At 63.0% G+C, this 56,284-nt stretch carries 54 protein-coding genes (2 of these 54 running past the window's edge); 22 read left to right on the top strand and 32 right to left on the bottom strand.

Annotated elements, in window-relative coordinates; translation table 11 throughout:
- Positions 1-1,310, bottom strand: the 5' portion of a protein-coding gene (locus M1D51_RS18520; RefSeq protein WP_458107540.1) for an MFS transporter. It extends 133 nt beyond the left edge of the window; the window shows 1,310 of its 1,443 coding nt (coding positions 1-1,310); the start codon lies at positions 1,308-1,310; its stop codon lies off the left edge, out of view.
- 116 nt (positions 1,311-1,426) lie between these two features.
- Here M1D51_RS18520 and M1D51_RS18515 point away from each other — a divergent pair, with 116 nt between their 5' ends.
- On the top strand, positions 1,427-1,804 hold the full coding sequence (locus M1D51_RS18515) for a MarR family winged helix-turn-helix transcriptional regulator (RefSeq protein WP_172324606.1): 378 nt from the start codon (positions 1,427-1,429) through the stop codon (positions 1,802-1,804).
- Here M1D51_RS18515 and M1D51_RS18510 read toward each other — a convergent pair.
- Entirely contained in the window at positions 1,754-1,921 is a 168-nt protein-coding gene (locus M1D51_RS18510; RefSeq protein WP_458107539.1) for a hypothetical protein, read from the bottom strand. The two genes, M1D51_RS18515 and M1D51_RS18510, sit on opposite strands and share 51 nt — an antisense overlap.
- A gap of 218 nt (positions 1,922-2,139) precedes the next feature.
- Between M1D51_RS18510 and M1D51_RS18505 the strand changes: the two genes are divergently transcribed.
- The 3 genes from M1D51_RS18505 to M1D51_RS18495 all read left to right on the top strand — a co-directional run bounded on the left by M1D51_RS18505 (position 2,140) and on the right by M1D51_RS18495 (position 5,436).
- On the top strand, positions 2,140-3,744 hold the full coding sequence (locus tag M1D51_RS18505) for a M23 family metallopeptidase (RefSeq protein ID WP_458107538.1): 1,605 nt from the start codon (positions 2,140-2,142) through the stop codon (positions 3,742-3,744).
- 84 nt (positions 3,745-3,828) lie between these two features.
- Positions 3,829-4,311: a glutathione peroxidase gene (locus M1D51_RS18500; protein ID WP_458107537.1), complete on the top strand. Its 483-nt coding sequence runs from the start codon at positions 3,829-3,831 to the stop codon at positions 4,309-4,311.
- A gap of 141 nt (positions 4,312-4,452) precedes the next feature.
- On the top strand, positions 4,453-5,436 hold the full coding sequence (locus M1D51_RS18495; protein ID WP_458107536.1) for a phosphodiesterase: 984 nt from the start codon (positions 4,453-4,455) through the stop codon (positions 5,434-5,436).
- On the opposite strand, the gene M1D51_RS18490 is transcribed toward M1D51_RS18495, so the two are convergent.
- The 7 genes from M1D51_RS18490 to M1D51_RS18460 all read right to left on the bottom strand — a co-directional run bounded on the left by M1D51_RS18490 (position 5,414) and on the right by M1D51_RS18460 (position 10,602).
- Positions 5,414-7,003: a stealth family protein gene (locus M1D51_RS18490; protein ID WP_458109618.1), complete on the bottom strand. Its 1,590-nt coding sequence runs from the start codon at positions 7,001-7,003 to the stop codon at positions 5,414-5,416. The two genes, M1D51_RS18495 and M1D51_RS18490, sit on opposite strands and share 23 nt — an antisense overlap.
- 48 nt (positions 7,004-7,051) lie before the next feature.
- Positions 7,052-7,972, bottom strand: coding sequence for a hypothetical protein (locus tag M1D51_RS18485; protein WP_458107535.1), 921 nt, complete (start codon positions 7,970-7,972; stop codon positions 7,052-7,054).
- 127 nt (positions 7,973-8,099) lie between these two features.
- Positions 8,100-8,492 carry a hypothetical protein gene (locus M1D51_RS18480; protein ID WP_458107534.1) on the bottom strand — a complete coding sequence of 131 codons (393 nt, stop codon included), beginning with the start codon at positions 8,490-8,492 and terminating at the stop codon, positions 8,100-8,102.
- 179 nt (positions 8,493-8,671) lie between these two features.
- Positions 8,672-9,061: a hypothetical protein gene (locus M1D51_RS18475; RefSeq protein ID WP_458107533.1), complete on the bottom strand. Its 390-nt coding sequence runs from the start codon at positions 9,059-9,061 to the stop codon at positions 8,672-8,674.
- Between the two features lie 176 nt (positions 9,062-9,237).
- Positions 9,238-9,633: a hypothetical protein gene (locus M1D51_RS18470; RefSeq protein WP_458107532.1), complete on the bottom strand. Its 396-nt coding sequence runs from the start codon at positions 9,631-9,633 to the stop codon at positions 9,238-9,240.
- A 182-nt stretch (positions 9,634-9,815) separates the two neighbouring features.
- Positions 9,816-10,205 (bottom strand): hypothetical protein, encoded by a 390-nt coding sequence (locus tag M1D51_RS18465; protein ID WP_311211332.1) that lies wholly within the window; start codon positions 10,203-10,205, stop codon positions 9,816-9,818.
- Between the two features lie 46 nt (positions 10,206-10,251).
- Positions 10,252-10,602: a hypothetical protein gene (locus M1D51_RS18460; RefSeq protein WP_458107531.1), complete on the bottom strand. Its 351-nt coding sequence runs from the start codon at positions 10,600-10,602 to the stop codon at positions 10,252-10,254.
- A 324-nt stretch (positions 10,603-10,926) separates the two neighbouring features.
- Here M1D51_RS18460 and M1D51_RS18455 point away from each other — a divergent pair, with 324 nt between their 5' ends.
- A complete protein-coding gene (locus M1D51_RS18455) occupies positions 10,927-11,226 on the top strand; it encodes a type II toxin-antitoxin system VapB family antitoxin (protein ID WP_011773432.1) in 300 nt (99 codons plus the stop codon).
- Between the two features lie 61 nt (positions 11,227-11,287).
- A complete protein-coding gene (locus M1D51_RS18450; protein WP_026541840.1) occupies positions 11,288-11,935 on the top strand; it encodes a LytR C-terminal domain-containing protein in 648 nt (215 codons plus the stop codon).
- 21 nt (positions 11,936-11,956) lie between these two features.
- Here the strand turns inward: M1D51_RS18450 and M1D51_RS18445 are convergent, their stop codons facing one another.
- Both M1D51_RS18445 and M1D51_RS18440 read right to left on the bottom strand, forming a co-directional pair.
- Entirely contained in the window at positions 11,957-12,694 is a 738-nt protein-coding gene (locus tag M1D51_RS18445) for a TetR/AcrR family transcriptional regulator (RefSeq protein WP_458107530.1), read from the bottom strand.
- A 41-nt stretch (positions 12,695-12,735) separates the two neighbouring features.
- Positions 12,736-13,743 (bottom strand): LacI family DNA-binding transcriptional regulator, encoded by a 1,008-nt coding sequence (locus tag M1D51_RS18440; RefSeq protein WP_458107529.1) that lies wholly within the window; start codon positions 13,741-13,743, stop codon positions 12,736-12,738.
- Between the two features lie 106 nt (positions 13,744-13,849).
- Between M1D51_RS18440 and M1D51_RS18435 the strand changes: the two genes are divergently transcribed.
- The 7 genes from M1D51_RS18435 to arfA all read left to right on the top strand — a co-directional run bounded on the left by M1D51_RS18435 (position 13,850) and on the right by arfA (position 21,968).
- Positions 13,850-14,989 (top strand): Gfo/Idh/MocA family oxidoreductase, encoded by a 1,140-nt coding sequence (locus tag M1D51_RS18435; RefSeq protein ID WP_458109617.1) that lies wholly within the window; start codon positions 13,850-13,852, stop codon positions 14,987-14,989.
- Positions 14,986-15,777 (top strand): TIM barrel protein, encoded by a 792-nt coding sequence (locus M1D51_RS18430; RefSeq protein WP_458107528.1) that lies wholly within the window; start codon positions 14,986-14,988, stop codon positions 15,775-15,777. The genes M1D51_RS18435 and M1D51_RS18430 overlap by 4 nt, the downstream gene beginning before the upstream one ends.
- A 157-nt stretch (positions 15,778-15,934) precedes the next feature.
- Positions 15,935-16,936 carry a LacI family DNA-binding transcriptional regulator gene (locus tag M1D51_RS18425; RefSeq protein WP_458107527.1) on the top strand — a complete coding sequence of 334 codons (1,002 nt, stop codon included), beginning with the start codon at positions 15,935-15,937 and terminating at the stop codon, positions 16,934-16,936.
- Between the two features lie 231 nt (positions 16,937-17,167).
- On the top strand, positions 17,168-18,502 hold the full coding sequence (locus M1D51_RS18420) for an extracellular solute-binding protein (protein WP_458107526.1): 1,335 nt from the start codon (positions 17,168-17,170) through the stop codon (positions 18,500-18,502).
- A gap of 36 nt (positions 18,503-18,538) precedes the next feature.
- Positions 18,539-19,459: a carbohydrate ABC transporter permease gene (locus M1D51_RS18415; protein ID WP_458107525.1), complete on the top strand. Its 921-nt coding sequence runs from the start codon at positions 18,539-18,541 to the stop codon at positions 19,457-19,459.
- A 2-nt stretch (positions 19,460-19,461) separates the two neighbouring features.
- The gene (locus M1D51_RS18410; RefSeq protein ID WP_458107524.1) at positions 19,462-20,364 is read left to right on the top strand and encodes a carbohydrate ABC transporter permease; all 903 of its coding nucleotides are present in this window, start codon (positions 19,462-19,464) and stop codon (positions 20,362-20,364) included.
- A gap of 65 nt (positions 20,365-20,429) precedes the next feature.
- On the top strand, positions 20,430-21,968 hold the full coding sequence (gene arfA / locus M1D51_RS18405) for an arabinosylfuranosidase ArfA (RefSeq protein WP_458107523.1): 1,539 nt from the start codon (positions 20,430-20,432) through the stop codon (positions 21,966-21,968).
- A gap of 98 nt (positions 21,969-22,066) precedes the next feature.
- Here arfA and M1D51_RS18400 read toward each other — a convergent pair whose 3' ends face one another.
- Positions 22,067-22,765 (bottom strand): DsbA family oxidoreductase, encoded by a 699-nt coding sequence (locus M1D51_RS18400; protein WP_458107522.1) that lies wholly within the window; start codon positions 22,763-22,765, stop codon positions 22,067-22,069.
- 157 nt (positions 22,766-22,922) lie between these two features.
- Here M1D51_RS18400 and M1D51_RS18395 point away from each other — a divergent pair, with 157 nt between their 5' ends.
- On the top strand, positions 22,923-23,987 hold the full coding sequence (locus M1D51_RS18395; protein WP_458107521.1) for a glycosyltransferase family 4 protein: 1,065 nt from the start codon (positions 22,923-22,925) through the stop codon (positions 23,985-23,987).
- Positions 23,984-26,119, top strand: a complete 2,136-nt coding sequence (locus M1D51_RS18390; protein ID WP_172325576.1) for an amylo-alpha-1,6-glucosidase — start codon at positions 23,984-23,986, stop codon at positions 26,117-26,119. The genes M1D51_RS18395 and M1D51_RS18390 overlap by 4 nt, the downstream gene beginning before the upstream one ends.
- Positions 26,120-26,125: 6 nt before the next feature.
- Here M1D51_RS18390 and M1D51_RS18385 read toward each other — a convergent pair whose 3' ends face one another.
- The 5 genes from M1D51_RS18385 to M1D51_RS18365 form a co-directional block, all read right to left on the bottom strand.
- Positions 26,126-26,656, bottom strand: coding sequence for an N-acetyltransferase family protein (locus M1D51_RS18385; protein WP_458107520.1), 531 nt, complete (start codon positions 26,654-26,656; stop codon positions 26,126-26,128).
- 76 nt (positions 26,657-26,732) lie between these two features.
- Entirely contained in the window at positions 26,733-27,125 is a 393-nt protein-coding gene (locus tag M1D51_RS18380) for a universal stress protein (RefSeq protein ID WP_458107519.1), read from the bottom strand.
- Positions 27,122-28,717 carry a tripartite tricarboxylate transporter permease gene (locus tag M1D51_RS18375; protein WP_458107518.1) on the bottom strand — a complete coding sequence of 532 codons (1,596 nt, stop codon included), beginning with the start codon at positions 28,715-28,717 and terminating at the stop codon, positions 27,122-27,124. The genes M1D51_RS18380 and M1D51_RS18375 overlap by 4 nt, the downstream gene beginning before the upstream one ends.
- Positions 28,717-29,220: a tripartite tricarboxylate transporter TctB family protein gene (locus tag M1D51_RS18370; protein ID WP_458107517.1), complete on the bottom strand. Its 504-nt coding sequence runs from the start codon at positions 29,218-29,220 to the stop codon at positions 28,717-28,719. The genes M1D51_RS18375 and M1D51_RS18370 overlap by 1 nt, the downstream gene beginning before the upstream one ends.
- Positions 29,217-30,224: a Bug family tripartite tricarboxylate transporter substrate binding protein gene (locus M1D51_RS18365; protein WP_458107516.1), complete on the bottom strand. Its 1,008-nt coding sequence runs from the start codon at positions 30,222-30,224 to the stop codon at positions 29,217-29,219. Before M1D51_RS18365 ends, M1D51_RS18370 begins: the two co-directional genes overlap by 4 nt.
- A gap of 303 nt (positions 30,225-30,527) precedes the next feature.
- Here M1D51_RS18365 and M1D51_RS18360 point away from each other — a divergent pair, with 303 nt between their 5' ends.
- Complete coding sequence (locus tag M1D51_RS18360; RefSeq protein ID WP_458107515.1) at positions 30,528-32,144, top strand: sensor histidine kinase; 1,617 nt, start codon at positions 30,528-30,530, stop codon at positions 32,142-32,144.
- Positions 32,141-32,809, top strand: coding sequence for a response regulator (locus M1D51_RS18355; RefSeq protein ID WP_172323692.1), 669 nt, complete (start codon positions 32,141-32,143; stop codon positions 32,807-32,809). The genes M1D51_RS18360 and M1D51_RS18355 overlap by 4 nt, the downstream gene beginning before the upstream one ends.
- A 12-nt stretch (positions 32,810-32,821) precedes the next feature.
- Here the strand turns inward: M1D51_RS18355 and M1D51_RS18350 are convergent, their stop codons facing one another.
- Genes M1D51_RS18350 through M1D51_RS18320 form a run of 7 tightly spaced genes read right to left on the bottom strand, consistent with a single transcriptional unit; the run spans position 32,822 to position 39,293 of the window.
- Positions 32,822-33,652 carry an NAD-dependent epimerase/dehydratase family protein gene (locus tag M1D51_RS18350; protein WP_458107514.1) on the bottom strand — a complete coding sequence of 277 codons (831 nt, stop codon included), beginning with the start codon at positions 33,650-33,652 and terminating at the stop codon, positions 32,822-32,824.
- Between the two features lie 31 nt (positions 33,653-33,683).
- Positions 33,684-34,154: a heme-degrading domain-containing protein gene (locus tag M1D51_RS18345; RefSeq protein ID WP_458107513.1), complete on the bottom strand. Its 471-nt coding sequence runs from the start codon at positions 34,152-34,154 to the stop codon at positions 33,684-33,686.
- Positions 34,154-35,179 carry a Gfo/Idh/MocA family protein gene (locus M1D51_RS18340; protein ID WP_458107512.1) on the bottom strand — a complete coding sequence of 342 codons (1,026 nt, stop codon included), beginning with the start codon at positions 35,177-35,179 and terminating at the stop codon, positions 34,154-34,156. The genes M1D51_RS18345 and M1D51_RS18340 overlap by 1 nt, the downstream gene beginning before the upstream one ends.
- A 4-nt stretch (positions 35,180-35,183) precedes the next feature.
- Positions 35,184-36,185 (bottom strand): sugar phosphate isomerase/epimerase family protein, encoded by a 1,002-nt coding sequence (locus M1D51_RS18335; RefSeq protein ID WP_458107511.1) that lies wholly within the window; start codon positions 36,183-36,185, stop codon positions 35,184-35,186.
- A gap of 1 nt (position 36,186) precedes the next feature.
- Complete coding sequence (locus M1D51_RS18330) at positions 36,187-37,350, bottom strand: Gfo/Idh/MocA family protein (RefSeq protein WP_458107510.1); 1,164 nt, start codon at positions 37,348-37,350, stop codon at positions 36,187-36,189.
- A gap of 18 nt (positions 37,351-37,368) precedes the next feature.
- Positions 37,369-38,490 (bottom strand): Gfo/Idh/MocA family protein, encoded by a 1,122-nt coding sequence (locus M1D51_RS18325; RefSeq protein ID WP_458107509.1) that lies wholly within the window; start codon positions 38,488-38,490, stop codon positions 37,369-37,371.
- Positions 38,487-39,293, bottom strand: a complete 807-nt coding sequence (locus M1D51_RS18320; RefSeq protein ID WP_458107508.1) for a sugar phosphate isomerase/epimerase family protein — start codon at positions 39,291-39,293, stop codon at positions 38,487-38,489. Before M1D51_RS18320 ends, M1D51_RS18325 begins: the two co-directional genes overlap by 4 nt.
- Before the next feature lie 218 nt (positions 39,294-39,511).
- Here M1D51_RS18320 and M1D51_RS18315 point away from each other — a divergent pair, with 218 nt between their 5' ends.
- A complete protein-coding gene (locus M1D51_RS18315; protein WP_458107507.1) occupies positions 39,512-40,729 on the top strand; it encodes an ROK family protein in 1,218 nt (405 codons plus the stop codon).
- Positions 40,730-40,814: 85 nt separating this feature from the next.
- Positions 40,815-42,008: an MFS transporter gene (locus M1D51_RS18310; RefSeq protein ID WP_458107506.1), complete on the top strand. Its 1,194-nt coding sequence runs from the start codon at positions 40,815-40,817 to the stop codon at positions 42,006-42,008.
- A 367-nt stretch (positions 42,009-42,375) separates the two neighbouring features.
- Here the strand turns inward: M1D51_RS18310 and aceB are convergent, their stop codons facing one another.
- Complete coding sequence (aceB, locus tag M1D51_RS18305; RefSeq protein ID WP_458107505.1) at positions 42,376-44,028, bottom strand: malate synthase A; 1,653 nt, start codon at positions 44,026-44,028, stop codon at positions 42,376-42,378.
- 413 nt (positions 44,029-44,441) lie between these two features.
- On the bottom strand, positions 44,442-45,758 hold the full coding sequence (gene aceA / locus M1D51_RS18300; protein ID WP_354229111.1) for an isocitrate lyase: 1,317 nt from the start codon (positions 45,756-45,758) through the stop codon (positions 44,442-44,444).
- A 144-nt stretch (positions 45,759-45,902) separates the two neighbouring features.
- On the opposite strand from aceA, the gene M1D51_RS18295 reads away from it, so the two are divergent.
- Together M1D51_RS18295 and M1D51_RS18290 are read left to right on the top strand one after the other, a co-directional pair.
- On the top strand, positions 45,903-47,417 hold the full coding sequence (locus M1D51_RS18295) for a helix-turn-helix domain-containing protein (protein ID WP_458107504.1): 1,515 nt from the start codon (positions 45,903-45,905) through the stop codon (positions 47,415-47,417).
- Positions 47,418-47,566: 149 nt separating this feature from the next.
- A complete protein-coding gene (locus M1D51_RS18290; RefSeq protein WP_458107503.1) occupies positions 47,567-48,868 on the top strand; it encodes a serpin family protein in 1,302 nt (433 codons plus the stop codon).
- A gap of 90 nt (positions 48,869-48,958) precedes the next feature.
- Here the strand turns inward: M1D51_RS18290 and M1D51_RS18285 are convergent, their stop codons facing one another.
- Positions 48,959-49,573 carry a TetR/AcrR family transcriptional regulator gene (locus tag M1D51_RS18285; RefSeq protein WP_458107502.1) on the bottom strand — a complete coding sequence of 205 codons (615 nt, stop codon included), beginning with the start codon at positions 49,571-49,573 and terminating at the stop codon, positions 48,959-48,961.
- Between the two features lie 300 nt (positions 49,574-49,873).
- Between M1D51_RS18285 and M1D51_RS18280 the strand changes: the two genes are divergently transcribed.
- Positions 49,874-50,806, top strand: coding sequence for a cytochrome b/b6 domain-containing protein (locus tag M1D51_RS18280; protein ID WP_172322610.1), 933 nt, complete (start codon positions 49,874-49,876; stop codon positions 50,804-50,806).
- Positions 50,807-50,872: 66 nt separating this feature from the next.
- Here M1D51_RS18280 and M1D51_RS18275 read toward each other — a convergent pair whose 3' ends face one another.
- From M1D51_RS18275 to M1D51_RS18255, 5 genes are all read right to left on the bottom strand, one after another.
- Positions 50,873-51,709 carry a hydroxymethylpyrimidine/phosphomethylpyrimidine kinase gene (locus M1D51_RS18275; protein ID WP_458107501.1) on the bottom strand — a complete coding sequence of 279 codons (837 nt, stop codon included), beginning with the start codon at positions 51,707-51,709 and terminating at the stop codon, positions 50,873-50,875.
- 53 nt (positions 51,710-51,762) lie between these two features.
- Complete coding sequence (locus M1D51_RS18270; protein ID WP_458107500.1) at positions 51,763-52,749, bottom strand: TAXI family TRAP transporter solute-binding subunit; 987 nt, start codon at positions 52,747-52,749, stop codon at positions 51,763-51,765.
- The gene (locus tag M1D51_RS18265) at positions 52,742-54,157 is read right to left on the bottom strand and encodes a sensor histidine kinase (protein ID WP_458107499.1); all 1,416 of its coding nucleotides are present in this window, start codon (positions 54,155-54,157) and stop codon (positions 52,742-52,744) included. The genes M1D51_RS18270 and M1D51_RS18265 overlap by 8 nt, the downstream gene beginning before the upstream one ends.
- The gene (locus M1D51_RS18260) at positions 54,154-54,816 is read right to left on the bottom strand and encodes a response regulator transcription factor (RefSeq protein WP_172322606.1); all 663 of its coding nucleotides are present in this window, start codon (positions 54,814-54,816) and stop codon (positions 54,154-54,156) included. The genes M1D51_RS18265 and M1D51_RS18260 overlap by 4 nt, the downstream gene beginning before the upstream one ends.
- A gap of 144 nt (positions 54,817-54,960) precedes the next feature.
- On the bottom strand, positions 54,961-56,284 hold the 3' portion of the coding sequence (locus M1D51_RS18255; RefSeq protein ID WP_458107498.1) for an MFS transporter. 74 nt of this gene lie beyond the right edge of the window; only the last 1,324 of its 1,398 coding nucleotides appear in the window; the start codon falls outside the window, past its right edge; the stop codon is at positions 54,961-54,963.

Raw genomic sequence — 56,284 nt, 5'->3', positions numbered from 1 at the left:
CCGTGACCGCTGACCAGTGCCGTGGTGACCGCCAAGACCAAGGCGGCTCCCACCTGGGTGCTGGTCTGGATCAGGCCGGCTGCCAATCCCTGCTCCGAATCCTTGATCCCTGCGGTGGCCTGGACGTTGATCGATGGGAAGGCCAGCGCAAACCCGACGCCCAGCAGGATCACCGACGGCAGGATGTCGAGTACGTAGTTGGGCGTAGTGCCGACGCGGAGGAACAGGACGTAGCCCAACCCCATGGCGGTGAGGCCTGCCAGGATCAGCTGCGTGGCGCCGAACTTCTCTATGAGCCTGTCCGCGAACGGCGCGCTGCTGGCCACCAACAGGCCGGCCGGCAGCAAGGCCAGCGCCATTCCCAGGGGAGTCCAGCCGAGCACTGACTGCAGGTACATGGTGACGATGAACTGGAAGCTCAGGTAGGACCCGAACAATCCCACCGCACTGAGGTTGGCCCGTGCCACCCAGCCTTCCTTGAGGATGCTGAAGCGGATCAGCGGGTGCCTGACCTTGTTCTCGATTACCGCGAAGGCTGCCAGCACGGCTACGGAAACTGCGAATCCGGCGATTGTTGCCACAGATCCCCATCCCTGTTCCGGTGCTGATACCAAGGTGTAGACGAGGCCAAGCATGCCCAGCGACAGGGTCACGGCGCCCCAGACGTCGTGGCCGCTGTCCTCAACGGCTGGCTTGTCCTTGGGAATGAACTTCATGCCTAGAAGGACAACCACCACCGCGATCGGCACCGAGACCAGAAACGTCCAGCGCCAACTGAGGCTGGTCATGAGGCCACCCACCACCAGGCCCAGCGAGAACCCACTGGCGCCGAACGTGGTGAAGATGGACAGCGCCTTGTTGCGCTCGCGTCCCTCCGCGAAGTTGGTGGTGATGATGGAGAAGCCGGTGGGGGCGGTGAAAGCGGCGGCGAGTCCTTTAATGAACCGGGTGGCGATCAGGATGGCGGGGTCGTCCACCAAGCCGCCCAGCAGCGATGCCGCGGCGAAAACGGTCAAGGCGATAAGGAAGATACGACGACGGCCCAACAGGTCCGCGAGTCGGCCGCCCAGGAGCAACAGGCTCCCGTAGCCGAGAACGTAGGCGGAGACGATCCACTGCAGGGAATCGGTTCCAAGGTTGAGTTCCTGTCCGATAGACGGCAACGCAACGCCAACCATGGAAACGTCCAGTCCGTCGAGGGCCAGGACGGTGCAGACGACCATCAGCAGCAACCACTGGGCGCGGGTCCAGTGAACGGCTGAAACCAAAGGCGGCTCAGTTGAGGATGTGAGGGTGGTGGGTGATGTCATGCGCTTCAATCTATATGACACGTCATTCAATGACAAGGACTACGATGACATGTCATTGAATGACGAAGAATCTTATGACGTGGATTCAAATCGCGTCATGAACTAGAATCAGGGACATGGCAACGACGCGTGACCGTCAACTGGTTGAGCAGTGGCGCAGCATCCAGAACTCCTACTTCCGCACCGCAGGAGCGATCGACCGCGCGCTGGAAGCCAAGTTCGACATTGGCCTCAATGAGTTCGAAATCCTGGACCTCGTGGCCGAAAGCGAAGAATCCGCGTGCCGCATGAAGGCACTGGGGGAGCGCACCCCCATGACGCAGAGCGCCGTTTCCAAGGTGGTTGACCGACTGGAAAAGGCAGGACTGGTGTCGCGCCAAACCTGCGTTGATGACCGCCGCTCCCTATTCCTGGAACTGACTGACGCCGGCCGCGCACTCCACTCAACGGCCGCCGTCGAGCACCGCGCGCTGCTGAAGGAAAACCTGGGCTGATCCCTGCTGGATGAGTGAGCGGAAGATGTTCCAGCCCGTTCCGATGGTTTCGGAGGTGGGAACGAATCCGGAATACTTCAGCAGTTCCCCGTCCGGGTTGATGGCAATGGTGTTCATTCAGGCTCATTCCTGGTGGGATCCGGCACACGAGGTCAGGTATGGAACCGACCCGGTCCCTTGGGTCCTAACCTAGCTCAAGACATCTTGAGCCAAAACTGATGGAACCTTTCCGTGGCAAGCATCCGGGAAGCCTTTATTTCTTCTCTGATACCGGCAACAATGGTGCTTGCACGCCAGGCTGGGGTTTGGTGCCGCTGGCTTTTGGGGAGTGTTTTGTGGGCAAGCATCATGATTCAGACCGGGTAGTAGACCTGATCCGTGCCGAAGGTTTCCGTCGCGTTCTCATCGCGGGAAGCCTCGCAGTCCTTGCCTTCTTCGCTTTTGGCTTCCAACCGCTCAATGCCGTTCCCTCCGGCATGGTTGATAACTCCCTGGCGCAGGGAGTCGTAGCGCCCACGGCTTTGGGTACCTTGGTGCCGCCGGAGGCCGAGACCCTGGTCATCGATCCCATGCCCGAACCGCCGGAACAACTTCCCGGCACCCCCATGGTCTTCTTCGATCGCGCCATGGTCCGAACCGTCAGTAAAGATGGCTCCACCGGCCTCACCGTAGCTTCCGCCGGGCTGTCCCGGCCGCCAACCGGCGCCCTGTATGCACCCCTTGAGGTCCTGAACCTGAGCTCAAACTACGGTTACCGCTACAGCCCGTTGACGGGCTTGGCCGGCGAGTTCCACTGGGGCCAGGACTATGCTGCCGCCTGCGGAACGCGCGTTTACGCAGCCGACGCCGGTGTGGTCAGGGCCGTCGGCTGGCACCTGTGGGGTGGCGGAAACCGGGTGGAAATCGAACACGGCAACGGCCTGGTCACCACCTATAACCACCTGCAGGCCATCGGCGTGACCAAGGGCCAGTCCGTCCGCGTTGGCGAGGTCATTGCCCAGGTAGGCACCACCGGCTGGTCCACAGGTTGCCACCTCCACTTCGAGACAATCGTCAACGGCCTGCACACCAACCCCAACGGCTGGACCTACTTGCCTATGCGGCAGATCGATCCGCTGCAGAACATCTCCATGGTCAACTACCAGCCCGGTGTTGGGACAGGGACGTCCGCGGCTCCGGTCTGGGCCGTCCCGGTAGGCGACGGCACCAACCGCGCCGTCATCGGCGGAGAGCACGAAGAACCCGAGCCATTGCCGGTGGTGGTTCCGCCTACCACCACGACGCCTACCACCACGACGCCTACCACCACGACGCCGCCGGTTACGCAGACGCCGGCTCCAACGCAGAGTCCGACGGCGACCGCCTCACCGTCCGTGACGGCAACGCCGACTCCAACCCCGACGCAGACTGCTACGCCTACTCCTACGCCGACAGCTACACAGACTGCTTCACCCACGGCCACGCCTAAGCAGACCGCTACCCCGACTCCCACGCCTTCTCCGACCACTTCGGCCCCGGCTGCGACTACCACCGTCACTTCACCAGCAGCGAAGACTGTGGCACCGCCGGTGACATCGGACGCGCCGACTCCTACCGTCGTCGTGCCTCCTGCGGCACCGGCTCCTGTGGCTCCAGCGCCGGCTGCTCCCGCTCCGGCGGCACCAGCGCCGGCTGCTCCCGCTCCCGCAGTGGTTCCGGCTCCTGCAGTAGTGGCGCCGGCTCCGGTCGCTCCGGCCGTAACGCAGGCCGTGGCGCCTGCTCCCGCCCCCGTGGCACCAGTTGCTCCCGTGCCGGCTCCGGCGCCCGTGGCGGTGCTGCCGTCGACGCCTCCACCGGTGGTTCTTCCGCCCGGATACGTCCTGGTGGCGCCGGACAAGGTCCGGCTGCCCAACGGTACGGTGGTTCTGTTGTCCACCCTCGTCCTGCCTCCGACGCCCTAAAGGTCCGTTTCGCGCCCCAAAGCCGGCTCCCGTAAGCTCGATGGCGGCAAGCCCGCCAGCCGACGTCGTCAGGAAGCGAATCCCATGACCAGCCTGTACAGCATTCCCCTCACCTTCAACGATGGCTCCGAAGCGGACTTCGGCCGGTTCGAGGGGAAAGCGGTCGTGGTGGTCAACGTCGCTTCCGAATGCGGCTTCACCCGCCAATACGCCGGGCTCGAAGAGCTGTACGGCAAATACCGTGAGCAGGGCTTGGAAATCCTTGGAGTGCCCTGCAACCAGTTCGGCGGCCAGGAACCAGGCGCGGATGCGGAGATCGCCGAGTTCTGCGAGCGGAACTTCGGGGTAACCTTCCCGCTGACCAGCAAGGCCAACGTCCTGGGCAAGGAGCAACACCCACTCTTCGCGGAGTTGACCCAGGATGAGGACGGCCAGCCGGTCAAGGTGAAGTGGAACTTCGAGAAGTTCGTCATAAACCGGGACGGTGAACTTGTGGCAAGGTTCCCATCCACGGTGGAGCCTGACTCCGAAGACCTTGTGACGGCAGTGGAAAAGGCACTGGCATAAGGCCATCAATTCTGAAGGGAGGAAAGTAATTTTCCAACATTCCGCCGGATGTTAGCCAGATGTTGGCTAGTTGTCTGGTTGGATTGGCCCTACTGGATTGACACGGGAGGCGCCGTCTCCCACCAAACGCTAAGGCAAGCCATGGAGCTCATCGAGGCCGAACACCCCAAACCAGGTCATGTGCTTTTGCACCTGAGTGATCTGCACCTGGTGGGTGGTCCCGGCACGCTTTATGGTTCCGTGGACAGCGCAACCAGGCTCCAGGAGATCTGCGATCAGATTGTCGCCTCCAGGATCAGGCCCGAGGCCATCATCTTCACCGGAGACCTCGCGGACAAGGGTGAGTTGGAAGCCTACAACCGGCTCCGCGACATGATCGAACCGGTCTGCGAAGCCCTAGGTGCCAAAGCCATCTGGGCCATGGGCAATCACGACAACCGCGCGAACTTCCGCTCCGCCTTCGCCGATGCTTCCGAGGCCAGCAAACCCCAGGACCCGGTGGACCGCAGCTACTACGTCAACGGCCTCCGCATCATCACCCTGGACACCACGGTTCCGGGACACCACCACGGTGAACTGTCGGAATCACAGCTGGAATGGTTGGCTGCCGAGTTGGCCACCCCGGCGCCCGATGGCACCATCCTCGCCCTGCACCACCCACCCGTCCCATGCGTCCAGGACCTCGCCGTTTTGGTGGAGCTGCGCGGCCAAGCCGCACTGGCCGCCGTCGTGCGTAATACGGACGTCCGCACCATCCTGGCCGGTCACCTGCATTACTCGACGACGGCGGGCTTCGCCGGCATCCCGGTATCGGTGGCCTCGGCCACGTGTTACACCCAGGACCTGGGCGTCCGCGCGGGCGGACAGCGGGGCAGGGACGGCGCGCAGTCGTACAACATGATCCACGTCTACGAGCACACGATTGTGCATTCGGTGGTGCCCATGTCCGGCGGCGTCACAGTGGGCGAGCCTTTGGACGCAGCCGAGGTTCAGCGCAGGTTGGCTGAGGCAGGCATCCGCATCCCGCACGAATCCAGGGTGGGTGCCCACACATCGCCGGGCACGCACACCTCTTCCATGCCGCTTGTTTCTCCCGGTGGCTTTACTTCTCCCAAGGCGCCTTGACGGGGAAGTACTTCTCCAGGAAGTCCGTCACCAGGTCGGCGCGCTCGTTGGCTTCAACCTCGGGGAAGCTGCCGTCGTTCAGGCAGAAGAAGTCCATGTGGCGCTTCGCCAACAGCTTGGGCAGGTAGTGGAGGCCGGCCCACATGGTGGAGTCAACGTACCTGACCTTGGCATTGGTCTGCGTGACTGCCCGGCCCGTGAGCAGTGCGTAGTAGTGGTAGAACGAGTTGGTGACCGAGATGTTGTCCGCAGCGCGGAAACGGCTTCCAGCGGTTTTGGCGAAATCGGCCGGGAATTCCTTCTCCATCTGAGCCACCACGCTCCGCCGCAGGGGAGCAGCAGTGTGTTCGAGGTGCCGGGTAGTGATCCGGCCGAAGCGCTCCCAGAGCAGCTTGCGGTTAACGCGTGCCGCGTTCTCGAAGCCACTGCGCTCGGCGTCGTTCTCGCCCAAGCCGATCCTGGTGTCCGCTTCGATGAACTTGGTGATGCCACCGGGCGTGAAGAACATGTCCGGGCCCACGGGGCGGCCAAAGAACATGTCGTCATTGGAGTACAGGAAGTGCTCTGACAGTCCCTCGATGTGGTGGAGTTGGCATTCCACGGCCTGCGAGTTGTGAGTGGGCAGGACGGAGGTGTCGGCGAAGAATTCCTCGCTGCGGACAATCGTCACTGACGGGTGGTCTGCCAGCCATTCCGGCGCGGGGGAGTCGGTGGCGATGAAGATCCGCCGAACCCAGGGCACGAACATGTGCACCGAGCGCAGCGCATACTTCAGCTCATTGATCTGGCGGAAGCGCGCCTCATGGTCGTCGCCCTCGCCTAGGACTGCCCCGGCCTGCTGTGCGCGGCGCCGGGCAATGTACTCGGGGTCGCTGCCGTCCACCCACGAGAACACCATGTCGATGTCAAAGTCGATGTCGCTGGCATGGTCCGCAAACATGTTCTCGATGGTGGGCCAGCTCAGGCCATGCCGCTGTACGGTGCCACGGACTGCGTCCTGCCGCAGCATGGTGCGGCGGGTCAGGGAATTCTCCACAGGCAGCTCAAGGTGATCGCCTTCAAAGCGCCACAGCTCAAGCTGGACGCCCAGGGCCGGGCCGTACCAGAGGCCGCCGCCCGTTTCGACGCGGGGGCGGTACAAACGGAAGATGCGGGCTTTTCGGTTGGCGGACAACTCGCCGTCAGCCACCAGAACCGAAGTCTTCTTCTTGGCGTCCACGGTCATCGAGTAGAAAGGCTCGTTGCGGAACGCTGAAACCAGCGCCTCGCGGACATCCTTGCGTGATTCCCAGTCCACCGCGATGACGGGCCGCTCATCATTGCCGCGCACCAGGATGAAATCGACGCCGGCAGCGTCCAGCGCCGCCCTGACCGCCAGGAGATCGGACACCATGGCTTGTTGCGGGGTGAGGTCGGCGTTAACCAGGGCGTACCGCCCACGGTGACGGACGACGTCGGACCTGTGCTTAAGATGCGCTACGACGGCAGGCGAGATCGCCTCAGCAATCGTGTCCTCTTCAATGGACGGGCTGCCGTGGTAAATCGGATCGACCTGTGCTTGTGTGATGGCTGTTTCTCCGGGATCGTCGGTGCGTGGAACTGGTTTCACTGGTTGCTAGATGGAAAGCGCCTCGCGCCAGCTGCGGAGGAAAGCGCCGCCGGCGTCGTCGTGGATGACATCGTCCGCCAGTTGAAGGTCAGCGGCCGTCAGGATGGTGTAGGGCTTCACCGGTACGCCGTCTGCGGGCCGGACGTCCACGTGCTTTACATCGTGATCGTTGTGGTGAAGCCAGTCTGCCATGGCATAGTCCGTGCGGGAATCACCCACGGTCCGCCAGGCAAGCGGCGTAATGCCTTGGGCTGCGAGAAGTTCGACGGCGCGGCTGGCACCGAGGTCCTTGCCGAGGCGGACGGATTCGATGTCCGTGGAGATGATGGTGGGGTCCAGCCGGTAGTCCGCCGTGTCATCGGATTCCGGTGCATGGTGGTCCAGAATCGCGGCGTTGAGGCCGTGGCGTCCCATGATGTCCAGGGCATCGGCGTCGAAGAGTTTCTGTTCCGCCAGGTAGTCCGCGCTGGCTACCTCAAGGTGCTGCTCCACGGAAACCATGGCGCGCTTGGTCTCGTCAAAGAACATGTGGGCGGAATAGTCTTCGGCAACCAGCCTGCGGATGTCGTCCCCGTAAGCCTTGGGCACGGCGAGTTCGTGGTCCACATGGATGGGACCGGGGCCTTCGGCGGTGTAACTGAACCACACGGCACCCTTCTCGCAGATCGCGTGGATAACAGTGTTGGCAGGCATGCCGGCGGCGATCATGGGTTCCATGACTTGCTCGCTGATGAACGCATCAGAGCGGCCCGTGTTGAAGATGACGGGAATGCCTGCAGCGGCCAGCGCCACCAGGTCCGCGATGATGTCCGGCTTGACGTCCCGCGTCACAGGGCTGGCGATGGGGCCGTCGACATCCAACAGCAGCGCCAGGGCAGGCGTGGTGTGGGCAGCGGTCCGGTCAGTACCTTGGAGCGGTTGAGTCATGCCCCTATTCTGTCAGTCCGCGCGGGTGCGCTCACAGCTGTGACGTCTGTGACGCCACAGGAGGGATATAGACGGCACCCGTGGAAAGGATGCGCCAGTACCGGCGGACTTTGCAGGCCACTGCTACCTACCGGAATTTTCCTTCGGGATCGGGCGCGCATCGGGTGTTGCCGCCGAGCGTGGTGCCCAAACTGCTCGTTCCAAGCTGCATGGAGAACTTGCCATCGCCAAAGCCAGTGGTCGTCTGGTCTCGGTTCGCCCCCGAAGGCTGGGTTTGAACAACTCTTAGCCCATTGCTTTCAAAGACTTCCTTTACCGACTTATGTATCGCTTCAGCCTGATCTTCTGAGATCGCGCCCTGCGTACTGTCGAAGCTGAATTGAGTCCCTTCCATGCCCAGAGGCAGATGGCAGACGTCCCCCTGTGCCTCTGGAGTGACTTTTGTCCAGTCGCCGGGGGCGAGGGCTTGGACTTCCGTGAAGAGATCAAGGTAGTCCTTGCGGGCTTGGTCCGGGTCCACGGTTTGCTCCGCGGTGCTGGTAGGAGGGTTGGTGCTCGGCGCTGTCCCGCACCCCGCAAGGGTGAGAAGGATGATCGCAGCGGCGGGAAGGACGTGTCTGGACCTAGACGCCATCAGTAGTCGATTCAACGTTCTTGATTCCCTCATTCGCCGCTAACCACTAGTCTGCCCGGGACAGGCTATTTGCTACCCTGCGGATCAGGAACGCAGCGGCTATTGCCAGCGACAGTAGTGCCGAGATCGCCGGTATAAACCTGGAGGACCAGTCCATCTGGCCCGAAGCCGTTGGTTATGATGAGCTTGTTCGTGGCCGTTGATTGATCAAAGACTTTCACGCTGTAGCCGCGGGACTTGTAGAACTCTTCGACTTTTTGCCTGAGCACCTCGCGGTCCGTGACACTAAGGGGATCTCTGGTCCTGGATCCGCCGAATTCTTTGCCGTTTCCGGTTCCCTGGAAGTTGCAGTAGCCACCTGCCGGAACGTCCTCGTTCACCCAATCACCAGCTGCCATGGCCTGGATCTCATCGAGGAGTCCGAAGAACTCCGTTCTGGCCTCTTCCGGTGTCATGGTTGCTCCTTTCCATCGGGAAGCATGTTGCTTGCAGCGGTTTGAGAGCCTGATGAGGCTGTATCAGTGCCCTGTCCCGGAGAGGAAGGGGAACATCCGGACACGAGCAGGAGCAGGACGGCACTGGTGGATAAGATGCGCCAGTACCGGCGGCGGTATGTGGTGGTCATTGGTTCCTACCGGAATTTGCCTTCAGGGTCGGGAACGCAGCGGGTATTTCCGCTGAGGGCGATGCCGTATTTGCCGGTGGTGATTCCCATGACGAACTTTTCGGGGCCGGAGACGGTAGTTCTTCTGACGAAGTTCTCGCCTCCGTCAGTTGATTGCTGGACCGTGAAGCCGGTGGTCACGAACTGTTCCTTGACCTTCTCGTGGAGAGCATCCATTTCCTCTCGGCTCAGTGGGCTCCGGCTTGTATTGACTGAGAATTGGGTGCCGTCAGTCCCGTCCGGGAGCCGGCAAGCGTCGCCTTGAAACTCGGAGGGTGGCGCGACGCCCCAGTCGCCGGGGGCGAGGGCTTGAATCTTGTTGAAGAGTTCGAAGTACTCTGTACGTGCTTGCTCCGGGTCCATGGTCTGCTCCACAGTGCTGGTAGGAGAATTGGTGCTGGGGGTTGTCCCGCACCCTGCAAGGGTGAGAAGAATGATCGCCGCGGCGGGAAGGGCGCGCCTGGACCTAGACGGCATCAGTAGTCGATTCAACGTTCTTGATTCCCTCATTCGCCGCTGTAACCATTACCGTGCCCGTGGAGAGGCTATTTTGCTACCTCCGGGTCCGGGACACAGCGGCTGCTGCCATCGATTATTGTGCCGAGGTCGCCCGTGTATAGGGCGACGGATAACCCATCGGGTCCGAATGCAGTAGTGATGAGCAAATTATTGGTGGTGGTTGATTTATCGAGGGTCTGAACTTTGTACCCGCGTAATTCATAAAATGCTGAGACTTTCTGCCTGAGTGTCTCGCGCTCGGCGGAGCTGAGGGGTCCCGTGGTCCGGCCGCCGGAGAACTGCTTGCCGCTTCCGGTGTCCTGGAAGTTGCAGTATCCACCTGCCGGAACGTCCTCGTTCACCCATTCAGTTGGTGCCAGGGCTTGGATCTCATCGAGGAGTCCGAAGAACTCCTTACTGGCATCTTCCGGTGTCATAGTTGCCCCTTTCCCGTCGTCGGGAAGTTTGTTCGTTGACGTGGCTTCAGAAGACACAGTCGGTGTCGTGTTGCCGCCGTCCTGCGGGGCGGAGGCACATCCGGATATCAGCAGCATCAGGACGGTGCCCGCGGAAAAGGCTGCTGCAGTCAGTCGTCGTCGATTCAACAATCTGATTTCCTTCATTCGTGATTTTCCACAGTGAAAGCTTGCCGCGATCATCGGACCTGATGCCGCAGGCGTCCTTGAACAAGCGCCCGTAGCCCCCGTTGAAATCCTGCACTGCCTGCTCCACGGCCCCGTACAGGAAGCCTCCCTCGGCACGCAGCACCTCGTGGGCGGAGTTCGCGGCACTGATCAGCGCGTCGGCTGCGCCGTCATCAAAAGCAAGTCCCATGCCCGCCCCCCAACCAGAACAATAAATCCAACGACTAGCATAACTGCTGTTTGCGCAATTGGAGGTCCATGGTGTTTGGACGGCTTTAGGAGGTTGTGTATGCCAGAGGGTGCCTAGATGCACCGGTTCCTGACGACGGAGCGGGTGGCCGAGGAACTGAATGTGTCAGTGAAGCAAAGCAAGGTGTTGCTTGAGCCGGTGATCTGGGGTCGTCCCAGGTCCGGGGCCGTAGGAGCAGTCGCCGGAAGTCACCTTTTGGCTACAACCTGCCTGTGCTGCGGGTCACAAGTTCCGTTAGAGCGCCAACTTCCATAGGCTTGCAGGGTGATCTTCAAAGCTGTGGGCGAGGGACGCCCGTACCCTGACCATGGATACTCGGCGCCGCGGGACTGGGCTGCCTTGCCCCCGCGCCCTATCCGCCTCGATGAACTGGTAACCACCAAACGGACCCTGGATTTGGAGGCATTGTTGGCTGAGGACTCAACCTTCTTTGGCGACCTTTTCCCACACGTCGTCCAGTACCAGGGCGTCATGTATCTCGAAGACGGGCTCCACCGGGCCGTCCGCACGGCGCTTCACCAAAGGACCGCGATCCACGCACGTGTATTGGTAATCGATGGCTAGGCGGACGGGTCCCACCAGTCCGGAGGAGCCCCCAGCAAAAAAACGTAAGCGTCCCAAGGATGTGACGCTGCTCCATGGCCACCACGTGGTCACCGGCCCGGAGCTCCGAGCCACCTTTGCCGAGGATGCCGCGGCCCAGAAGAGCCGTTTCCGGCGCCGGCTGCTCCACGGAATTGTCCTGGTGCTGCTGGTGGGTGTGATCGCTGCCGGGGCGGTGGGAGCCTGGGCCATCATGAACGGCGTGATCAAAGTCCCCACCGCGATCGCCAGTAAAGCCCCGGTGAGCCTGTGCCCCACCACCACGTTCGACTACGTTCCGAACGAAACAGTGAACCTCAACGTCTTCAACGCAACCTCCCGCGGCGGCCTGGCAGGTACCGTGGCTGAGCAATTTACTGCCCGGGGCTTCAAAGTGGCCTCGGTGGACAACAGCGAGACCGCCTACGCCGGAGTGGCCGTGGTGGTTTCGGGAGTCAAGGGCCAGGCGGCTGCCTTCAATGTCCAGCGCAACCTTGCCGGCACGGACTACTTCCAGGACAACCGTGAGGACGAGTCCGTGGATGTCATCCTCACCTCAGGCTACGAAGGCCTGGTGGAACCGGAACTGGTGGATCAAACCCCGGGGAAGCTGCTGTGCCCGCGCGAGGACCTGCGGATTGCCGATAACTCCAAGTGGCCGATCATCCCGACGCTTCCAGCGGGGCAGTAACGGCAGGCAGCCGCCCCTGTGCTAGCCCGCCAAGGCGTCGTGGATGGGTGCTTCCTGGACGGCTGCATCCAGTCGGATCGGCCGCCCGGCTTCGTCGAAGCGTGCTCCCGCCCCGAGCTGGATGAAATGTACGGTCTGCGCAGTATGGGCTTCAATAGATGCGTGTGCTTCAACAGCTGACTTGACCTCGACGTCGGAGGCCGGGGCAGGCGCGGTAGTCCCGCCGTCGGGCGTTCGGTTGCGTCGCGCGGCGCTGGCAGACAGCGTTCCGTGAATGAGTCGAGCCAGCTGGGCGACGTCGACGTCGGGAAGGTAGCCCTGGCGGACGCCGTCTTGAAGGATGTCCTGCAGAAGGATATTGAGATCGCCCACGTGGTCCGCGAGCTTAGCAAAGGAGCCGGGGGAGAGGACTGCGGCCATGGCAGGTCCCGGGGGCAGGTGGCGGCGGCTCAGGTCCTCCACTTGCGCGCGGACGTAAAGGGCCAGCCTGTCCACGGGGTTTTCCAACGCGGCCAGTGACTCCCGGAGATCAACAATGAAGCGCTCGGTCTCGTCCAGGGCGTACGCGATCAGCAGTTGTTCCATGTCCGCGTAGTAGTTGTAGACGGCGGTGCGGCCAACGCCCGCGTGGCGGGCGACGTCTGTCATGGTGAGGCCGGGGAGGCCGTGGGTGAAGAGGAGTTCACCGAAGGCCGTGAGAATCCTCCGTTGGGTCTCGGCGCGTTGGGCAGCGTTCGTGGCGGCCGTGATCCTGGGCATATAGACACTTTACAGTGATCTGTCACTAAGAGGGGGCTTTGTCAGGTGTTGGTGATTCCTTCAGGAACCCGGGCAGTCGTTTTACGAAGCACCAAGTGCGGCGTCCGGACCACGCTGCCCGGCGACGAGACTCCTTCGATCCGGTCCACGGCGCGGCCAACGGCGGCGGCGGCAAGGAGCGGAGCGTCCTGGCTGACGGAGGTCAGCTGGACGTAGCTCAGCTTGGCGAAGTGGCTGTCGTCGTAGCCAATGACTGACACATTCCCAGGAATGCCGATCCCTGCGGCCTTGAAACTTTCCATAATTCCGAGCGCTGACCTGTCGTTGAAGGCGATGACGGCCGTGGGCAGGTCAGCCTGGAGGATCCTGCCCGCGTCCATGCCGTCTTCCTCTCCCGCCCCGCCCGGAACAACCAAAGGAGTCAGTCCGCGCCGGATCATCTCCGTGCGGTAGGCTTCCCGGCGATTTTCCGACGAAACCGCAGTGCCGCCGTCGACGTGAACGATCCTCCGGTGGCCCAAACTGACCAAGTGGTCAACGGCCATGGCGATGCCGGCTTGGTCATCGCTGCTGACCGAATCCACGGCCTGTCCCAAGTCGTCACGCAGAAGGCTTACCACCGGCACCGAGCGGGCGTGCAGCGCGAGATCTTCCACGCCAAGGGTGGGGGCTATGACGATCAATGCCTCGGCGCCCACATCCAGCAGGGTTTCGATGGCGCGGGCCTCAGGCCTGCCGTTGGCGACGGCGCTAAGAGTTATTTCGTAGCCTTTGGCCGACGCCTCGGCGTAGGCGGCATCGACAATTTCGGCATGAAAGGGCTGCGCGGTGGAGAAAGAGAGGCCCAGGAGCTTGGTCCGGCTGCTCCGCAGCAGCCTTGCCCGGGAGTCTGCCCGGTATCCCAGCTCATTGGCCGCTTGAAGGACTTTTTGCCGGGTGGATTCGGCCGCTCCGGGAGCTCCCCGCATGACGATGGACACCAGGGCGCGCGAGACGCCGGCCGCTTCGGCTACGTCCATCAGGGTGGGGCGGCGCTGCAGTTCTGACATATATCCTCCAGTTGCAACCAGTGTATAGAACGATCTAGACGGGACGTAAACCGCATGTCAATATAGTCGAACTAGAACGATCTAGATGAACATATTCAGGAGCACCATGGGATACCTTCAGCATCCGGTCAGTGAAGACCGGCCCGTTCGCATTGGCCTGATCGGGGCGGGGTGGATTGGGAGATTCCACGCCGAGTCCGTCGCGCGACGCATTCACCATGCCCGGCTGGAGGCAATAGCGGATCCGTCCCTTCCCGCCGTCGAGGCCTTGGCCGACCGCCTGGACGTCCGGAAAATCAGCACTGACCCTACCGATGTCCTGAATGACCCCGAGGTGGACGCTGTTCTCATTGCTGCTCCGGCCCGCTTTCATTCCGGGCTGATAGCTGCGGCAGCGCGTGCTGGAAAGCATGTCTTCTGCGAAAAGCCCGGCGGCCGGACCCTGGAAGAACTCGACGAGGCACTGGAAGCGGCAGAGGCTGCAGGCGTGGTGGTCCAGTTCGGTTTCAACCGCCGCTACGCTGAGGACTTCGCTGCCGCCCGCAGGTTGATTGACCAAGGGGCTGTGGGAACCCCGCAGTTGTTGCGCTCCTTGACCCGTGATCCGGGCAGCCTGGAGGGGATTGCCAATCCGGAGCGGATTCCCCCGGGCACCATCTTCCTTGAGACCCTTATTCATGACTTTGACACCCTGAACTGGCTGAACCCGGGGGCTGTCCCCGTTCGCGTTCATGCCGTGGCTGATGCGCTGGTAGCCCCTGAAGCAAAAGAGGGTGGGCTGTTGGACACCGCCGTGGTCACCGTGACTTACAGCAATGGAGCCATAGCCGTGGCCGAAGCCAACTTCAACGCCCTTTACGGCTATGACATACGGGGAGAAGTGTTCGGCTCCGCCGGAATGGTGACGGCCGGAGGCCCCCAAGCCAGCACGGCCACGAGCTACACTGCCGCCGGTATTCATTCGGATACTGTCCGACTGAACGTAGACCTCTTTCATGACGCCTATACGGCCCAACTGGCGCACTTTGTGGATGCCGTCAAGGCGGACCGCGACGGTAATGAAGCCGAGGCGGGGGCTGCTGCTGGAGCAGTCCGGGCTGCCGGTGCAGTCGACGCACGGAACGCGCTGGTTGTTGCCCTGGCCGCCTCCCGTTCGGCTCAGACAGGGCTGCCTGTTGAGGTGGCATCAATTGCCGTACTGCAGCCGGCGGAGCCTGCACTTCTGAACGTAGGAGGAAACGCGTGAGTTTCCGCCTGGCTGCCTGCGCCGAAATGCTCTACGGGGAGCTGCCCTTGACGGAGCGGGTGGAAAGGATTCACGGGCAAGGCTTCGAGGTGGAGTTGTGGGATACCCGCGGCCGGGACATCGCGGCTTTGGCATCCACGGGAGCCCGGTTCTCCTCAATGAGCGGCTATTTTGGCGGCAGCCTCATCGATCCTGAAAGCGCCGATGAAGTGCTGGCATCGGCAGAGAAGTTAATTCCGACTGCACTGGAACTCGGCATCGAGCGCATGGTGGTCCACCCTGCGGAGCTGGGCGAGGGTGGCCGGGCTGTCCGGCCCCTTCATCGTTCTACCGGCGAAATGTGGCTCACGGGCAGGAGCACCCTCGAGCGTTTGGGGGTGTTGGGTGAAAAGTACGGCGTGGTGTTCGCGTTGGAGAACCTGAACACCGTCCTGGACCACCCGGGAATCCCGTTGGCGCGGGCCAAAGACACCCTGGCGCTGGTCTCGGCGGTTGACCACCCCAACGTCAGGATGATGCTGGACCTGTATCACGCTCAAATCGGCGAGGGGAACCTGATCGAACTGGTCCGGGCGGCTTTGCCCTGGGTGGGTGAAATACAAGTGGCCGACGTTCCAGGCCGGTGCGAACCGGGGACAGGGGAGATCAACTACCCGGGCGTCGCTGCTGCTCTCCAGGGCGTCGGTTATACGGGCGTCGTCGGCCTGGAAGCGAATGCCGCCGGAGGAGCCGGCGTGGAAGCAGGCGATGCGGCACTGGCGGCTTTCCGCGCCGCCTTTGAAAGCTAGCTAAGAGCGGCCTGCCCGCGGGGCCGGGATGGCACCGTACGCCCTCGCGTTGGCCATAGCTGGCGCGGGGGCGCTGCATCCAGGGCGCAAAATTCGCGTAGCATCAAGGAAAACCGGTCAATCGCATCGCCGGTGAACACTGTAGCTAGGGGGCGTATTGCGCGCAACGGTCAAGGACGTGGCGCGCCGTGCGGGGGTTTCGCCCAAAACGGTCTCGAACGTCATGAACGGGATCGTTCCGGTCAGTGGTCCCACCCGGCTCAGGGTAGAGCAGGCCATGGCGGAACTGGATTACGTGCCCAATCTATCTGCGCGCGGGCTGCGGAACGGCCGCTCAGGTGTTATTGGCCTGGCGTTGCCGGACCTCGCCACTCCGTTCTCGGCTGAACTTGCACAGAGCATTGTGGAGGTTGCCCACGCCCAGGGGTTCAGTGTCCAGATTGAGGAGACCGGCTCCGACCCCCACCGTGAGCATGAGCTGATGACCCGTGCCAGGGCCAACCTCATTGATGGGCTGATTCTTAATCCCGTGGTGCTCAAGGAAAGTGCCGTCCAGGTGGGTGTGGCCTTGCCGCCGGTGGTACTGCTGGGTGAGGTTACCCAGCAACTGGCGGACCGCGTCTTTGTGGACAGCTTCGCCGCAGCGCGCGACATGACCCTGGCCTTGGCCAGGCCCGGCCGCCGGCGTATCGCTGTTCTGGGCGTCAACCGGGGAAGGCAATCAGCCACCGCGATCCAGCGGGCAGGCGGCTATGAAGCCGCGCTCCAAACACTGGGAATCGCCAAGGATGAATCGCTGATGATCTCTTGCGACAGTTGGACGCCGGCATCCGCTGCTGAATCACTGGCGGAGTACTTGGACGCCAATCCTTTGCCCGAGGCGCTGTTCTGTTTTACCGACTCCATGGCCCTTGGCGCCCTGAATACGCTGTGGAAAAGGGGAGTCCGCGTTCCGGATGACATTGCGGTGGCGGGTTTCGACGACGTGATCGACGGGCGCTTTGCCGTGCCTTCCTTGACCACCGTCTCCTTTGACAAGCGAGCCATTGCCACCCATGCCCTGCGCCTGCTGACTGAGCGCATGTCCGACAGGTCCCATGGGCAGCGTTTGGTTGAAATCGACTACACGATTGAGGAACGGGACAGCAGCAAGGCCTGATCCGAGAGCTGCCCACCAAATTGTGTGCGCTAACAATTTTCTCTTGCCCTGCCCATTACATCGATGTAATGTGAGACCTGCGTCACCCCCGGGCCACCAAATACCCGAGTGTGGAGACGCGCCGGAGCCGGACTTCAAGCGGTGCAGCAGCAGTGCAGCGCAGCAACAACAACGCAGCAACACCGCAGTGCAGCAGTGACCTTTCAGCGGACCCATCCAAAGGAGTGACGGGTGAAGCAGTTTGAATCTTTGACCGGGAAGCAGTTGTCCCGGAGACAGTTATTGACAGGATCTGCCCTTCTTGGCGGAGGCCTCATGGCTACTGGCCTGACGGGCTGCGGAGGCGCGGCCCAGGCTACTACAGTGCAGGAGATCGGGTTCTGGCACCTCCTTTCCGGTGGTGACGGCATCAAGATGCAGGCCATGATCAACGCCGCTAACCAAGCGAACCCCGGCTTCGAGGTGCACCCCACGGTGCTGGCTTGGGGACCGCCGTACTACACCAAACTGGCCATGGCATCGGCGGGAGGTCGCCCGCCCGAGGTGGCCATCATGCACGCCAGCCGGGTTCCCGGATACGCCCCTGGCGGACTTATTGAGCCGTGGGACTTGGACCTGCTTGCAGAGAACGGTGTAACGGCAGCCGACTTTGCCCCCAGGATCTGGGAGAAGAGCCAGCACGACGGCAAGGTCTTCTCCATCGCCTTGGACTCGCACCCGTTCGTGATGTTCTACAACACGGACATCGCAGGAAAAGCCGGCGTCCTGGGCAGCAACGGGCAACTGCAGGAAGTGAGTTCTCCGGACGAGTTCAAAGCCATGGCTTTGGAAATGCAGAAGGTCACCAAGTCCCATGGCCTGTCCTTCGGCTACCTCGGCAGTGGTTCGCAGATGTGGCGCTTGTTCTACACCCTCTACAAGCAGCACGGCGTGGACATGGAACTGACGCCGGGCCAGCCCATGAAGGTGGACCGGGACGCTGCCATTGAATCGCTGGAGTTCATGGCCTCCCTGTTTGACGACACCATCGCCGCCCAGGCCGGAGACATCAGCACGGGCATCGCGGAGTTCGCCCGCGGCGGCTCAGGGATGCTGTTCAGCGGCGTTTGGGAATTGCCCACCATGAAGAAGGCCGGAATACCCGTTGATGCGGCCACCATCCCCACCCTCTACGGGACGCCGGCCTCCTACGCTGACTCCCACTCCTTCGTCCTGCCACGGCAACTGAGCTTGAACGAGGACAAGCGCCGGGACGTCTACAAGTTCGTCACCGATGTCCTCAAAGGATCACTGTCCTGGGCAGAAGCCGGACACATTCCGGGGTACCAGCCCGTGGTCCAGTCACAGGCCTACCGCGAGCTCACTCCCCAAATTCACTACGCCAACGCGGCGGACATCATTGCCTACGATCCCGAGTCCTGGTTCAGCGGTTCCGGCTCGGACTGGCAGACCTATTTCGCTGAGACGGTGCAGAACGTCCTCCTTGGAAGAGACAAGGCAACCGTGGGATGGGATGCCTTCGAGCAACGCACCAACACCCTCCTCTCCCGTCCCAACCCCGTCTGACCGGCCCACCTACCGAGTGACCAAAGGAGTTCTTGAATGAGTACCTCTACGCTGTCCCGGCCGAGGCCGGAGAATCTGCGCAAACCCGGAAGCCGCACCCGAAGCAACCTCAGCGGCTGGGGATTCGCCGCTCCGTTCCTTGTTTTCTTCCTCGTTTTCCTCGTGTGGCCCATTCTTTACGGCTTCTACATGAGCCTCACGGGCAAGTCCCTCACCGGCGCGAACGACAGCCTGATTGGCTTCGCGAACTACGCCGAAGCACTGGCCGATGCCGATATGTGGCGTTCCCTGGGCAATACCCTCTACTTCACAGTGATCAGCACCGTCCCACTGGTCCTCGTGGCCCTGGTCATGGCCGCGCTTCTCAACATCGGGCTGCCGGCCCAGTGGCTCTGGCGCCTGTCCTACTTCGCGCCCTACCTTCTGGCCTCCACAGTGGTCTCGCTGTTCTTCACCTGGATGTACAACCCGCAGCTTGGCCTGATCAATGAGTTCCTGACAGGCATCGGGCTCCCACGCGTTGCCTGGCTGAACGACCCCAATGTAGCCATGTGGGCCATTGTCATTGCCACGCTGTGGTGGACCGTGGGCTTCAACTTCCTCCTGTACTTAGCGGCCATGCAGAACATTCCCGCCCAGCATTACGAGGCAGCGTCCCTGGACGGCGCCGGAGCCTGGCGGCAATTCTTCTCCATCACGCTGCCGCAGTTGACCCCCACCACCGTGATGATCGTGCTGCTCCAGATCCTGGCGTCGCTGAAGATCTTCGATCAGGTGTACCAGATGACCGCCGGCGGTCCAGGCGGATCCACCCGTCCCGTGGTGCAGTACATCTTTGAAACCGGGTTCACCGGATACCGGCTGGGCTACTCGGCAGCCATCTCCTACATCTTCTTCGGACTGATCGTGGTCATCTCCATCATGCAGTTCGTCATCACCCGCCGCAGGAGTGCATAACCATGGCAACCCCTACCCTGACCCGTCCCGCCCCCAACGCCACCACCGGCAACAGCCTCAAGGTCCGCCAGCCGCGGAAGAAGATGACGGCCGGCAGGATCGCCGCGATCGTCGTCGCAGCTTTCATCGCAGTGCTGTGGCTGATCCCCTTCGCATGGGCCACCGCAACCGCTTTCAAAACCGAAACGGACGCCGCAGCTCCGGACGTGACCTGGCTGCCGCCGTCGGGCTTCACTCCTGAAGCGTTCGTCAAGGTCTTCCAGGACGGCAACATCCCGCTCTGGACCTGGAACTCGCTCTATACCTCGGCGGCCATCACGACCATTACCCTGGTGATCTCGGCACTGGTGGCCTACGCGCTCTCGAGGATCGACTTCAAGGGCAAGAAGGTGCTGATGACGGTGATCATCGCGTCCATCATCATCCCGCCGCCCGTGCTGATCATCCCGCTGTTCTACCAAATGCTGGCGCTGCAGCTGATCGATACCTCCTGGGCCATTATCCTGCCGCAGGTCATCCACCCGGCCATGGTGTTCGTGCTGAAGAAGTTCTTCGACCAGATCCCGCGCGAACTCGAGGAAGCGGCCGTCATGGATGGCGCCAGCCGCTTGCGCATCTTCACCCAAATCATCCTGCCGTTGTCCCGGCCCATCCTGGCCGCCGTCGCGATCTTCGTTTTCATCGGGGCGTGGAACAACTTCCTGTGGCCGTTCATCGCCACCAACGACGGCAACCTGCTCACCCTCCCGGTAGGTTTGCAGACCATCAAGAGCGCCTACGGCATCCAGTACGCACAGAATATGGCGTCCGCACTGCTTGCCGCGCTGCCGTTGATTGTGGTCTTCCTCTTCTTCCAGCGCCAAATCATCAAGGGCGTTGCGACGACGGGACTCGCCGGAACCTGACCGGCACGTTTTTGACAGCAACAGATTCAGAACACAACAGATTCAGAACACAACCAAGGAGATCCATGTCCCGCGCACGCATCACCCTCGACCGCGATTTCACCATTGGCGAGGTACCCCGGCGACTCTTCGGCTCCTTCGTGGAGCACATGGGCCGCTGCGTCTACACCGGCATCTATGAGCCCGGGCACCCCGAAGCTGACGAAAACGGCTTCCGCCAGGACGTCATGAAACTCGTCAAGGAACTCGGCGCCACCGTCATCCGCTACCCCGGCGGCAACTTCGTCTCGGGCTACAACTGGGAAGACGGGATCGGTCCTGTCAGCCAACGGCCCCGCCGGCTCGACGGTGCCTGGCACACCGTGGAGACCAACGCCTTTGGCCTGCACGAGTTTGTGGACTGGTCCAAGCAGGCCGGCACGGAAATCATGGAAGCCATCAACCTGGGCACCAGGGGAGTGGACGCAGCCCGCGAGATCGTGGAGTACGCCAACCACCCCGGCGGAACCTACCTGTCCGACCTCCGCGCCAAGAACGGTCACAAGGACCCGTTCAACATCAAGCTCTGGTGCCTGGGCAATGAGCTGGACGGTCCGTGGCAGATCGGCCACAAGACCGCCGACGAATACGGCCGGCTGGCACAGGAAGCCGCCAAAGCCATGCGGTTCGTGGACCCCTCGCTTGAACTGGTGGCCTGTGGCAGTTCCAGCTCCAGCATGCCCACTTTCGGTGCGTGGGAACAGACGGTCCTCACCCACACCTACGACGAAGTGGATTACGTTTCCCTCCACGCCTACTACCAGGAACACGAAGGCGACGTGGGCAGCTTCCTGGCCTCCGCCGTCGATACCGACTACTTCATTGAGTCAGTGATCGCCACCGCGGACGCTGTGCGCGCCAAGGGCAAGCACAAGAAGCACATCAACCTCTCCTTCGACGAATGGAACGTCTGGTACCAGCGCGGGCTGGACACCGAAGACCAGCCGCACAACGTGGCCAAGGCCGGCTGGCGCGAACACCCACGCGTGATCGAGGACAAGTACAACGTGACCGACGCCGTGGTGGTGGGAACCCTGCTGAACTCACTGCTCCGCCACGGTGACCGCGTCAAGATCGCCAACCAGGCCCAGTTGGTCAACGTCATTGCGCCCATCCTCTCGGAAGAGAACGGACCGGCGTGGAAGCAGACCATCTTCCACCCGTTCGCGCGGATGGCTGAGCTTGCCAAGGGCCAGATCCTGCGGCTCTCCGTGGACTCGGACAAGTACTCGAATGCACGGTTTGGCGACACGGACCTGGTGGATGTCAGCGCTACCTGGAACGAGGAAACGGGCCGCGTGGCATTGTTCTTCGCGAACCGAGGCCTGGAAGAAGCCGCCGACGTCGAGGTGGCCCTGCGCGGCTTCGACGCCCGCCAGGTGCTCCGCGCCGAAGTCCTCGAAATCCCCGAGGACGGCGACCGTTTGACCATCAATTCCCAGGATCAGCAGGACCGTGTTGGCCTGACGGCCCTGGAAGGAGTGAAGGCCACCGGGTCCGAACTCCGCCTGACGCTGCCCGCGCTGTCCTGGGCCGTCGTCGAGCTTGACGTGGTGAAAGGCTAGCCGCGTACCCAACTGTGTAACAGCAAACGTCGCTATGAGCACCCATAGCGACGTTTGCTGTTACTCAGTTGGGCTAGGGCACGACGGCGGTTGGTTGGCTAGATCGCGCAGCCGTCCGGGCCGCAGGCCTCGGCGTCGGAGGCACCCACGGGGATCAGCGGGTTGGCTTCCTGCCATGCCTGGTTCAACGCCTGGCTGAAAAGCTCGGCGGGCTGGGCGCCGGAGATGCCGTACTTGCGGTCGATCACGAAGAACGGGACGCCGGTGACGCCGATGGCCCGGGCCTCGTTGATGTCCTGCGTGACCTCATCCGCGTACTTGTCCGAGGTGAAGAGTTCTGCAACCTCGTCGGCCGGCAACTCAAGTGCGGCGCCGAGTTCGGTGAGGTACTCCTGGCTGCCGATGTCCTTGCCGTGCTCAAAGTGATCGCTGAGCAGGCGCTCCTTGGCGGCGTCCTGGCGGCCGTGGGCGGCGGCAAGATGGATGAGGCGGTGGGCGGTGAAGCTGTTGGCCACCACTACCTTGTCGAAGTGGTAGTCCAGGCCTTCGTCCTTGGCAGTCTGCGTGACGTGGGCGAACATCTGCGTGACCTGCTCCGGGGCCATGCCCTTGCGCTTGCTCAGGTAGTCCAGCTCCGTGCCGTCGTAGTGCTCCGGGACAGAGGGATCCAGCTGGTAGCTCTTCCACTCGATGTCCACTGCATCGCGGTGCGGGAACTGTGCCAGGGCGGTCTCAAAACGGCGCTTGCCGATGTAGCACCACGGACACGCGACGTCTGACCAGATCTCAATCTTCATGTTGGCTGCAACGCCCTGACGTGGCCCGACATTCCGGGAGGGTGCTGTTAGTTTCCTCACCTACCTCCAAGGTGTTGCCGGGGTGGGCTGCCAAGAATATCTTTGGAGAAGGTTGAGCAGACAGCCTGCGGGTTGGGGGTTTACACGGAGAAACCTCGTGCGAATCGGACTCATAGTTGGACCATGGTTTACCGTACCGCCCGAAAAGTACGGCGGAACAGAACGTGTAGTGGATGCCTTGGCGCGCGCTTTGTACGACGCCGGCCATGACGTCCGGCTGGCAACGGCAGCGGACAGCACGTGCCCCGTGCCCCAGATTCCGGGGTTTGGCCCGGCCATTCCGGAGGACCTGGGGCAGAGTTTCAGCGAATTGGGGCATGTCATCAAGGCCTACGCTCAATTGCGGGACGTGGACATCATTCACGATCACACTTTGGCTGGCCCGCTCTATGCGCACAGGCCGCCAGGCATTCCAGTTGTCACCACCATTCACGGGCCGTTGTCGCCCATTTACACACCCCTCTACCGGGACATGGCCCAGGACACCGCCATCATTGCCATCTCCCACGATCAGTGCAGCCGGGTGGAAGACCTGGAGGTCTCCGCAGTCATCCACCATGGGATCGACCTCACGGCCGTGAGCGTAGGCCGGGGTGCCGGGGGATACGCGTGCTTTGTGGGCCGCATGTGCCCGGACAAGGGGCTCATGGAAGCAGTGGCAATCGCACGGGAAGCGGGGGTGCCCTTGCAGATAGCGGCCAAGATGCACGCCAAGGAGGAACGGGACTACTTTCACGACGTAGTACAGCCGGCTTTGGGTTCCAACGAAGAGTTCCTGGGAGAACTTTCCGATCCTGAAAAGTACCAGCTCATGGGCGATGCGATGGCGCTGCTGAACCCCATTCAGTGGCACGAACCCTTCGGGCTGGTGATGATCGAGGCACTTGCCACCGGAACTCCGGTGCTGGCAACACCCATGGGGGCGGCTCCGGAAATCGTCAAGCACGGGGTTACCGGTTTTGTGGGTTCTTCCGGGGAGTTGGCCGGGTCCTTTGCCCGCATCCCCGGCCTGAGCCGCGACGCCTGCAGGCGCTCCGTGGAGGACTCGTTCAGCGCCCAACGGATGGCGGCCGATCACGTCAAGCTCTATGCCAAGGTGATTGAACAATTTCAGGAAAAGGCCCTTCCGGACGGGAGCATGTTGCAAGAGAATCAGACATGACCGCTTGGAACGAAGACACCGAAGCCGGGGCGTCCGAGCTCGGTGCCGTGACCGTCGTCGAAGGTTCATCCTTTTGTATTTCCTCGCACTCCGGCGACATCCACGGTGGCGGCTCCCAAGGCAGCTACTACCAGGACACGCGGATCGTGTCGCGCTGGATACTGAGGATCAACGGCGCGCTGAGGGAACCGCTGGTGGCCCGGAATCCCACGGCCTTCCAAGCGGAGTATGTGGGCAGGGCATGCTCGGCGGACGGCAGGTTCGACAGCCCCTTGGTAGTCCAGCACCAACGCCATGTGGGCGCGGGCCTGCGTGACGACATCACCATCAGGAACTACTCCGGGCAGGACGCACCGTGCGAGATTGAACTGCTGATCGACGCCGACCTAGCCGACCTCTTCGACGTCAAAGGCGGCCGGACCAACAAAGCCGGCGCACCAGCGAAGAAGGCGCACAAAAAAGAACTGCACATCGAGTCCCTGCACTCCAGCGGCGAGCGCCGGGGAGTCGCCTTCCGGGCCTCCGGCGCCAAAGTGTCCGAGGACGGTTTGCGGTTCCACGTCAGTATCCCCGCACGCAGCCAATGGTCCACCAGCATCATCGCCCTGCCGTTGGTCAACGGAAAAGGTCCCAACGATCCCTTCACCGAAACCACTCCGCTGCACCACACCCCGGGCGTTCGCCGGCACGTTGCCTGGGAAGAGCACGTTCCCCGGATCGCCGTGACGGACCGCAATGTGGAGGAAGTCCTGGAGCGGAGCCAACGTGACCTGGGCTCGCTGCGCATCTTTGATCCCGGGCATCCGGACAGGGTGGCGGTGGCTGCAGGAGCACCCTGGTTCATGGCACTGTTCGGGCGCGATTCGCTGTTGTCCTCCTATATGTCCCTCATGGTGGACCCGCGGCTGGCGGCCGGGACCCTGCAGACCCTGGCCGCGCTCCAAGGCAGCACGGTGGATGTGGATTCCGAGGAAGAACCCGGGCGCATACCGCACGAGGTCAGGCTCGGGGTTACTGCCGGACTCTCACTGGGCGGGACTGCCTACTACGGAACAGCCGATGCGACACCGCTGTTCGTCTCCACGCTCGGCGAGCTCAGCAGATGGGGTCTGGGGGCGGACATCATCGAGTCCCTCCTCCCGCACGCCGATCGTGCCATCGAATGGATGGAACACTACGGGGACCGCGATGGGGACGGCTTCATCGAGTACCAAAGGCCCAACGAGCACGGGTTGGTGAACCAGGGCTGGAAAGACTCCTGGGACGGCATCAACTTCGCCGACGGCAGGATGGCCGAGACGCCCATAGCCCTCTGCGAGGTGCAGGCCTACGCGTACGCGGCCTACGTGGGCCGGTCCCTGCTGGCCCGCGCAGCCGGGGACACCGCCGTCGAACGCCGTTGCGCGGACCGCGCCGAAGCGCTGAAAGCGGCCTTCAACGAGGCCTTCTGGCTCCCGGACCAAGGCTATTTCGCCCTTGCGCTGGACAAGGACAAAAAGCCCGTGGACTCGTGCACCTCCAACATGGGGCACTGCCTGTGGGTGGGCATCGTGGACGAGGACAAGGCGCCCATGGTGGCCGAACGGCTGATGTCCCCGGAAATGTTCACCGGATGGGGCATCCGCACGTTGGGCTCCGACATGGGTGCGTACAACCCCGTCAGCTACCACAACGGTTCCGTGTGGCCCCACGACACCGCGCTCGCCGCCACCGGGCTCATGCGTTACGGCTTCGTCAAGGAGGCCAGCCGGGTTGCCAGCGGACTGTTCGACGCCGCCGAACACTTTGGCGGTCAGCTTCCCGAGCTTTTTTGCGGCTTTGACCGTGGCGACTTTTCGAAGCCGGTACCGTATCCGACGGCGTGTTCCCCGCAGGCGTGGGCGGCCGCGGCACCAGTACAACTGGCCCGGATCCTGCTGCGGTTCGATCCCGACTTCACCCGGAACGTGCTGCACCTGGCGCCGATTCTGCCGGACTCCTATGGGTCCTTCCGTGCGGACAACGTGTTGCTGGGACGGTCCCGGATCACCATTGAGGCCGCGGGTTCGTCCGGCAGTGTGACCGGGGTGCCTGCTGGCCTTGAGTTGAGGTCGGATCCCCGTCCGCCCCTGACGGGGGAGATGTTCGGCTAGCCGTCCTTAGAGTTCCAGCTCCATGACGAAATCGTGTTCCACGGTGTCGCCGAGTTTGAAGGACTTGGTGCCCACTTTTTGGAAGCCGCTCTTCTCATAGAAGCGGATGGCCTTCGCGTTCTCGCTGTTCACGCCGAGCCACACCCCGGCTGCGCCCTTATCCCCGGCATGTGCCAACGATGCCCTCATGAGCTGCGATGCAGCGCCCTTGCCGTGGTGGTCCGGGTGGACGTAACACTTGCTCAACTCGGTTGAGGGGAGCGCTGACAGTACGGCTGCGACCTCGGGATCGGTAGCCGGCTTCGCGATCAGCATGGTGTACCCCGTGAGCTGACCGTCGTCGTCGAGTACCAGGATGGTGATGTTGGCATCGGCGAGGTAGCCCTCGAAGTTGGACTCGCTCAAGGTCTTTTCGAGGTGGGCCTGGATGTCCGCCGGGGACGAGCCCGGCGGGCACGCCAACGGAAAGGTGACGGCGGCCAGCTCAGCCAGCTTCCCGGCGTCGTGGGTTGTTGCGGTGCGGATGGTTTCGGCCATGGTTCCCCCTTGCGAGTTTTTGTACAGGTAATGCCCCTAAGAACGAATCTTAAGGGCATTAGCTGTACGAAAACTCCTAGTCCGCCTTGACGGCCAGGACCGGGCAGTCCGCCTCCAACAGGATCCGCTGGGAGACGCTGCCCATGATGAGCTTGCCTACCGGGCTGCGGCGGCGAAGGCCGATGACAATCAGGCTGGCGTCATTCTCGTCGGCCGCATCCAGGACTTCGGCTGCCGCGTCATGGCCGCGAACCGGCTGCTTGATGATGTGCTGGATGCCTTGGTCAGCGAGCCGTTCTTCGATGCTTTGGATGTCCGGCCCCTGGGCGTACCGGTTATCCACCAAGGCGTCGCCCTTGGAAGAGTTGATGACCAGCAGGGTTTCGTTGCTCTTCTTGGCCTCGGTGATGGCTTGCGTCAGTGCCGCTTCGCCTTCCGGTGTGGGGACGTATCCCACCACGATGGTCATGGTTTCTCCTGCTTCTGGTGGGTTGTTGTGGTCGGGTCGCCAGCCTGCGCGGGTGACTCCGCTTCGCTGCGGGCTGACTGCTCAGACGGTCCGGCGAAGGCTGCCACTGGCCGGTTGCGCCGGATGAGCTTGAAGATGAACGGCCACACCAGGATGATCGCCACGATGATGTACACCACGATCGCGATTGGCTCGCTGAAGAGGCCCGCGGGATCGCCGGCGCTCAGCTGGAGCGTCTTGCGGAGCTGGCCTTCGATGCGCGGACCCAGGATGACTCCGAGGATCAGCGGCAGGACCGGAAGACCAAAGCGACGCATCATGAAGCCAAGAGCGCCGAGTACCAGCAGGATCACCAGGTCGAAGGCCTGCAGGTTGACCGAGTAGGCGCCCAAGGTAGCGAAGAAGAGGATGCCGGCGTAAAGGTACGGGCGGGGGAGTTGCAGCAGCTTGGCCCAGACCGGTGCCAGGGGCAGGTTGATGAGCAGCAGCAGGAAGTTGCCGATGAAGAGGCTCGCAATCAGTGCCCACACCAGCGGTCCTTGGCTGGAGAACAGCTGCGGACCCGGTTGGATGCCGTAGGACGTGAAGGCGGCAAGCATGACGGCGGCTGTTGCGTTGGTGGGCAGGCCGAGTGCGAGCAGCGGCGTCATGGTTCCAGCAGCTGCCGCGTTGTTGGCAGCTTCCGGTCCGGCGACGCCTTCGATAGCACCTTTGCCGAACTCTTCGGGGTGCTTGGTGAGGCGCTTCTCCGTGACATAGGAGAGGAACGTGGGGATCTCGGCGCCGCCGGCGGGCAGGGCACCGAACGGGAAGCCAAAAGCGGTGCCGCGGAGCCAAGGCTTCCAGGAGCGGCCCCAGTCCTTCTTGCCCATCCACGGGCGGCCAACGGGAATGACGTGGAGCGGGGTGCGGCGCAGGTGGGCAGCAACCCAGAGGGCTTCACCCACGGCGAAGATTGCAACAGCAACCACCACGATGTCCAAACCGTCCACCAACAGGGGCTGGCCGAAGGTCAGGCGGCGTTGGCCGGTCACCGAGTCGATGCCCACGAGGCCGATTGCCAGGCCGAGAGCCAGGGACGCAAAGCCGCGGAGCCTGGACGAGCCAAGGACGGCGGTCACTGCAAGCAGGGCAAGGACCATGATCGCGAAGTAGCTGGGAGCTCCCAGGCTGACGGCGAATTGGACCACGATGGGCGCGAAGACTGCCAGCAGTGCGGTGCCGATGGTGCCGGCGATGAACGAGCCGATGGCTGCCGTGGCAAGGGCTTGGGCGGCCCTGCCGGCTTTGGCCATCTTGTTGCCTTCAATGGCCGTCACCACCGAGGACGATTCACCTGGAGTATTGAGGAGGATCGAGGTGGTGGAACCGCCGAACATGCCGCCGTAGTAGATGCCGGCGAACATGATGAAGGCGCTGGTGGGCTCCAACGCAGCGGTCACCGGAAGCAGCAGCGCCACGGTCATGGCCGGGCCCAGTCCGGGAAGGACGCCGACGGCGGTACCGAGGAGTACGCCGATCACGGCGAACAAGAGGTTCATGGGGGTCAGGGCGGTGGCGAAACCGTCCATCAGGGAGGACCAGACGTCCATTAGAGGATTCCTTCCAGGAGCCCGGCCGGCAGTGCGATGCCCAGGCCAAGGTAGAAGCCGTAGAAGGTCAGCAAGGACAGGGCGACGGAAATGAGGGCGTCACGGATGTAGCGGCGGCTGCCGAGGGCCAGCACACTGCCCCAGAACAGGACGGTGCCGGAGATGACCCATCCGGCCCAGTCGATGAGCAGGATGTTCAGGATGAACGCGCCGGCCAAGGGGAGGACGGTCTTCCAATCGGCGGGGTGGGCCAGGTCAACGTCTTCGCCGCCTTCGGCTTCACCCTTGCCGCCGCGCAGGACGTTGATGGCGAGCAAAACAGCGCAGATGATCAGCAGCCCGGAAACAATGAACGGAACAGTCTTCGGGCCCACCGGGTCCGACTGCGAGTACGGGGTCACCAGGCCGTTCGCGTCCAGGAAGACCAGGACGCCGACCACGCCGAGCAGGAGGGCTACCCCCAGCTCGGCGCGGCCTTTAAGGCCTGTGGCTATGGAGCTCACGCCAACCCGAGCTTGGTGAGGACATCCGCCACGCGCTTGTCCTGGTCGGTCAGGAAGGTCTGGAACTCGTCACCGGTAACAAACGCATCCGTCCAGCTGTGGGTCTTGAGTGCTTCCTTCCAGCCGGCGGAGGCGTGCATCTTCTCAAGGGCGGCGATGAGGGACTTCTTGTCGTCCTCGCTGATGCCCGGAGGGGCCACAACGCCGCGCCAGTTAGTGAAGACCAAGTCAATGTTGGATTCCTTCAGCGTGGGAGCATCCACGCCGTCCAAGCGGTTCTCGCCACTCGTGGCCAGTACGCGGATTTCGCCGGACTTGATCTGCTGCAGGTACTCGCCTGCACCGGAAGCGGCGAAACCAAGCTTGTTACCCAGGATGGCGGGCAGAAGGTCGCCACCGCCGTCGTAGGAGACAAAGTTGACCTTGGTGGCGTCGATGCCAACGGCGCCGGCCAACTGCATCGGCAGGAGGTGGTCAGGGCCGCCAGGCGAGGATCCGCCGCCCACTGCGATGGAAGCGGGGTCGGCCTTCCAGGCCTTCACCAGGTCATCAATGGTCTTGTATGGGGAGTCCTTGCCGACCATGATGGCGCCGGGTTCCTCGATAAGTTTCGCCAGCGGGGTGGTCTCCGTCAGCTTCGACTCGGACTTGTTGGTGTAGCTGGCTCCAACCACGCCCAAACCCATGAGCATGGTGAGGTCGCCGTTGCCCTTTTCATTGACGATGCGGGCCAGGCCAACCGTGCCACCTGCACCGGCAAGATTGAATACCTCGGTATTGGTGGAGATCTTCTCGTCATCCAGGACTTTGGCCGCTGCGCGGGCTGTGGTGTCATAGCCACCGCCCGGAGTGTTGGGGACCATGATCTGGAGTCCGGTCAGGGGCCCGGCCGCGCCGGAGCTTTCAGAACCGGGGGAGTTCTTGCCTGTGGCGCCACAACCGGTGGCCATCAGGGCGATGCCGGCTGCGACGGCGGCGACTCGCAATGCGCGGAGGTGGCGCATGGTGTTCCTCTTCTCATCTTTGAAAATGCGGGTGCAGGGCGATGCCCCGTTGATTTGATGCTAGGCGCGTAAGTGACAGGCATCACTCTTGTGTTCGCAGTGATCTTTAAGTTCATTGCGTTCACGGTTTCCTGGTGCATTCCGGCCCTCTGAGCTGGTCTTCCGTGCCACTGGGGTCTTCTGTGCGGCTGGGGTATAGTTCCGATACGCCACGGGGGAAGCTGTTGCCTGCCCCTGCTCACTGGCACCATCAAAGGAACCCAGCAAGTGACTCGCCTGACCCGACTGCCTCGAAGAAGAGGAATGTCCCTGGCCGGACAGTACCTTCTGCTGCAGTTGCTGATCGTCCTGGCTGTACTTGTGGCCGTCGTGGCCATTTCACTGGCCCAATCCGCCGCCACGTTCGAACGGACTGAAGGCCGCAGGGCACTCCTCGCTGCCGAAGCATTAGGCAGCAACCCCACGGTCCGTGCGCTGCTCCCTGACGCCGAACCGCGCGTCGGTTCAGCACTCCCGGCCGTGGCCGAATCCGTGCGCACCGTCTCGGGCTCATCCCATGTGGCACTGGCCAAACTGGACGGCACCGTAGTGGCATCATCCGATCCCAGCCTGCTGGGCCGGGCCCTGCCATTGGGCGACAGCCAAGTGATGGAAGGACGGGCCTGGACAGGCGTCTTGCCGGGCAGCAGCGGTGCCGTGCTCTCCGCCCATGTCCCGGTCCTGGATGATTCCGGAAAAGTCATCGGCGTAGCATCCGTCAGCAGGAACTACCCCTCCACCATTGAGCGGCTTGGTGACGCCGTACCCAATCTGCTCACCTATTTGGGTGTCGCCAGCGTCCTGGGAGTGGCGGGATCCCTCCTGTTGTCCCGCCGCGTCAAACGGCAAACCCTGGGCATGGAACCGCGGGAAATCACCGGGCTGGTGGAAAACCGTGAAGCGATGCTGCAGGGCCTGAAGGAAGGCGTGGTTGCTTTGGATCCCCACGAGCGCATCACCGTGGCCAACCAGAGTGCCCGGCAGCTCCTTGGCCTGCCACCGGATTGCGTCGGCAAGAAGCTCCGGTCCCTGCACGTGGATCCCGCGCTGAAAATCGTCCTGACCCGCGAACAGTCCGACCCCGATCAACTGGTACTCGTAGGGGAGCGGTTGGTGGTCATGAACCGTGTGGCCCTGCGCTCGCACGGCCGGGACATCGGTTCGGTGACAACGCTGAGGGACCGGACCGAGCTGTCATCCCTGGAAAGCGAACTCGGTGCCACCAGGACGGTCACGGACACCCTGAGGGCCCAAGCACACGAGTTCGCCAACCAACTCCACGTCATTTCCGGCCTCATCCAGATTGGCGAATACGACTCCGTGGTGCAGTTCGTCAACGGCGCAACAGTGGACCGCACACGGCTCAACGACGACGTCACCAGCCGCATCGAAGACCCTGCGCTCGCCGCCCTCCTCATCGCCAAAGCCAGCCTCGCCACCGAGCGCGGCGTGGAACTTCAGCTTGACCCGCAGTCCGCGCTGCCCCGCGTGGACGAAGAACTCTCGCGCGACCTCACCACTGTGGTGGGAAACCTGGTGGATAACGCGTTCGACGCCGTCACAGGCCGCGCCGGGGCATCGGTCCGTGTGTTGGTGGTCAACTCCGCGGACGGCGTAAATGCCCAGGGCGGCGTGACGGTCACGGTCCGGGACAACGGCCCGGGCGTCCCATCCGACGCCACTGAGGACATCTTCCGGCAAGGGTTCTCCACCAAGGACCCGGGTCCTGGTGATGCCAGGGGATTCGGGCTGGCGTTGTCGAGGGTGATCTGCCGGCGGTCCGGGGGCGATCTCTCCGTGTCCAACGACAATGGGGCAGTATTTACTGCGCGGTTCAGCACGAGCGACTCAGGCGTCAACAAAGGGGCACATCTACGGTGATCAAGGTTCTGATTGTGGACGACGACTTCATGGTGGCCAAGGTCCATGCAGGCTTCATCCAGCGAACACCGGGGTTCGGGGTGGTAGGCGTGGCACACACCGGCGCCCAGGCCTTGGTGGAAACCGGGCGGCTCCAGCCGGACCTGGTGCTGCTGGATATCCACCTCCCGGACATCAACGGCCTGGATCTCATGCATCAACTCCGTGACGTGGCTCCGGACCTGGATGTGCTGGTGATCAGCGCCGCCCGGGAAGTGGAAACGGTGCGCAAGGCGCTCCGTGGCGGGATTGTCCACTACCTCATCAAGCCATTCTCCCAATCCGATCTGCAGGAGCGGCTGGAACACTACCTCAGCGCCTACCAGGGGTTGGACGCGTCCAAGGTGGAGGCCGAGCAATCAGACGTGAACCGCGTTTTCGGGCTGGGAATTTCCGAGCGGACCCTGCCCAAAGGCTGCAGCGTGGAGACCCTGGAACTGGTGGAATCTGCCCTGAAATCAGCGCCGGGGGACCTCTCCGCCGCTGAGCTGGCCGAGCAACTCGGGACCTCGCGAGTCAGCGCCCGGCGTTACCTTGAGTACCTCCACGACGAGGGGGCGCTGGAGGTCAGGCTCAAGTACGGCGTCGGACGCCCTGAACGGCGATATGTTCTGAAGGGGCGGTAGATCGCTCTTCCGCTAGGGAAGTTCAGTCCAGTCCTTGCCAACCGGGTGGGCATGGTCAATGAAGTTGCCCGCGATAATTTCCAGGGCGGGATCGACTTCCGCGCCACCGCCATCTTCCGCCGAATGTCCGCGAAGGTGAGTATCGGCGTCGTCCTTGGGGAAGTAGCCCATTCTCTCGCCTGGCCCGAACGGGACTGTGGAGCGGCTGTTTCTCGACGATCCCCACACCAGGTGGAAACCGGGCTCGGTGATGCTCATGGATGCTTCCACCAGACGTGCTGCATCGTCGGGCGAGAACCAGGTGAAGGCATGGCGCGGAGTGGTTGGCTTGTCGCTGAATTCCATGATCCGCGCTGCCACTACGCGCATGCCGAAGCGGTCCGCGTACATGCTTCCCAAGGCCTCGCCGGCTGCCTTGCTCACTCCGTAGAGTGTGTCCGGGCGTGGCGGCAGGACGTCCATGGTGCCGGCGGCTTGAAGCGTGTTGAAGCCCACGCAGTGCAGGGAACTGGCAAAGAAGACGTGGGACACACCGGCTTGGCGGGCGCTCTCAAACGCGGTGTAGGTGCCGGTGATGTTGGTCTCGGCGAGTTCGGGCCAGGGCCGCTCGGAAGGATCGCCGCCCAAATGGATCAGCGCTTTGGCGCCGCGGCATGCCTCTGTGGTTCCTGCCGGATCGGTGACCTCAACGCGACGGAACTCCTCATTGGCTCCAATCGGCTGGGATGGTTCCGTCACATCCAGCAGCCGAATGGTCCGGCCGGGCTTTTGCAATCGCGGACGGAGGGCTGAAGCGATGCGGCCGGCACCGCCGGTGATCACCACGATCTCTTGGTCTGGCATGTCTCCTCTTCCTTGGGTCCTCTTTCACCGGCTAGGCGCCCACCGTCTTCAGATAGTTCCGGATCCCGTCCACCACCATCTGGTGGTCTTCGTCCGAGGACAGGCCGGACACCGTGATCGCGCCAATCACACCGGCGCCTCGTACGCGGAGGGGGAACGAGCCGCCGTCGAGCGTGTAGTCCTCCGGAGCCAGCCACCCGCCTCCCAGTGGGTTGCGCTCGGAAAAGCGCTCACCCAACAACGCCGTGCTGTGCTCGAATCGCAGCACGGCGGCAGACTTGCGGCGGATCCACTCTTCCTGATCGGCCGTGGATCCTGGCAGGACACAGCGGAAGAGGACCAGATTATGCCGCCTGATATCGATCGCCACTCCAAACCCTGAAGCGATGGCGTGGTTGGCGATCAGGGAGCCGAGCCGCCAGGCATCGTGGTGATCGAAGGAAGCGAAAACCAGCTCTTCTTCCTGCTGTTGGAGTTCGGCGAGGCGTGCGGAATCGGACATCAGTCATTTCCTTCCAGGGCGGCGTCGGCGTCGTACCGCAGCCCGATCTGCTCCCGGATCTGGTCCATGGCCGCCATGATGGCCACGGTTTCGCTCGGCGGGAGGATGGTTCCGGCAGTTTCGCCGCTGCGGATGAGGCGCTCCAGTTCTGCCGCCTGGTACTGCATGCCGCGGCTGGTCACGGGCTGGTCGTAGCGTTCAACAACAGTGCCATCAACGGCAAATACCGTGAAGGGGACCGGGTTGTACCAAGTGGACTCAATGTCGATCCAGCCCTCTGTGCCAATGACCATGGACCGGTTGGCGCTGGCCGCATCCAGCTCACAATCAACAATTGCTTGAGCTCCGTTGGCGTACTCGAAGATGGCTGCCGTTTGGCGGTCCACGCCGGTGGCTGACATTGAGGCGCTGGCCTTGATGGACGCCGGCGTGCCCAGGATGTCGAAGGCAAAGGAGATCGGATAGATGCCCAGGTCCAGCAGGGCTCCACCACCGAGCGCGGGATCATTGAGCCGGTGGGCGGGGTCCTTGGGGAGGCTCTGGTTGTGGGTGGCCACCACCTTGCGCACCTCGCCAATGGTCCCGGCCGCGATGAGCTCCCGGATCCGGATCATGTGCGGCAGGAACCTGGTCCACATGGCTTCCAGGGCCACGAGCCCCTTGGATTCCGCCAGGTCAACGATCTCCTGTGCCTGCCGGGCGTTCATGGTGAACGCCTTCTCCACCAGCACGTGCTTGCCCGCATTCAACGCCAGCAGGGCATTTGCGTGGTGGAAAGGGTGTGGCGTGGCCACGTAGACCACGTCAACCATGGGGTCGGCCACCAGATCCTCATAGCTGCCGTGCGCAGTGGCCACGCCATGCTCATCGGCAAACAACTGGCTCGAGTCCAGCGAACGGGACCCCACGGCCTGAACCGTAAAGCCGTTCTCCTTCAAGTCCTTGGTTTGGAGCCCGGCAATAAACCCGGTGCCGAGAATGCCCCAGCGGATGGTGCCATCGGAAGTGCCATTGCTGAGGGTCACGTGGCTAGTCCTTGCTGCTGAACGCGGCGTCGAAGGAGGTTTGCGACGCCGGGAAGTCGAACTTCTTCAGCGCGGCGAGGGCTTCGGGTGCGCCGTGGAGGCGGTCCATTCCGGCGTCTTCCCATTCCACCGAGATGGGTCCGTCGTAGCCGATGGCGGTGAGGGTGCGGAAGGACGATTCCCACGGCACATCGCCGCGTCCGGCGGAGACGAAGTCCCAACCACGGCGGGGATCGCCCCAGGGCAGGTGCGAGCCCATCACGGTGTTCCGGCCGGTGGGACGGAGCTTGGTGTCCTTGCAGTCCACGTGGTAAATCCGGTCCTTGAAGTCCCAGATGAAGGACACAGGATCGATTCCCTGCCACATGAAGTGGGACGGGTCCCAGTTCAGGCCGAAAGCAGGCCGGTGGCCGATCGCTTCGAGGGTCCGGACGGTGGTCCAGTAGTCGTAGGCAATTTCGGAGGGGTGGACCTCGTGGGCGAAACGGACACCGCATTCGTCAAAAACGTCCAGAATGGGGTTCCAACGGTCGGCGAAGTCCTGGTAGCCGGCCTCGATGACCTTCTCCGGGACGGGCGGGAACATGGCCACGTACTGCCAGATGGAGGAGCCGGTGAACCCGACGACGGTGTCCACGCCGAGCGCTTTGGCGAGCCGGGCGGTGTGCTTCATTTCCTCGGCGGCGCGCTGGCGGACGCCCTCGGGCTCCCCATCGCCCCATACCCGGGAGCCAACAATGGCTTCGTGGCGGAAGTCGATGGGGTCATCGCAGACCGCCTGGCCCTTGAGGTGGTTGGAGATGGCCCAGACCTTCAGGTTGTACTTCTCCAGGACGGCGAGCTTGGATTCGACATAGCCGGGTTCATCCCAGCGCCAGGCGTCCAGGTGGTCTCCGGAGACGGCGATTTCCAGGCCGTCATAGCCCCAGCCGGAAGCGAGCCGCGCGACTTCCTCGAAGGGGAGGTCGGCCCACTGGCCGGTGAACAGGGTGTACGGGCGGGGCATGTCAGGCTCCTTCAGTAACGGACGTGTTGAGCAGGATCAGTGAGCTTTTGGCTGCCGCGGACTCTTCCACGGCGGCCAGGATGTGCTGGACGTTCAGTCCGTCTTCGAACGACGGCGACGGCGCCTCACCGGCCGCGATGGCGTTGAGGAAGTCCCTAATCTGGTGGGTGAACGTGTGTTCCCAGCCGATGATGTGGCCCTGCGGCCACCAAGCGCCCACGTACGGGTGCTCGGGTTCGTTGACCAGGATCCGACGGAATCCCTGTTCGCGGACGGGCACCGTGGTGTCCATGAAATTGAGCTCGTTGAGGTTTTCCAGGTCGAAGGTCAACGATCCGAGGGAACCGTAGATTTCGATCCTGAGGGAGTTCTTCTGGCCGGTTGCCACGCGGGAGGCTTCCACCGAGGCGATTGCTCCTGAGGCGAGTGAGAGGTTCACCCAAGCGGCGTCGTCGACCGTGACATCCTCCAGGCCTTCAGCACCGGGGCGCTGGTCAACAAAGGTCTGCAGGCGGCCGGAGACCTCGGTGACGTCATCATCCAGAAGGTAGAGAATCTGGTCGATGGCGTGCGAGGCAATATCGCCCAGGGCGCCGGACCCGGCGGTTTCCTTCCGGAGACGCCAGCTCATGGGGGACTCGGCGTCGGTCAACCAGTCCTGCAGGTACGCGGCGCGAACCTGCCGGACGGTGCCGAGCCGGCCCTCCGCAATGAGCTCACGGGCCAGGGCAAGCGCAGGGACGCGGCGGTAGTTGAAGCCGATCATGGACTGCACGCCCCGGGCCCGGGCTTTTGCGGCGGCTGCTGTCATCAACTCGGCCTCGCCGAGGGTGTTGGCCAGCGGCTTCTCCACCAGGACGTGTTTGCCGGCCGCCAGCGCCGCGGTGGCGATTTCGGCGTGCATCCAACCCGGCGCGCAGATATCGATGATGTGGATATCGTCCCGATCAATGACCGAACGCCAATCCGTGGCGGACTCGGCCCAGCCGTACTTGGCAGCAGCTTCGGCAACGGCGTCGGCGTCCCGGCCTACCAGCACCTTCTGCTCGAAGGCCGGGACGTCGAAGAAACTGGCCACGTTCCGCCAGGCATTGGAGTGTGCCTTGCCCATGAAGGCGTAGCCGATTACCGCAACGCCCAGCGGCGTCTTTTCAGAGGTAGTCATAGTGTTCCTCGCCGGTGCTTAGAGCGTCGCGGTTTCGGGAGCCCAGTCCTCGGGGAGGGCAATTGAAGTGGGAGCGTTGCTGGTGACGTCCACGAACGTGCCTGATTCCACCGACTCGGTGATGGAGACCATGGCGTCCAGCACATGGTAGGCCAGTTCGCCGGTGGCGCGGTGCGGGCCGCCATTGCGGATGGCCCGGGCCATGTCCAGTGCGCCCATACCCCGGCCGTTGGCGGGTCCGGTGGCAGGAATGATTTCCGGTTCTTCCGCGCCCGGACGCCACAGCTTCAGGTCGCCGTCAAAGTAGTTCGGGTCCGGAAGGGACAGGGTGGCCTCGGAACCGGTGATTTCCACGAAACCCATCCGCTGGCGCGGGGACTCAAAGGAGAACACGCTGTGGCTGGACTGGCCGCCTTCGAACTGCGCCATGGCGGAGACGTGCGTGGGGACCTCGACGGCGAATTCCTCGCCGGCCTTGGGGCCGGAACCGATGATGCGGGTCGCTTTGGCGGAGGAGCCGACGGCGGCCACCTTGCGGACCGAACCGAAGGTCTGGATCAGGGCGGTCAGGTAGTACGGGCCCATATCGAACAGGGGGCCGGCACCGTGCTGGAACAGGAACGCCGGGTTCGGGTGCCAGGATTCCGGACCGGGGGTCTGGAACGTGGTCATGCCGGTCAGCGGCGTGCCGATGTCCCCGCGCTCGATGATGCGGCGCGCGGTCTGGAGGCCGGCACCCAGGAAGGTATCCGGGGCGGTGCCCAGGCGGATTCCCGCGGCGTCGGCGGCCTTGAGCAGGCCCAGCCCGGATTCGCGATCCAGGGAGAAGGGCTTCTCGGTCCAGACGTGCTTGCCTGCCTTGACAGCGGCCGTGGCCACCTCGACGTGGGCTGCGGGGATGGTGAGGTTGATGATGAGCTCGACGTCGGGATGGTTCAGTGCCAGCTCCGGCGTACCGAATTCGGCGATCCCGTATTCCTTGGCGCGGGCCTCGGCGGTTTCGACGAAGAGGTCTGCGATGACCAGGACTTTCAGGTCCGGGAAGACCGTGAGGTTGTCCAGGTACTGCTTGCTGATGTTGCCTGCGCCGATGACGGCTACGCCTACGGGGCCTTTGCGGGTGGAAGGGGAGAAGCTCATGCCTGTGCTCCTTCTGCTGCCTGGGTGCCGGCTGCCTGGGTACCGGCTGTTTGGGTGCCGGCTGCGTCGGCGCTGGCGGCGGCGGTCAGGAAGGCCAGGCTCTGGGTGATGCCCTCGAAGATATCGCCGGAGTAGTCATCGAACTCCACCACTCCTACTTCCAGGGACTTCGCGGCTGCAATGACGTCCAGAACCGGAACGGTGCCCTGGCCTGCCGGCTGCTGGGCCTTGGTGTCGGTGGTGGCCGGGCCGTCCTTGATGTGGATGAGCTTCACACGGTCGCCCAAGCGGGCCAGGAGTTCCACGGGGTCCTGGCCGCCCACGGCAACCCAGTAGGTGTCCACTTCCAGGACCAGTTCCGGATCCAGCAGACCCTCAAGGTACTCCAGGGCGGTCTTGCCCTCGATGATGGACTCCAGCTCCCAGGCGTGGTTGTGGTAGCCCACGCGGATGCCGTACTCAGCACCCTTCTTCGCTGCTGCGTTGAGCTTGGCGGCGGTGGCCTGGATGTCCTCGGCGGACTGCCAGTGTTCGGCCGGAAGGAACGGATCGATCACCGTGGTGATACCCAGTTCCTTGGCCGCGGCAAAGATTTCATCCTGGTCCTGGGACAGCAACGGGGCGTGCCCGGACGGAGCGGTCAGGCCGTTCTCCTTCAACGCAGCACCCAGTTCCTTGGCCGTGGCCACGAAGTTGTACGGCTCTACCTGGGTGAAACCGATCTCGGCAACTTTCCGGATGGTTCCCGGCAGGTCCTCCTGAAGAGCGTCCCGCAGGGTATACAGCTGGATCGAATAAGACATTGGATTCCTTTTCCGGGGAGGTTTGTTCTGGAATTTTGGCGAGATGGCGCCAGTCTAGTGAGCGCCCGGCGAGGGAGCTACAGCCTGCACCAACGAACCGTTGTTATGCACTCATTTCAGCCTAGAGGGACTTTTGTCGAGCGTCTAGCAAAAGTTGCAATAATTCCGACAAACTTCCGTTGGATGACATGCATAAGCAATCGTGCTTCACTAATTGGATGACAACGACTGCCGGAACTGACGCCGGAAACAGCTCCGCGCCAGAGGCCGGCAATCTCTCACGTGCCGGGAATCTTTTCCAGCTTCTCCGCGACGGCAAAGCCCGCACCCGCGCTGAGCTCGCCGAAACCACCGGACTGGCCCGATCCACCGTGGCCTCACGCATCGATTCGCTCATCAACTCCGGCCTCGTCGGACCTGCCGGCGAAGCGACCTCCACAGGCGGCAGGCCGCCGTCGCGCTTTGCCTTCAACCCGGCAGCGCGGGTGGTCCTGGCCGTCGACGTCGGAGCTACCCACGTGATTGTTGCCGTCACCGACCTCGGCGGCAACGTCTTGGCGGAGCGACGATTGGGGCAGGAAGTTGCCGACGGACCGGACATCGTCCTGGGCCGGGTGGTCACCGCGGGCCGCGAGCTCCTGGCCGAAGCCGGGCGGGCGCTGGGTGACCTCGCCGGAATGGGAATCGGGCTGCCGGGTCCGGTGGAACACCATTCCGGGCGACCCGTGAAGCCACCCATCATGCCCGGCTGGGACGGATTCGACGTCGTCGCCTACGTTCAGCGCTCCCTGCCGGTTCCCGTCCTGGTGGACAACGACGTCAACATCATGGCCCTCGGCGAGCGCACTGCCTACTGGCCGGACAACCTGAACTTCCTTTTCGTCAAGGTCGCCACGGGCATCGGCGCCGGCATCATCAGCAGCGGACAGTTGCAGCGGGGCGCCAACGGCACCGCCGGCGATCTCGGCCATGTCCGGGTGCCGCGCGGCGACGACGTTCTGTGCCGTTGCGGCAACCACGGGTGCCTGGAGGCGCTTGCCTCAGGTCCCGCCGTCGCACGTCAACTGCAGGCGCAGGGGCTGGACGCTTCCAGCGGTGCGGACGTCCTGCGGCTTGTGGGTGAAGGCAACCTGCAGGCGATTCAGGCGCTTCGGCAGGCCGGGCGCGACGTCGGGGACGTGCTGGCCACAGTGGTCAACCTCCTCAATCCGTCCATCATTATCATCGGCGGCAGCGTGGGGGAGGCCGGCGAGCACCTGGTGGCCGGGATCCGTGAGGTGGTCTACCGGCGGTCGCTGCCGCTGGCCACCACGCACCTGCGCATCGGCATTTCCATGGCCGGGCAGCGGGCCGCGATCCTCGGCGCGAGCCACATGGTCACCCAGCACGTCCTGTCGCCGGCCGTGATTGAGGCCACGCTTCAAGCAGCGGGTTGAGGCTTGCCGGATGCCGGTTGGCGGGTAGCGCCGTGATAGCAATGAAAGTGATGAAAACGCTTCCTGTCCTTTTTCGGTCCGCCCGGTGAGCCAGTTCCTCGCGAAGATTCCACGCGGCTGGCTGATCCTTGCGTGCATCGGCCTCATAGCTTTGAACATGCGGGGGCCGTTTGTGGCCGTTGCCCCCGTGGTGGATTCACTCCAGCAGGACCTCGGATTCTCGCCGGTTGAACTCGGACTGCTGACCGGCATCCCCGTGCTGTGCTTCTCCCTGGCTTCGCCTTTGGCTTCCTTGGCGGGGCGTCGCCTCGGCGCCGAGGTCGCCGTAATGCTCACGCTCCTTGGTGTCCTTGCCGGCGTGATCATCCGCTCCAGCGGTGGCGGCGCTTCGGTGATGGTGGGCACGGTCATCATTGGTGTGGCCATCACCATCGGCAACATCGCGGTGCCCCTCATCATCCGGAGAGACTTCGCCCCACGACGCCAGGCGACAGCGATGGGTGTCTACACGGCTGCACTCAATGTTGGCTCGTTCCTCACCTCCGTGGCCACGGCACCATTGGCGGAGCTGGTGGGCTGGCGGCTGGCCTTGGCTGCGAGCGCGTTGTTGGCTTTGGCGGCGATCCTGTTTTGGGTGCCCACCGTGGGTGCGCGGAAGGCGTTTGTTCCCCTTGCGGTTCCTGCTCCACCTGCCTCGTTGTCGGGACCGGTTGCGGGGGTGCGGTGGCTGACGGTCGGCCTCACTCTCGGCTTCGCCGGCCAGGCCTTTTCCTACTATGGGGTCACCGCCTGGCTGCCGAGCTTCCTGTCCGACGAACTCGCCATGGGCACTGCCGACGCCGGCGCGGGATCTTCACTGTTCCAAATCTTCGCCATTGTGGGCGGCTTGGGCGTGCCGCTCCTGGCCCGTTTCGCCAGTACGACGACGGTGGCGGTCACCTTGAGCGCGCTGTGGCTGACCGTTCCCGTGGGTTTGTTGCTGGCACCTGATTTCTGGTGGGTGTGGTCCTCATTGGGCGGAGTGGCCCAAGGTGGCGGGATCACGGTGATCTTTATTGCCATCATCAAGTTTGCCCAATCCCAGGCAGCCGCCGGCAAGATGTCCGCCGTGGTGCAAGGGGTGGGCTACTGCTTTGCTGCGCTGGCTCCCACCGTTGTTGGCTTCGTGCACAGTGTTACCGGCGGCTGGACTGTTCCGCTGCTGGTGATCCTTGGCTCGGTGCTCGCGTTCTGTGTGTGCACCACGTTGTCCGTGCGCTGGGTGGCCCGGCAGCGCTAGGTCCGCTGCGGGGCCGGCGCGCTTGCTGCGCGGGTGAGTGCCGCCGTCGTGCTGCGCGGGTGAGTGCCGCCGTCGTGCTGTGTCCGTTTAGATGGGTAGCTGTGGATTAGACGGTAGGAATCGCCTGATCCGCAGCAAGCCATCGAAATGGGGTGGGCCCCGGGGTCCGATTCGGGGGTTCGCTGCGAGGCGCGCCGTGCGTACGGCATGATCCGCAGCAAGCCATCGAAATGGGGTGGGCCGGCGATGGGCATGGGTAAGCCCCGCTGCCGGGCTGCCTCCCCGACGGTCGGGGTCACTTGTTGCGAAGAGTGCAGGCAGCCCAGCGTCGGGGCTTGATGGGTGTCGCTACCTCAGGTCATGGGGCCTAGGCGGCGACGAGTTCCTCCTCCGTGGCCTCTTCACGGGCCTCGGTGAGGAAACGGGCGTACGCGGGGATGGTCAGGAAGGTGGGGAATTCCTCGGCCAGGGTGACCTCTTCAAAGATGGCGCGGGCATCCGCGAACCGGTCTCCGTCGAAGCGTTCCAGGCGGGCGTATTCCTCGTCCAGCATGTCCTCAACCCATTCGCGGGTGATGATGTCGCCCTGCTCCGTGATGGCGTGCGAGTGGATCCACTGCCAGAGTTGCGAGCGGGAGATCTCGGCGGTGGCGGCGTCTTCCATGAGGTTGTGGATGGCCACTGCTCCGTTGCCCCGCAGCCAGGACTCGATGTAGCGGATGCCTACCTCGATGTTCAGGCGGACCCCGCCCTCGGTGATGGTTCCCTCGGTGCTGGCGATGTCGATCAGCGCGCGGTCATCGGGGGTGACGTCCTCGCGGGAGCGGTCCAGCTGGTTGGGGCGGTTTCCGAGAACTGAGTCAAAGACTTCCCGGCATACCGGCACCAGGTCCGGGTGGGCCACCCAGGAGCCGTCAAAGCCGTCGTTGGCCTCGCGGGTCTTGTCCGCACGGACCTTCTCGAACGAGGCGGTGTTGGCGGACTCGTCCTTTCGGTTGGGAACAGCTGCTGCCATGCCCCCAATAGCCATGGCACCACGTCGGTGGCATGCCCTGACCAGCTGCTCGGTGTATGCGCGCATGAACGGCTGGGTCATGGTCACCTGGCCGCGGTCCGGGAGCACAAAGCGCGGTCCGCGGGTACGGAAGTTCTTGATCAGGGAGAAGATGTAGTCCCACCGGCCGGCGTTCAAACCGCTCGCGTGGTCGCGGAGTTCGTAAAGGATCTCCTCCATCTCAAACGCTGCCGTGATGGTTTCGATCAGCACAGTGGCGCGGATGGTGCCCTGCGGGATGCCCAAAAGATCCTGCGCCAGGACAAAGATGTCATTCCACAGCCGGGCTTCGAGGTGGTTCTCAATCTTCGGCAGGTAGAAGTACGGGCCCTTGCCCTGGGCCAGGAGGCGGCGGGCGTTGTGGAAGAAGAACAAACCGAAGTCCACAATGCCGCCGGCAATGGGCTTGCCATCCACGAGCATGTGCTTCTCCGGCAAGTGCCAGCCCCGGGGACGGACCACGATGGTGGGCAGGTCCTCGGCAGCTTTGAGTTTGTACTCCTTGCCCTCAGGGGAGGTGAAGTCGATCCGGCGCTCCAAAGCGTCGGTCAGGTTCAGCTGGCCCTGGATGACATTGCGCCACGTCGGCGTGGAGGAGTCTTCCATGTCAGCGAGCCAGACCTTCGCCCCCGAGTTCAGGGCGTTAATGGTCATTTTCTTATCCACGGGGCCGGTGATCTCCACACGGCGGTCCTCCAAACCCGGAGCCGGGGGAGCCACGCGCCAGCTCGGGTCATTGCGGATGCCCTCAGTTTCCGGGCGGAACCGCGGATCCTGGCCGCCGGAAATCTGGTTGCGACGGGCATGCCGTGCCTGCATCAGCTCCTGGCGACGATCCGCCGTAGCCCTGTGCAACTTGCCAACGAACTCAAGGGCGTCCGGCGTGAGGACCTCGTTCTGCCGGCAAATGGGCTGCGCGGTGATAGTGATGCCATTGATGGTGAAGTTGTCAGTGAAGCTGTTCATTTCAATCTCTCCTTGAGAAGCAAAGTTCGACGGCGGCACTTGGCTGGTTTGGGTCCGGCCTTCGGACCGGAATTGCTCTGCCTGCTATTCCCCTTATGCGGGTCTGACCTCGCTGAGCGAGGACAAACCCTGATAAGGGGGCCCTTTTACGCAGGCTGCCGCAATACCGGCCCCTTCGGCCTGGTGCCTGCCTCCCCGATACCGAGCGACCCAACGGTCGATCAAGGTGATCCGGAAGCGTGCGTAAAAGGGGCCCTATCCCCGCCGTCGACCGAGCTTTGCGAGGTCTATCGACGGGGATGGGGAATAGCACGCGGAGGATTGCCTTGATCGACCTCCGCAGGTAGAGCGTTGCCGGTCCCTGGGCCGGAGGTGACAACCTCACCGGAGCCGGGGACCGCCGTCGGAAGTGGTTAGTGGAACTGGCCTTCTTCGGTGGATCCCACCAGGGCCAGGGTGGATGCGTTCGGGTTGAGCGCTGTGGCGATGTCGTCGAAGTAGCCGGTGCCGACTTCGCGCTGGTGCTTGGTGGCGGTGTAGCCGCGGGATTCGGAGGCGAATTCCTTTTCCTGGAGTTCGACGTAGGCGCTCATGCCTTCACGGGCGTAGCCGTGGGCGAGGTCGAACATCGAGTAGTTCAGGGCGTGGAAGCCGGCCAGGGTGATGAACTGGAACGTGAAGCCCATGGCACCGAGTTCGCGCTGGAACTTGGCGATGGTGGTGTCATCCAGGTGCTTGCGCCAGTTGAAGGACGGGGAGCAGTTGTAGGAGAGCATCTGGTCCGGGAAGTCGGCTTTGACCGATTCGGCGAACTTGCGTGCCAGTTCCAGGTCCGGGGTGCCGGTCTCCATCCAGATGAGGTCGGAGTACGGTGCGTAGGCCTTGGCACGGGCGATGCAGGGCTCGATGCCGTTGCGGACCTTGTAGAAGCCTTCGGCAGTGCGCTCGCCGGTAGTGAATTCCTGGTCGCGCTCGTCAACGTCTGAGGTGATCAGCGTTGCTGCTTCGGCGTCGGTGCGGGCGATCACCACGGTCGGTGTACCGGCGACGTCGGCTGCCAGGCGGGCTGCGTTCAGGGTCCGGATGTGCTGCTGGGTGGGAATCAGGACCTTGCCGCCGAGGTGTCCGCACTTCTTCTCCGAAGCAAGCTGGTCTTCCCAGTGAACGCCCGAGGCACCGGCGGTGATCATGGATTTCATGAGCTCGTAGGCGTTGAGCGGGCCACCGAAGCCGGCCTCGGCGTCGGCGACGATCGGGACCAACCAGTCCTCAACAGTCTTGACGCCCTCGGCATATTCGATCTGGTCTGCGCGGAGCAGGGCGTTGTTGATGCGGCGGACAACCTGGGGGACCGAGTTGGCCGGGTACAGGGACTGGTCCGGGTAGGTCTGGCCGGAGAGGTTGGCGTCTGCGGCGACCTGCCAGCCGGAGAGGTAGATGGCGCGGAGTCCGGCCTTGACCTGCTGCACTGCCTGGTTTCCGGTCAGTGCGCCCAAAGCGTTGGTGTAGCCGCCCGTGGGGGCTTCCTCCGTGAGCTGCTTCCAGAGCTTCTCCGAACCGCGGCGGGCCAGGGTGTGCTCTTCGGAGACGCGACCGCGGAGGCGGACGACGTCGGTGGCCGAGTAATCACGGGTTACGCCTTCCCAACGCGGGTTGGCAGACCATTCAAGTTCCAGCGCTGCGGCCTGCTGCTCTGCGGACTGCTCTGCGGGTTCAAATGATGCGGTCATTTTTATCTCCTATGTGGTGCCCGGGCCGGCCTCCGCTGCGCCTTTGCTGCGTCGGCCGGCTTGTCCGGGATCTGTATTTCTTTTTCGTAAGACCTACTTTTCTGCACTTCCAAGAGGGTTACTAGAGGAAAACTATGGAAAGAAATGCACTTCTTCGCGTATTCTCAAGAAATGTCGCCTGTGAGCTGGAATCGCGAAGTCACATCGCCGTCGTTGTCCGCCGCGTCCCCTGAACTGGACGTCATCAGCCTTGGCCGCCGCGTGCGCCATCTGCGCAAGCAGGCCGGGCTGACGCTGGACGACTTGAGTGCCGCCGTCGGGACCGCGCCGAGCCAGCTGAGCCTGATTGAAAACGGAAAGCGCGAACCAAAATTGGGGCTGCTTCAGCAGCTCGCTGCATCACTGAACGTGACGATCGATCAGCTGCTCGGAGCGGAGCCGCCGAGCCGCAGGGCCGCGCTGGAAATCGAGCTGGAACGGTACCAGCGCGGGCCACTGTATGAATCCCTCAACCTCCCCAAAATCCGCATCAGCTCGCGGCTTCCGCTCGATGTGCTCGAGTCGCAGGTGGGGCTGCTCCAGGAGCTCGAGCGCAAGTTGAATGAGCAAGTCGCGACGCCGGAAGAAGCCCGCCGCGCGAACGGCGAGTTGCGTGCCATGATGCGCGAGCGCGGTAACTATTTCCCAGAGTATGAGGCGGAGGCGCAGAAGGTCCTCAAAGGGGTGGGTTACACCACGGGTCCGTTGAGCCAGCACGTCATTGCGGACATCGCTGAGAACCTGGGTTTTTCCCTTCATCATGTGGGCGATCTGCCTCATTCCACGCGGTCCGTAACGGATTTGAAGAACCGCAGAATTTATCTGACGCAGAACCAGCGCCAGGATCACGATCCCCGCTCGGTCCTCCTGCAGGCGCTGGGCCACTACGTCCTGGGCCATGAAACTCCCCGGAACTACGGCGATTTCCTGGCTCAGCGAGTGGCCACCAACTATTTCGCCGCCGCTCTGTTGCTGCCGGAGCAAGCCACCGTGGAGTTCCTGCAAAAGGCCAAAGCTGCCAAGGAAATCGCCGTAGAGGACATCCGGGATGCCTTCGCGGTGTCCTACGAAACTGCCGCGCACCGTTTCACCAACCTCGCAACCAAGCACCTTGGCATCACCACACATTTCCAGAAGACGCACCAGTCCGGCATCATCTACAAGGCCTACGAGAACGACGGCGTGACCTTCCCCCAGGACCACACCGGCGCCATTGAAGGACAGCCTTCATGCAAAGCATGGACATCGCGCGCGGTGTTCGATGTGCCGGACAAGTTCAGCGCCTACAGCCAGTACACGGACACGCCATCGGGCACTTACTGGTGCACGGCCCGTACGGAGCGCTCGGCTGCCGGTGAGTTCTCGTTGAGCATCGGAGTGCCGTACCAGCACGTGAAATGGTTCCGCGGACGGGAAACTACCGCCCGGGCGACGTCCAACTGCCCGGATCCGAACTGCTGCAAGCGTCCGCCGGAGTCCTTGGCCAATGAATGGGCCGGCAACGCCTGGCCCTCAGCGCGCGCACATTCGCACCTGCTCGCCGCGATGCCTCCGGGCGCGTTCCCCGGCGTGGACGAGACCGAGGTGTACTCCTTCCTGGCCGCCCACTCCGAGCGCTGACCCCCCCGACGCTCTCTCACGTCCCGCGTGCTTGAGCGGATCGCTCTCTCACGTTCCGGCAACATTTGGTGATCCCTCTATCACTTCACGTGAGTTCCAACCGCAAACGGGGCACTATGTGAGGACAACGCCAAACTGGGGGATGCACCATGAATCGAATCCGGAAAGTGACAACGCTGCTCGCGGCAGCGACGCTGGTGAGCGCCTCCGCGACCATCAGTGCCTGTGCGCCGCAACCAGCCGACGTCGGGCTCTTAACCGCTGACGGCGTGGCGCGCGTTTCGGTTCAGGCAACGGACTATTCGGCGCAGCTTGAAGCTTTCAATGCTTCCGCGCGCAAGCTCGGCGTCACAGTGCTTGCCGACGGTGGCGATGCAAACAATGGCAACGTCGTCGCGTCGCCTGCCAGCCTGTTGATTGCGCTGAGCATGCTGCGGGCGGGAGCTTCCGGTGCCACAGCGGCGGAGATGGATACGGTTCTGGGGTTGCCCGTCGAGGGGCGGGACCAAGCGATGAACGCGCTGCTCGCCTCCCTCGAAAAGTTCGACGGCGATCCCGGGTCGGTTGACGAAGGGAACCCGCCGCGCAAGCCTGTCATGCACGCGGCCAACGGGTTGTTCGTCGACAAGGATGTGCCTACCGGTGAAGCGTTTCTCAGCACGCTTGCCAGTCATTTCGGCACGGGCGTGTACCCGGTGAACTTCCGGGACGAGGCTGTGACCAAAGCGGCCATTGACCAGTGGGTCAACAGGAATACCGGGGGCCGGATCAAGGAAGCCCCAGCAAAGTACAGTCCTGAGAACACCTTCAGCCTCCTCAATGCCCTCTACTTCGCCGCTGCCTGGCAAGAGCCGTTCGAAGCGAACGACACCGCCGACCGCCCGTTCACCAAGGCCGGCGGTGAAGTGATCAACGTGCCAACCATGCATGCTTCCCTCGGCATGGCGTACACCGAAGGCGCAGGATGGAAGGCCGCGGACCTGCCGTATGCGGAGGGTTTCGTAATGCGGTTGATACAGCCCGACGGCGGTGCGCAAGGTTCGGCTGGTCCGGCTGCGGTTTCTGCGGAGGTGCTGACGGATGTGGCTAACGGATTGGGTTCTGCCTCGAAGGACATGGTTCACATCAGCCTTCCCAAGTGGGACCACAAGACCACGTTTGAGTTGCGGAAGGTCTTCGAAACGCTTGGACTCAACCAGATGCTGGCTACGGACAAAGATTTCGGCGGGATCCAGCAGGGTATGAAGTTGACGCAAGCCGCCCAGGCAGCCAACATCACCGTTGCCGAGAAGGGGACCATCGCCTCCGCGGTGACCCAGATCAACGCGGAGGACTCAAGTGCCCTCATCCCGGAACGCGAGATCATCCTTGACCGTCCGTTCCACTATCAAATCATTCACGTCGAGACGGGAATGCCATTGTTCACCGGGTGGGTGGCGGACCCGCGATAGCTCAGGAGGTGCCAGAGGGATGGGCTGATGGCAGCGGGAGGTGCCAGAGGGTTGGGTTGATGGCAGCGGGAGGTGCCAGAGGGTTGGGTTTTAGCGGACCAGGCGGCCCACCAGCACTGCGGCGGCTTCAACAACTTCGTCGGCCTCTCGTTTGGTTGCACTCAACGCCACTTCCTGCCCGGACACGGTGACGATGTCAGTGATCACCGCAACCGTGATCCTGCCCAGGGTGTCGTCACTGGCACCCAAGAGCACGGAGTTCTGCCGCACCCATTCGCGGCCACGTTCCCGCCTGAGTACCTCGAAGCCCGGGGGAGTGTCGCCCTCAATAAACACCCGTTCCAGGTCACGGTGCTTCCAGGTGTAGTCGAAATAGCTGCGGCTGCCCACATTGAACAGTGCCAGGGGATCGTTCTGACCGGCCTTGCGTGCCTTCGCCACGGATGCGGCCACCAAGCGCTCGTGTTCGTTCTGGTAGTCGTCCCACAATGCGAGGAAAAGTTCGGTCTTCCCGCCGAAGTGGTGATAGAGGCTGCCCACGCTGGATCCGGCTCGCGTCACAATGTCTGAGATGCTCGCGTTGGTAAAGCCATGTTCCACGAACACGCTGGCGGCCGCGTCCAGGAGATTTCGCTGTGTTGCCGCGGTGCGGGTCCACTGCCAGGAGCCGGCAATGACTGCAGCTTCGGAGGTCTTGCGGACCACGCTCACGCTCCTCTCGCAGGCAGACGAAGGACCGGAGTGTCGCCCGGCCATTTTTTGGAATCCTACCCGAAAGAATCCACATAGCCAGTGCGAAGCCTTGACTGGGCCTTGTGAAACGGGAAATAATTCTGGAAGTCTGTTCTAGAAATATGTATTGCGGCATGTATCCGAATGCTGCGATTTTTGACGTCGAACGCCCCGAAACCCGGGTGCCGTTTTCACCGTCGGGCTGCAACTGGTTGAATCGCTATATAGCGCCAACTGGTCGCAGCCAAACAAGCCAGAGAGGAACGCGGCCTGATGTCCGTTTCAAGCAAGTCGTCCGGGATCACGTCGAACAGGTGGTTCAAACCCGTCGTCGTCACCGCAGGAGCTTTGGTGGTGGCACTGATCCTGGTGCTCGTTGCACAATGGCTCCGGACCCTTCAGCCCGTGCAGCAGTTCCTCACCGACTACCCGGGGCACTCGGCCGTTCCTGAAGGCGCCCCTACCGGATTCCCGGCTTGGCTTGGCTGGCAGCACTTCCTCAACATGTTCTTCCTGGTCCTGATCATCAGATCGGGCTGGCAGGTGCGCACCACCACGCGGCCCGCCGCCAACTGGACCCGGAACAACAAGGGACTGATCAAGACCAAGAATCCGCCGACCAAGATCAGCCTGGACCTGTGGTTCCACCTGACGTTGGACGCGCTCTGGGTCCTGAACGGCATCATCTTCATCGTGCTGCTCTTCGCAACCGGTCAGTGGCTGAGGATCGTGCCCACCAGCTGGGACGTCTTCCCCAACGCCGTTTCGGCAGGCCTTCAGTACGCCTCGCTGAACTGGCCGGTTGAGAACGGCTGGAACAACTACAACAGCCTCCAGCTCCTGACGTACTTCATCACAGTCTTCATCGCTGCACCGCTGGCCATCATCACTGGCCTCCGGATGTCCGGAGCATGGCCCAAGAAAGCTGCCATCAACAAGTTCTATCCGATCGAACTCGCCCGGAAGATCCACTTCCCGGTGATGATCTACTTCGTCGCGTTCGTGATCGTCCACGTGACGCTGGTGCTGGCAACAGGTGCGCTGCGGAACCTCAACCACATGTACGCCGCCAACGACGACGCCAACAGTTGGTGGGGCTTCGGGATCTTCGCAGCCTCCATCGTCTTCACGGCAGCCGCCTGGTTCCTGGCCCGGCCCCTGTTCCTGCGCCCGATCGCCTCACTCATGGGCAAGGTCTCGCGCTAAACCGCACTCACGCTAAAACAGCCGCCCCGGGAGAGTCTCCGGGGCGGCTGTTTTCTTTGGTAACAGCTAGGACAGGGCCCCACCCTGCCACAGGGCATCAAACGGTGCGCCCGAGGACACTCGGTTCTTGATGCCGGCGGTGACGAATGCCTTCGCCGTCCGGGCAGCTTCCAGTGGCGTTGCCCCCTTGGCGAGCTCGGCAGTTACCGCGGCGGCCAACGAGCAACCGGCGCCGGAGACGGCTACCTCGCCCACCTTCGGAGCGCGCAGGACTTCCAGCGTCCCGCCGTCGTAATAGACGTCGACGGCGTCAGGGCCTTCCAGCCGCACCCCGCCCTTGGCCAGGACTGCTGCGCCGCTGATTTCATGGATGCGGATGGCTGCGGCCTTCAGCGATTCTTCGTCAGTAATGGTGAGCCCGGACAGGGATTCGGCTTCGAAGTGGTTGGGGGTGACGAACGTAGCCAGCGGCAGGATCTGTGCCTTCAATGCCTGGTCGGTGTCCAAGGCATGGCCGGGTTCCTGCCCCTTGCAGATCAGGACCGGGTCCAGCACCACATGCTTGAAAGCGCCCCCGGACAATGCCTTTTCAACGGTGCTGATGGTTGCCGGACTCCCCAGCATGCCGATCTTTACGGTGTCCAACACCGACGGTGCGCCGGACGCAGCGCCGTATGCCGCCGTCGTGGCTTCCAGCTGGTCCGCAATAACCTGCTGCTCCACGGGGACAAAGCGGTGGTTCCAGTTGTCTTTCGGGTTGAAGGAAACAATGCACGTGAGGTTCGCGATGCCGAACACTCCGAGTTCCTGGAACGTCTTGAGGTCGGCCTGCGCGCCGGCGCCACCGGTCGCTTCGGAGCCGGCGATGGTCAGGGCGATGGCAGGGGCAACGGCTGAAGTCATGTCTTCCATTTTGCCATTTGCGCGGCCTCATGCCGATTTCACGGCTTTCACGGCTATCCGTGCAGCGCCCGGTAAGCGGCCTCCGCAGCCGGATGCAGGGGCAGGCCGGCGGTATTGATGAGAGTTTCCGGGCTGAGGAACTGAACTCCGGTGCTGGACTTAGGCACCAGATCCTGAGCTTGTTCGACCATGAGTTCCACGGTCTGACGAACAATGTGGTCCGCCAAATCCCTGCGGCAGAGGAGCAGATTGGCCACGCCCACGGTCCACACGGCAGGCGCGTTCCCGTAGCTGTTCGCGGGAATGAGGACGCGGTCGTAGAAAAACCTGGACTGGGCCCGCGTGGCCGGAATGAGCTCGGAAAGGTCCAGGAGCCGGACGCGAAGTTCCTGCGCCGCGGCAGCGATCGGCGCCGTCGGAACGCCTCCGGACTGGATCATGACGTCAATGGAGCCGTCCCTCAAGGAGGCCAGTGCCTGGTTCAATCCAAGGTTGACCTGCTTCACAGCTCTGCCCGGTCCGGCCGTTTCCAACGAAAGCCCTGCGGCAGCAATGACTCTGCCTGCTGTGAGAGTGGTTCCTGAGCCCACCTCACCCACGCCCGCGGTTTTCCCGGCGAGGTCGGCGAAGGCTTGGATGCCGCTGTCTTCGCGGACGATGCAGTGGACGTAGTTTTGGTAAACCTTCCCCAGCGCTACCAACTGCCCGCCGTCGTTGCCCGTGGAAGCAGCTGCCTGCGCGGCGGCGTCGGCCAATGCCACGGCGAACGTGGCCTCGCCGGCTAAGACCCGCCGTATGTTCTCCAGGCTTCCGCCGGTGGTCAGGGCCACCGCCTTTTCAGCCACCCGCTCCCGCTGCAGCAAATCAGCCAGAAGGGTGGCGAACTCCAGGTAGAAGCCGCCCGCTTCGCCGCCGGCGACGGCCAGTTCCCGCGGCCGTTCCTCTGCGGTGCAGCCGGCTGATGTTGCGAGCATGGCACCGCCGAGACCCAGTGCCATGGCAGTCCTGAGGGCATTGCGCCGCGAGATCATCTCAAGCATGCGAACCGCCCTGCGGCCGGGTGAATTCGAGACGGGCTACCAACCCGTGTGGCTCACGCGATTCCAGGACAAGCCGCGCGCCGTTCGCTGCAGCCAGCCGTTCAACGATGGTCATGCCCAGCCCGTTGCCCGGGATCTTGCTGTGCTGCGGCGCCCGCCAGAACCTGGTAAGGGACGCGGCGAGCTGATCGGCCGGGAGGCCGGGACCGTCGTCGGAAATCTCGACGGCGGTGCCTCCTTGTATCTGTCGGATCGCTACGAGGATACGGGCGCCAGGGGCGTATTTGATTGCATTGGCAAGGAGTTCACCCACCATGTGCGCGAGCTCATCGGGGTCGCACTCGATCTGGCTATCGGGCGCTGAGCCCCTCAAAGTCAACTCTGATCCGACAAGGCGAGCGGCCGGCGTCGCCCGTTCCACTTCGCCCTGCAGGACCGGGAAGGGATCGATGACGGCCGAACGCCGATGTTCTGATTTCGGCTCCACACGAGCAGAACCTTCAGAGGCGCGATGTTCGGCAGTTGCCAGCTTCAGCACGCCGTCGAGCATTTCTTCCACCCGCTCAAGTTCGGCTACGACTCCGGCTGCCGCTTCTATTTCCTGCTTCGAACGCAGGGCGAGTTGCAGCAGGTCGATCCGCAGCCGCAGCGCCCCCACCGGATTCCGGAGCTGATGTGACGTGTCGGCGATGAGCCGCCGCTGTGACTCCATGCTTTCGGAGACGGTATCGGCCATGGCGGTGAAGGACCGGCTCAACTCGCGGAGCTCAGGCGGACCGGCCTCAGGAAGCTGGCTGGTTTTGCCCGTTGCCTCAAGCTCGTGGACCGCTTTGCTGAGCCTGTGGACCGGCCGCAAAACCCACGCCGTGATGCGCGACGCAGCCACGAGCAGCAGCGCACCCAAGGCCAGTGCGGCAAGCCCGACGACGAGCCACCGCTCCCGTAGCTTCTGGCGGGCCGCGTCGAGGTTGACTTCAACAACCACCTCCCCGAGTACCTGGCTGGCTGTGCCGAAGGGCCTGGAGATGAAATCGTTGCCGGTACCGAAGGCACGAACCGGGTTCAGCGTGGCATCGCTGAGGTTGAGGCTGGCACGGTTGAGGGCATCCCTGACCTGGGGTTGGTCCTCGTTAAGACTGCCGGAGCGAAGCGTTTTCTGTTGGAGCCGGATCAGGATTCCTTCACCATAAAGCTCGGAATAGCGGTCCATTTCCCGCTGCAGCTGGGTTGTATTGGTGTCTTCAGCGGCGTCGCTGGCCAACTGCGCAAAACGATTGAGGGCTGCGACGCGGTTGATCTGCAGTTCCTGGGTGAGCTCCCGGCTGGCCGATGTCAGGATCACACTGGACACCGTCACCACAATGACCACCACCAACAGGCTCAGAATGCCCAAGACCCGGACTTTCACGGTTGCTCAACGCGGTAGCCGACGCCTCGGACGTTGATGATGAACCCGGGAAGCTGAAGCTTGGACCTGAGACCCGTCAGGTGGACGTCCAAGGACCTTGAATGCGCCAGGAATGCGTCGCCCCAGAGTGCGTCCAGGATCTGCTCCCTGGTCACCACTGAGCCTGCGTTCCTGACCAGCAGGCTGAGGAGATCGAATTCGGTGGCGGTGAGGGCGAGTTCTTTGTTGCTGACTGATGCGACGCGGCGGTCCAGGTCTACGTGCAAATCTCCGAGGATGATGGTGTGCGGAGCTTCCTGGCCCGTGCGGTTGGTGCGCCGGGTAACTGCTTCGATTCTGGCGAGCAATTCCACCAGCTTCACAGGCTTGACCAGGTAGTCATCGGCGCCGGACCGGAGGCCCAGCACAACGCTGCGTTCGTCGTCGCGGGCCGTCAGGATGAGGATGGGGATCTGCGTGACCTGCCGGAGTTTCCGCAGGACATCCAAACCATCCAAGTCAGGGAGGCCAAGGTCCAAAAGGATGACCTCGTGCTGCCGGTGCGCCAGGAGCGCGTCCTCACCGCGGGACACCCGGGTGTGCTTATGCCCGGCGGAGGCGACAGCGGCGCTCAAGGCCGACGCCATGGCGTCGTCATCCTCGACGATGAGCACGTGCACTGTCCGGATCCTTTGGGCTTGGTGGGCTGGTGGGCTGGTGGGTTTGGTGGGCTGGTTCGCTACTAGAGCTTAACGTTGTGAGGCCCGCTCTGCGCCCTTCGGAGTATCCAAAGGGCGCAGAGCGGGCCTCGCAAGTGAGCAGGATCAGGCGTTGACGAGGTCTTTCTTGTCGTCGTCGTCCTTCGCAGTGCCCTTGGGCACAAAGGCGTTGCCCTGCTCCGCATCCAAATGCGTGGGCTTCTTGTTCTTCAGCGCGAAGATGTACACCAGCAGCGAGATGAAGATTGCAGCTGTGACATAGGTGAAGAACATGTCCACCTGGCCCGATTTCTGCAGTGCAGCGCCAATCAGCGGAACCGTGCCGCCAAAGAGTGAGTTGGCAATCGCGTAACCGAGTCCCACACCGAGCGCACGGATCGATGCCGGGAACAGTTCAGCCTTCACCAGAGCATTGATGGACGTGTAGCCACCCACCATCAGCAGACCACCGAACATCAGCAGGAACGCCACGAACGGATCCTTGGTTCCAGCCAGCGTGGACAGCAGCGGCCAGGTGAACAGCACACCGGTCACACCGAACCAGATCAGCAGCGGCTTCCGGCCGATCTTGTCAGAGAGCATGCCGTACACGGGCTGCAGCAGCATGAAGATGAACAGTGCCCAGAAGTTGATGACGGAGGTATCGGTCTTGGCGATGCCCGAAGTATCGTTCATGAACTTCAGGATGAAGTTGGTATACGTGTAGAACGCCACGGTGCCGCCCAAGGTGATGCCGATGCAGATGAGCAGCGGCTTCCAGTGCTTGGTGAACAGCAGCTTCATGGTGCCCGGCTGTGCCTCGCCCTCAACCTTGACGTGTGCAGCGCGGAGCTGATCCGCGGAAAGGGTTTCTTCCATTGAGCGGCGAAGCCACAGAACAACCAACGCTGCGGCGCCACCCAGGGCGAACGGAATCCGCCAACCCCACGCGGTCAGGTCTTCTTTGCTCATGGTGTTCTGCAGGATCACCAGCACCAAGAGGGCCAGCATCTGCCCGCCGATCAGCGTCACGTACTGGAAGCTGGAGAAGAAACCACGCCGCTTGGCCGTCGCGGCCTCGGACATGTAGGTGGCACTCGTGCCGTATTCGCCGCCTACGGAGAAGCCCTGCACACAGCGGATAAACACCAGCAGGATCAAGGCCCACAAGCCGATCACGTCCTGCGTCGGCAGGATGGCAATGGCGAACGAGCCTGCCGACATCATGGTCACACTCAGCGTCAGTGCAGCCTTGCGGCCCTTCCGATCGGCGTAACGGCCGAAGAACCAGCTTCCGATGGGACGCATGAGGAACGACGTCGAGAAGACAGCCATTGCTTCAAGGCCGGCCTGGAGGTCGTCGGAGGAGTTAAAGAAGTGCGACTGGAAATACGCCGCGAAAACGGTATAGACGTAGAGGTCGAACCACTCCACGAGGTTGCCCGCAGAG

It is taken from the genome of Arthrobacter sp. R3-55 (assembly GCF_054161505.1).
The sequence above is the reverse complement of the archived record's forward strand: the minus strand, read 5'-3'. Positions and strand labels throughout refer to the sequence as shown.

What these genes read in the sequence shown, in the direction of transcription:
- M1D51_RS18515 (WP_172324606.1), top strand. Translation starts at nt 1,427, where the DNA reads ATGGCAACGACGCGTGACCGTCAACTGGTTGAGCAGTGGCGCAGCATC.
- M1D51_RS18510 (WP_458107539.1), bottom strand. Translation starts at nt 1,921, where the DNA reads ATGAACACCATTGCCATCAACCCGGACGGGGAACTGCTGAAGTATTCC.
- M1D51_RS18500 (WP_458107537.1), top strand. Translation starts at nt 3,829, where the DNA reads ATGACCAGCCTGTACAGCATTCCCCTCACCTTCAACGATGGCTCCGAA.
- M1D51_RS18495 (WP_458107536.1), top strand. Translation starts at nt 4,453, where the DNA reads ATGGAGCTCATCGAGGCCGAACACCCCAAACCAGGTCATGTGCTTTTG.
- M1D51_RS18485 (WP_458107535.1), bottom strand. Translation starts at nt 7,972, where the DNA reads ATGACTCAACCGCTCCAAGGTACTGACCGGACCGCTGCCCACACCACG.
- M1D51_RS18475 (WP_458107533.1), bottom strand. Translation starts at nt 9,061, where the DNA reads ATGACACCGGAAGAGGCCAGAACGGAGTTCTTCGGACTCCTCGATGAG.
- M1D51_RS18470 (WP_458107532.1), bottom strand. Translation starts at nt 9,633, where the DNA reads ATGGACCCGGAGCAAGCACGTACAGAGTACTTCGAACTCTTCAACAAG.
- M1D51_RS18465 (WP_311211332.1), bottom strand. Translation starts at nt 10,205, where the DNA reads ATGACACCGGAAGATGCCAGTAAGGAGTTCTTCGGACTCCTCGATGAG.
- M1D51_RS18460 (WP_458107531.1), bottom strand. Translation starts at nt 10,602, where the DNA reads ATGGGACTTGCTTTTGATGACGGCGCAGCCGACGCGCTGATCAGTGCC.
- M1D51_RS18445 (WP_458107530.1), bottom strand. Translation starts at nt 12,694, where the DNA reads ATGCCCAGGATCACGGCCGCCACGAACGCTGCCCAACGCGCCGAGACC.
- M1D51_RS18440 (WP_458107529.1), bottom strand. Translation starts at nt 13,743, where the DNA reads ATGTCAGAACTGCAGCGCCGCCCCACCCTGATGGACGTAGCCGAAGCG.
- M1D51_RS18435 (WP_458109617.1), top strand. Translation starts at nt 13,850, where the DNA reads ATGGGATACCTTCAGCATCCGGTCAGTGAAGACCGGCCCGTTCGCATT.
- M1D51_RS18415 (WP_458107525.1), top strand. Translation starts at nt 18,539, where the DNA reads ATGAGTACCTCTACGCTGTCCCGGCCGAGGCCGGAGAATCTGCGCAAA.
- M1D51_RS18410 (WP_458107524.1), top strand. Translation starts at nt 19,462, where the DNA reads ATGGCAACCCCTACCCTGACCCGTCCCGCCCCCAACGCCACCACCGGC.
- arfA (WP_458107523.1), top strand. Translation starts at nt 20,430, where the DNA reads ATGTCCCGCGCACGCATCACCCTCGACCGCGATTTCACCATTGGCGAG.
- M1D51_RS18400 (WP_458107522.1), bottom strand. Translation starts at nt 22,765, where the DNA reads ATGAAGATTGAGATCTGGTCAGACGTCGCGTGTCCGTGGTGCTACATC.
- M1D51_RS18390 (WP_172325576.1), top strand. Translation starts at nt 23,984, where the DNA reads ATGACCGCTTGGAACGAAGACACCGAAGCCGGGGCGTCCGAGCTCGGT.
- M1D51_RS18385 (WP_458107520.1), bottom strand. Translation starts at nt 26,656, where the DNA reads ATGGCCGAAACCATCCGCACCGCAACAACCCACGACGCCGGGAAGCTG.
- M1D51_RS18380 (WP_458107519.1), bottom strand. Translation starts at nt 27,125, where the DNA reads ATGACCATCGTGGTGGGATACGTCCCCACACCGGAAGGCGAAGCGGCA.
- M1D51_RS18375 (WP_458107518.1), bottom strand. Translation starts at nt 28,717, where the DNA reads ATGGACGTCTGGTCCTCCCTGATGGACGGTTTCGCCACCGCCCTGACC.
- M1D51_RS18365 (WP_458107516.1), bottom strand. Translation starts at nt 30,224, where the DNA reads ATGCGCCACCTCCGCGCATTGCGAGTCGCCGCCGTCGCAGCCGGCATC.
- M1D51_RS18360 (WP_458107515.1), top strand. Translation starts at nt 30,528, where the DNA reads ATGTCCCTGGCCGGACAGTACCTTCTGCTGCAGTTGCTGATCGTCCTG.
- M1D51_RS18350 (WP_458107514.1), bottom strand. Translation starts at nt 33,652, where the DNA reads ATGCCAGACCAAGAGATCGTGGTGATCACCGGCGGTGCCGGCCGCATC.
- M1D51_RS18345 (WP_458107513.1), bottom strand. Translation starts at nt 34,154, where the DNA reads ATGTCCGATTCCGCACGCCTCGCCGAACTCCAACAGCAGGAAGAAGAG.
- M1D51_RS18335 (WP_458107511.1), bottom strand. Translation starts at nt 36,185, where the DNA reads ATGCCCCGCCCGTACACCCTGTTCACCGGCCAGTGGGCCGACCTCCCC.
- M1D51_RS18330 (WP_458107510.1), bottom strand. Translation starts at nt 37,350, where the DNA reads ATGACTACCTCTGAAAAGACGCCGCTGGGCGTTGCGGTAATCGGCTAC.
- M1D51_RS18325 (WP_458107509.1), bottom strand. Translation starts at nt 38,490, where the DNA reads ATGAGCTTCTCCCCTTCCACCCGCAAAGGCCCCGTAGGCGTAGCCGTC.
- M1D51_RS18320 (WP_458107508.1), bottom strand. Translation starts at nt 39,293, where the DNA reads ATGTCTTATTCGATCCAGCTGTATACCCTGCGGGACGCTCTTCAGGAG.
- M1D51_RS18315 (WP_458107507.1), top strand. Translation starts at nt 39,512, where the DNA reads ATGACAACGACTGCCGGAACTGACGCCGGAAACAGCTCCGCGCCAGAG.
- aceB (WP_458107505.1), bottom strand. Translation starts at nt 44,028, where the DNA reads ATGAACAGCTTCACTGACAACTTCACCATCAATGGCATCACTATCACC.
- aceA (WP_354229111.1), bottom strand. Translation starts at nt 45,758, where the DNA reads ATGACCGCATCATTTGAACCCGCAGAGCAGTCCGCAGAGCAGCAGGCC.
- M1D51_RS18295 (WP_458107504.1), top strand. Translation starts at nt 45,903, where the DNA reads ATGCACTTCTTCGCGTATTCTCAAGAAATGTCGCCTGTGAGCTGGAAT.
- M1D51_RS18290 (WP_458107503.1), top strand. Translation starts at nt 47,567, where the DNA reads ATGAATCGAATCCGGAAAGTGACAACGCTGCTCGCGGCAGCGACGCTG.
- M1D51_RS18280 (WP_172322610.1), top strand. Translation starts at nt 49,874, where the DNA reads ATGTCCGTTTCAAGCAAGTCGTCCGGGATCACGTCGAACAGGTGGTTC.
- M1D51_RS18275 (WP_458107501.1), bottom strand. Translation starts at nt 51,709, where the DNA reads ATGACTTCAGCCGTTGCCCCTGCCATCGCCCTGACCATCGCCGGCTCC.
- M1D51_RS18270 (WP_458107500.1), bottom strand. Translation starts at nt 52,749, where the DNA reads ATGCTTGAGATGATCTCGCGGCGCAATGCCCTCAGGACTGCCATGGCA.